This is a genomic window from Rossellomorea aquimaris (assembly GCF_001877785.1).
Taxonomy (GTDB): Bacteria; Bacillota; Bacilli; order Bacillales; family Bacillaceae_B; genus Rossellomorea; species Rossellomorea aquimaris_A.
This window is the reverse complement of record NZ_MINN01000128.1, coordinates 170,932-228,602: the sequence shown is the minus strand read 5'-3', so window position 1 is coordinate 228,602 and position 57,671 is coordinate 170,932. Positions and strand designations below refer to the sequence as shown.

57 protein-coding genes and 1 riboswitch (1 of these 58 running past the window's edge) are annotated in these 57,671 nt (G+C 45.4%); of the genes, 17 read left to right on the top strand and 40 right to left on the bottom strand.

The window, feature by feature from the left end; all coding sequences use genetic code 11:
• Window positions 1-187: 187 nt before the first annotated feature.
• The 9 genes from clpP to BHE18_RS19550 form a co-directional block, all read right to left on the bottom strand.
• Entirely contained in the window at window positions 188-772 is a 585-nt protein-coding gene (gene clpP, locus BHE18_RS19590; RefSeq protein ID WP_071620182.1) for an ATP-dependent Clp endopeptidase proteolytic subunit ClpP, read from the bottom strand.
• Between the two features lie 21 nt (window positions 773-793).
• Window positions 794-1,486 carry a sigma factor-like helix-turn-helix DNA-binding protein gene (locus BHE18_RS19585; protein ID WP_071620181.1) on the bottom strand — a complete coding sequence of 231 codons (693 nt, stop codon included), beginning with the start codon at window positions 1,484-1,486 and terminating at the stop codon, window positions 794-796.
• Window positions 1,487-1,577: 91 nt separating this feature from the next.
• Window positions 1,578-2,588, bottom strand: a complete 1,011-nt coding sequence (locus BHE18_RS19580) for a hypothetical protein (RefSeq protein ID WP_071620180.1) — start codon at window positions 2,586-2,588, stop codon at window positions 1,578-1,580.
• Window positions 2,589-2,731: 143 nt separating this feature from the next.
• On the bottom strand, window positions 2,732-3,583 hold the full coding sequence (locus BHE18_RS19575; protein WP_071620179.1) for a DMT family transporter: 852 nt from the start codon (window positions 3,581-3,583) through the stop codon (window positions 2,732-2,734).
• 411 nt (window positions 3,584-3,994) lie between these two features.
• A complete protein-coding gene (locus BHE18_RS19570; protein ID WP_071620178.1) occupies window positions 3,995-4,699 on the bottom strand; it encodes a LutC/YkgG family protein in 705 nt (234 codons plus the stop codon).
• Window positions 4,699-6,126 (bottom strand): LutB/LldF family L-lactate oxidation iron-sulfur protein, encoded by a 1,428-nt coding sequence (locus BHE18_RS19565; protein WP_071620177.1) that lies wholly within the window; start codon window positions 6,124-6,126, stop codon window positions 4,699-4,701. Before BHE18_RS19565 ends, BHE18_RS19570 begins: the two co-directional genes overlap by 1 nt.
• A gap of 22 nt (window positions 6,127-6,148) precedes the next feature.
• Window positions 6,149-6,865, bottom strand: a complete 717-nt coding sequence (locus BHE18_RS19560; RefSeq protein ID WP_071620176.1) for a (Fe-S)-binding protein — start codon at window positions 6,863-6,865, stop codon at window positions 6,149-6,151.
• Window positions 6,866-7,104: 239 nt separating this feature from the next.
• Window positions 7,105-8,889, bottom strand: coding sequence for an L-lactate permease (locus tag BHE18_RS19555; RefSeq protein WP_071620175.1), 1,785 nt, complete (start codon window positions 8,887-8,889; stop codon window positions 7,105-7,107).
• Between the two features lie 202 nt (window positions 8,890-9,091).
• Complete coding sequence (locus BHE18_RS19550; RefSeq protein WP_071620174.1) at window positions 9,092-9,811, bottom strand: FadR/GntR family transcriptional regulator; 720 nt, start codon at window positions 9,809-9,811, stop codon at window positions 9,092-9,094.
• Window positions 9,812-9,981: 170 nt separating this feature from the next.
• Between BHE18_RS19550 and BHE18_RS19545 the strand changes: the two genes are divergently transcribed.
• Window positions 9,982-10,530 (top strand): 2'-5' RNA ligase family protein, encoded by a 549-nt coding sequence (locus tag BHE18_RS19545; RefSeq protein WP_071620173.1) that lies wholly within the window; start codon window positions 9,982-9,984, stop codon window positions 10,528-10,530.
• A 43-nt stretch (window positions 10,531-10,573) separates the two neighbouring features.
• On the opposite strand, the gene BHE18_RS19540 is transcribed toward BHE18_RS19545, so the two are convergent.
• Window positions 10,574-11,428: an AraC family transcriptional regulator gene (locus BHE18_RS19540; protein ID WP_071620172.1), complete on the bottom strand. Its 855-nt coding sequence runs from the start codon at window positions 11,426-11,428 to the stop codon at window positions 10,574-10,576.
• An 841-nt stretch (window positions 11,429-12,269) separates the two neighbouring features.
• Between BHE18_RS19540 and BHE18_RS19535 the strand changes: the two genes are divergently transcribed.
• The 4 genes from BHE18_RS19535 (at window position 12,270) to BHE18_RS19520 (ending at window position 15,886) form a co-directional block, all read left to right on the top strand.
• The gene (locus BHE18_RS19535) at window positions 12,270-12,650 is read left to right on the top strand and encodes an SRPBCC family protein (RefSeq protein WP_071620171.1); all 381 of its coding nucleotides are present in this window, start codon (window positions 12,270-12,272) and stop codon (window positions 12,648-12,650) included.
• Window positions 12,651-12,974 (top strand): ArsR/SmtB family transcription factor, encoded by a 324-nt coding sequence (locus tag BHE18_RS19530; protein WP_071620170.1) that lies wholly within the window; start codon window positions 12,651-12,653, stop codon window positions 12,972-12,974. It begins immediately after the preceding gene.
• Between the two features lie 339 nt (window positions 12,975-13,313).
• A complete protein-coding gene (locus BHE18_RS19525; protein ID WP_083573900.1) occupies window positions 13,314-14,270 on the top strand; it encodes a DUF4003 family protein in 957 nt (318 codons plus the stop codon).
• Window positions 14,271-14,467: 197 nt separating this feature from the next.
• Window positions 14,468-15,886, top strand: a complete 1,419-nt coding sequence (locus BHE18_RS19520) for an NAD-dependent succinate-semialdehyde dehydrogenase (RefSeq protein ID WP_071620169.1) — start codon at window positions 14,468-14,470, stop codon at window positions 15,884-15,886.
• Between the two features lie 81 nt (window positions 15,887-15,967).
• Here BHE18_RS19520 and BHE18_RS19515 read toward each other — a convergent pair whose 3' ends face one another.
• On the bottom strand, window positions 15,968-16,225 hold the full coding sequence (locus tag BHE18_RS19515) for a hypothetical protein (protein ID WP_171910755.1): 258 nt from the start codon (window positions 16,223-16,225) through the stop codon (window positions 15,968-15,970).
• 127 nt (window positions 16,226-16,352) lie between these two features.
• Window positions 16,353-16,712 carry a DUF805 domain-containing protein gene (locus tag BHE18_RS19510; RefSeq protein ID WP_032086215.1) on the bottom strand — a complete coding sequence of 120 codons (360 nt, stop codon included), beginning with the start codon at window positions 16,710-16,712 and terminating at the stop codon, window positions 16,353-16,355.
• Between the two features lie 270 nt (window positions 16,713-16,982).
• Here BHE18_RS19510 and BHE18_RS19505 point away from each other — a divergent pair, with 270 nt between their 5' ends.
• Both BHE18_RS19505 and BHE18_RS19500 read left to right on the top strand, forming a co-directional pair.
• On the top strand, window positions 16,983-18,401 hold the full coding sequence (locus BHE18_RS19505) for an alanine/glycine:cation symporter family protein (RefSeq protein ID WP_071620167.1): 1,419 nt from the start codon (window positions 16,983-16,985) through the stop codon (window positions 18,399-18,401).
• A gap of 427 nt (window positions 18,402-18,828) precedes the next feature.
• A riboswitch (SAM riboswitch) is annotated at window positions 18,829-18,946 on the top strand.
• A gap of 100 nt (window positions 18,947-19,046) precedes the next feature.
• Window positions 19,047-20,663 (top strand): sodium:solute symporter family protein, encoded by a 1,617-nt coding sequence (locus BHE18_RS19500; RefSeq protein ID WP_071620166.1) that lies wholly within the window; start codon window positions 19,047-19,049, stop codon window positions 20,661-20,663.
• A 68-nt stretch (window positions 20,664-20,731) separates the two neighbouring features.
• On the opposite strand, the gene BHE18_RS19495 is transcribed toward BHE18_RS19500, so the two are convergent.
• The 6 genes from BHE18_RS19495 to mobA all read right to left on the bottom strand — a co-directional run bounded on the left by BHE18_RS19495 (window position 20,732) and on the right by mobA (window position 29,935).
• Entirely contained in the window at window positions 20,732-21,493 is a 762-nt protein-coding gene (locus BHE18_RS19495) for a class I SAM-dependent methyltransferase (RefSeq protein ID WP_071620165.1), read from the bottom strand.
• Window positions 21,494-21,605: 112 nt separating this feature from the next.
• Window positions 21,606-24,686 carry a GNAT family N-acetyltransferase gene (locus BHE18_RS19490; RefSeq protein WP_071620164.1) on the bottom strand — a complete coding sequence of 1,027 codons (3,081 nt, stop codon included), beginning with the start codon at window positions 24,684-24,686 and terminating at the stop codon, window positions 21,606-21,608.
• A gap of 252 nt (window positions 24,687-24,938) precedes the next feature.
• Window positions 24,939-26,819, bottom strand: coding sequence for a squalene--hopene cyclase (gene shc, locus BHE18_RS19485; RefSeq protein WP_071620163.1), 1,881 nt, complete (start codon window positions 26,817-26,819; stop codon window positions 24,939-24,941).
• Window positions 26,820-26,980: 161 nt separating this feature from the next.
• A complete protein-coding gene (locus tag BHE18_RS19480; protein ID WP_216095310.1) occupies window positions 26,981-28,105 on the bottom strand; it encodes a carbohydrate-binding protein in 1,125 nt (374 codons plus the stop codon).
• Window positions 28,106-28,243: 138 nt separating this feature from the next.
• Complete coding sequence (gene moaA / locus BHE18_RS19475) at window positions 28,244-29,251, bottom strand: GTP 3',8-cyclase MoaA (RefSeq protein WP_071620162.1); 1,008 nt, start codon at window positions 29,249-29,251, stop codon at window positions 28,244-28,246.
• A 54-nt stretch (window positions 29,252-29,305) separates the two neighbouring features.
• Window positions 29,306-29,935: a molybdenum cofactor guanylyltransferase gene (mobA, locus tag BHE18_RS19470; protein WP_071620161.1), complete on the bottom strand. Its 630-nt coding sequence runs from the start codon at window positions 29,933-29,935 to the stop codon at window positions 29,306-29,308.
• A 147-nt stretch (window positions 29,936-30,082) separates the two neighbouring features.
• Here mobA and BHE18_RS19465 point away from each other — a divergent pair, with 147 nt between their 5' ends.
• The 3 genes from BHE18_RS19465 (at window position 30,083) to BHE18_RS19455 (ending at window position 33,009) form a co-directional block, all read left to right on the top strand.
• Complete coding sequence (locus BHE18_RS19465) at window positions 30,083-30,799, top strand: Crp/Fnr family transcriptional regulator (RefSeq protein ID WP_071620160.1); 717 nt, start codon at window positions 30,083-30,085, stop codon at window positions 30,797-30,799.
• A 133-nt stretch (window positions 30,800-30,932) separates the two neighbouring features.
• Window positions 30,933-31,379: a hypothetical protein gene (locus BHE18_RS19460; RefSeq protein ID WP_071620159.1), complete on the top strand. Its 447-nt coding sequence runs from the start codon at window positions 30,933-30,935 to the stop codon at window positions 31,377-31,379.
• 121 nt (window positions 31,380-31,500) lie between these two features.
• On the top strand, window positions 31,501-33,009 hold the full coding sequence (locus tag BHE18_RS19455) for a nitrate/nitrite transporter (RefSeq protein ID WP_071620158.1): 1,509 nt from the start codon (window positions 31,501-31,503) through the stop codon (window positions 33,007-33,009).
• A gap of 50 nt (window positions 33,010-33,059) precedes the next feature.
• On the opposite strand, the gene mobB is transcribed toward BHE18_RS19455, so the two are convergent.
• Window positions 33,060-33,557, bottom strand: a complete 498-nt coding sequence (mobB, locus tag BHE18_RS19450; RefSeq protein WP_071620157.1) for a molybdopterin-guanine dinucleotide biosynthesis protein B — start codon at window positions 33,555-33,557, stop codon at window positions 33,060-33,062.
• 85 nt (window positions 33,558-33,642) lie between these two features.
• On the opposite strand from mobB, the gene moaC reads away from it, so the two are divergent.
• On the top strand, window positions 33,643-34,128 hold the full coding sequence (gene moaC / locus BHE18_RS19445; protein WP_071620156.1) for a cyclic pyranopterin monophosphate synthase MoaC: 486 nt from the start codon (window positions 33,643-33,645) through the stop codon (window positions 34,126-34,128).
• A 51-nt stretch (window positions 34,129-34,179) separates the two neighbouring features.
• Here the strand turns inward: moaC and modB are convergent, their stop codons facing one another.
• Genes modB through BHE18_RS19430 form a run of 3 tightly spaced genes read right to left on the bottom strand, consistent with a single transcriptional unit; the run spans window position 34,180 to window position 36,128 of the window.
• A complete protein-coding gene (gene modB, locus BHE18_RS19440; RefSeq protein ID WP_071620155.1) occupies window positions 34,180-34,848 on the bottom strand; it encodes a molybdate ABC transporter permease subunit in 669 nt (222 codons plus the stop codon).
• Window positions 34,849-34,866: 18 nt separating this feature from the next.
• Window positions 34,867-35,616, bottom strand: a complete 750-nt coding sequence (gene modA, locus BHE18_RS19435; protein ID WP_071620154.1) for a molybdate ABC transporter substrate-binding protein — start codon at window positions 35,614-35,616, stop codon at window positions 34,867-34,869.
• Between the two features lie 11 nt (window positions 35,617-35,627).
• Window positions 35,628-36,128, bottom strand: a complete 501-nt coding sequence (locus tag BHE18_RS19430) for a MogA/MoaB family molybdenum cofactor biosynthesis protein (protein WP_071620153.1) — start codon at window positions 36,126-36,128, stop codon at window positions 35,628-35,630.
• Window positions 36,129-36,337: 209 nt separating this feature from the next.
• On the opposite strand from BHE18_RS19430, the gene BHE18_RS19425 reads away from it, so the two are divergent.
• The gene (locus BHE18_RS19425) at window positions 36,338-36,856 is read left to right on the top strand and encodes a hemerythrin domain-containing protein (protein WP_235860385.1); all 519 of its coding nucleotides are present in this window, start codon (window positions 36,338-36,340) and stop codon (window positions 36,854-36,856) included.
• Window positions 36,857-37,274: 418 nt separating this feature from the next.
• On the opposite strand, the gene moaD is transcribed toward BHE18_RS19425, so the two are convergent.
• The 4 genes from moaD to BHE18_RS19405 are packed head-to-tail and all read right to left on the bottom strand — an operon-like array spanning window position 37,275 to window position 40,313.
• On the bottom strand, window positions 37,275-37,508 hold the full coding sequence (gene moaD, locus BHE18_RS19420) for a molybdopterin converting factor subunit 1 (RefSeq protein ID WP_071620151.1): 234 nt from the start codon (window positions 37,506-37,508) through the stop codon (window positions 37,275-37,277).
• A gap of 16 nt (window positions 37,509-37,524) precedes the next feature.
• Entirely contained in the window at window positions 37,525-37,977 is a 453-nt protein-coding gene (locus BHE18_RS19415; RefSeq protein ID WP_141771944.1) for a molybdenum cofactor biosynthesis protein MoaE, read from the bottom strand.
• 28 nt (window positions 37,978-38,005) lie between these two features.
• Complete coding sequence (locus BHE18_RS19410) at window positions 38,006-39,283, bottom strand: molybdopterin molybdotransferase MoeA (protein WP_071620149.1); 1,278 nt, start codon at window positions 39,281-39,283, stop codon at window positions 38,006-38,008.
• A gap of 19 nt (window positions 39,284-39,302) precedes the next feature.
• The gene (locus BHE18_RS19405) at window positions 39,303-40,313 is read right to left on the bottom strand and encodes a MoeB/ThiF family adenylyltransferase (protein WP_071620148.1); all 1,011 of its coding nucleotides are present in this window, start codon (window positions 40,311-40,313) and stop codon (window positions 39,303-39,305) included.
• A 129-nt stretch (window positions 40,314-40,442) separates the two neighbouring features.
• Between BHE18_RS19405 and BHE18_RS19400 the strand changes: the two genes are divergently transcribed.
• Window positions 40,443-40,976, top strand: coding sequence for a hypothetical protein (locus BHE18_RS19400; RefSeq protein ID WP_071620147.1), 534 nt, complete (start codon window positions 40,443-40,445; stop codon window positions 40,974-40,976).
• Between the two features lie 111 nt (window positions 40,977-41,087).
• Here the strand turns inward: BHE18_RS19400 and BHE18_RS19395 are convergent, their stop codons facing one another.
• Genes BHE18_RS19395 through BHE18_RS19375 form a run of 5 tightly spaced genes read right to left on the bottom strand, consistent with a single transcriptional unit; the run spans window position 41,088 to window position 45,700 of the window.
• A complete protein-coding gene (locus BHE18_RS19395; RefSeq protein ID WP_071620146.1) occupies window positions 41,088-41,282 on the bottom strand; it encodes a hypothetical protein in 195 nt (64 codons plus the stop codon).
• Window positions 41,272-41,805, bottom strand: a complete 534-nt coding sequence (locus tag BHE18_RS19390; RefSeq protein ID WP_071620145.1) for a ubiquinol-cytochrome c reductase iron-sulfur subunit — start codon at window positions 41,803-41,805, stop codon at window positions 41,272-41,274. The genes BHE18_RS19395 and BHE18_RS19390 overlap by 11 nt, the downstream gene beginning before the upstream one ends.
• Before the next feature lie 30 nt (window positions 41,806-41,835).
• A complete protein-coding gene (locus BHE18_RS19385) occupies window positions 41,836-42,378 on the bottom strand; it encodes a 4Fe-4S dicluster domain-containing protein (protein ID WP_071620144.1) in 543 nt (180 codons plus the stop codon).
• Between the two features lie 17 nt (window positions 42,379-42,395).
• A complete protein-coding gene (fdhF, locus tag BHE18_RS19380; RefSeq protein WP_071620143.1) occupies window positions 42,396-44,522 on the bottom strand; it encodes a formate dehydrogenase subunit alpha in 2,127 nt (708 codons plus the stop codon).
• On the bottom strand, window positions 44,519-45,700 hold the full coding sequence (locus BHE18_RS19375) for an MFS transporter (protein WP_071620142.1): 1,182 nt from the start codon (window positions 45,698-45,700) through the stop codon (window positions 44,519-44,521). Before BHE18_RS19375 ends, fdhF begins: the two co-directional genes overlap by 4 nt.
• A 175-nt stretch (window positions 45,701-45,875) precedes the next feature.
• On the opposite strand from BHE18_RS19375, the gene BHE18_RS19370 reads away from it, so the two are divergent.
• Entirely contained in the window at window positions 45,876-46,613 is a 738-nt protein-coding gene (locus BHE18_RS19370; protein ID WP_071620141.1) for an Mrp/NBP35 family ATP-binding protein, read from the top strand.
• Window positions 46,614-46,659: 46 nt separating this feature from the next.
• On the opposite strand, the gene BHE18_RS19365 is transcribed toward BHE18_RS19370, so the two are convergent.
• Window positions 46,660-47,382, bottom strand: a complete 723-nt coding sequence (locus tag BHE18_RS19365) for a YwiC-like family protein (RefSeq protein WP_235860384.1) — start codon at window positions 47,380-47,382, stop codon at window positions 46,660-46,662.
• Between the two features lie 144 nt (window positions 47,383-47,526).
• Between BHE18_RS19365 and BHE18_RS19360 the strand changes: the two genes are divergently transcribed.
• The 3 genes from BHE18_RS19360 to ric all read left to right on the top strand — a co-directional run bounded on the left by BHE18_RS19360 (window position 47,527) and on the right by ric (window position 50,256).
• Complete coding sequence (locus BHE18_RS19360; protein ID WP_071620140.1) at window positions 47,527-48,642, top strand: TIGR04053 family radical SAM/SPASM domain-containing protein; 1,116 nt, start codon at window positions 47,527-47,529, stop codon at window positions 48,640-48,642.
• A 43-nt stretch (window positions 48,643-48,685) separates the two neighbouring features.
• Window positions 48,686-49,381 (top strand): Crp/Fnr family transcriptional regulator, encoded by a 696-nt coding sequence (locus tag BHE18_RS19355; protein ID WP_071620139.1) that lies wholly within the window; start codon window positions 48,686-48,688, stop codon window positions 49,379-49,381.
• 167 nt (window positions 49,382-49,548) lie between these two features.
• Window positions 49,549-50,256: an iron-sulfur cluster repair di-iron protein gene (gene ric, locus BHE18_RS19350; protein WP_071620138.1), complete on the top strand. Its 708-nt coding sequence runs from the start codon at window positions 49,549-49,551 to the stop codon at window positions 50,254-50,256.
• A gap of 753 nt (window positions 50,257-51,009) precedes the next feature.
• Here the strand turns inward: ric and BHE18_RS19345 are convergent.
• From BHE18_RS19345 to BHE18_RS19315, 8 genes are all read right to left on the bottom strand, one after another.
• Window positions 51,010-51,399: a globin domain-containing protein gene (locus tag BHE18_RS19345; RefSeq protein WP_071620137.1), complete on the bottom strand. Its 390-nt coding sequence runs from the start codon at window positions 51,397-51,399 to the stop codon at window positions 51,010-51,012.
• Between the two features lie 80 nt (window positions 51,400-51,479).
• Window positions 51,480-52,037, bottom strand: a complete 558-nt coding sequence (locus BHE18_RS19340) for a hypothetical protein (protein WP_071620136.1) — start codon at window positions 52,035-52,037, stop codon at window positions 51,480-51,482.
• 10 nt (window positions 52,038-52,047) lie between these two features.
• Window positions 52,048-52,677, bottom strand: a complete 630-nt coding sequence (locus BHE18_RS19335) for an SCO family protein (RefSeq protein ID WP_071620135.1) — start codon at window positions 52,675-52,677, stop codon at window positions 52,048-52,050.
• A 93-nt stretch (window positions 52,678-52,770) separates the two neighbouring features.
• Window positions 52,771-54,450, bottom strand: coding sequence for a cbb3-type cytochrome c oxidase subunit I (locus BHE18_RS19330; RefSeq protein ID WP_071620134.1), 1,680 nt, complete (start codon window positions 54,448-54,450; stop codon window positions 52,771-52,773).
• Window positions 54,451-54,463: 13 nt separating this feature from the next.
• Complete coding sequence (locus tag BHE18_RS19325; protein ID WP_071620133.1) at window positions 54,464-54,934, bottom strand: cytochrome c oxidase subunit II; 471 nt, start codon at window positions 54,932-54,934, stop codon at window positions 54,464-54,466.
• Window positions 54,935-54,946: 12 nt separating this feature from the next.
• Entirely contained in the window at window positions 54,947-55,075 is a 129-nt protein-coding gene (locus tag BHE18_RS23815; RefSeq protein ID WP_268876385.1) for a hypothetical protein, read from the bottom strand.
• Between the two features lie 287 nt (window positions 55,076-55,362).
• The gene (locus BHE18_RS19320; RefSeq protein ID WP_071620132.1) at window positions 55,363-56,142 is read right to left on the bottom strand and encodes an SDR family oxidoreductase; all 780 of its coding nucleotides are present in this window, start codon (window positions 56,140-56,142) and stop codon (window positions 55,363-55,365) included.
• A gap of 137 nt (window positions 56,143-56,279) precedes the next feature.
• A protein-coding gene (locus BHE18_RS19315; RefSeq protein ID WP_071620131.1) for an FtsX-like permease family protein crosses the window boundary here: on the bottom strand, window positions 56,280-57,671 show its 3' portion. Its footprint extends 552 nt past the window's final position; the window shows 1,392 of its 1,944 coding nt (coding positions 553-1,944); the start codon falls outside the window, past its right edge — the gene reads right to left on this strand; the stop codon is at window positions 56,280-56,282.

Below are 57,671 nucleotides of genomic sequence, written 5' to 3'. Positions count from 1 at the left end.
TTTTAGATAGGATTATTCATGTCCTACACAGGCATTCCTCAAGTGATAGGGAACCTGCTTATCCTATCATGAAGGGAGAATTATTCAGACCACGCTATAAGCTCACTGGAACTCCCGGCATAGTCTGGTAGTTTCAGGGCCATGAAAAAAAGGACAGTCACCTGTCCCCCCATAAAAGGTTGTGCCGCTATTTTTTCTTTTCGATAATTGCATCGATGATCCCGTATTCCTTCGCTTCCTGTGCACTCATAAAATAATCACGGTCGGTATCGAGGGCGACCTTTTCGATGCTCCGGCCCGTTTTTTCCGAGATGATACCGTTGATATGCTCCCTCAGCTTCAATATCCTTTTAGCCGATATTTCAAGGTCTGTCGCCTGTCCCCTTGCGCCCCCCAGCGGCTGATGGATCATGATCTCGCTGTTCGGGAGTGCGAACCTTTTCCCTTTCGTGCCGGCGAGCAGGAGCATTGCCCCAAAGGAAGCGGCCATACCGGTGCAGATCGTCCGGACATCGGGGCTGATATACTCCATCGTGTCAAAAATCGCAAAGCCTGCGGACGTAGAACCGCCAGGGCTGTTGATGTAGAGTGATATATCCTTTTCCGGATCATCGGCAGCCAGGAATAACAGCTGGGCCACAATACTGTTGGCCATATGGTCATTGATCTCATCGCTCACCATGATGATCCTGTCTTTCAACAACCTCGAATAAATATCATAGGAACGCTCACCTTTGCTTGATTGCTCGATTACATAAGGGATGGTACTCATTTTCATTCCTCCTCTTGAACGTTAAGCTGCCATTGAGAGGACGCTTGAAGGAGAAGAAACGCTGCGGGTAACAGTCGGGAACGATAGCATTTTTGGAGCGGTCTGTCCGGAAATCAAATCAGGGAGCTGCTCGATCAAATCCGAGGGATCATGGGTTTGGATGCTTTCCTGAAGAAGTGTCACTACATCTTCTTGAGAGTACTCTTCCCAGTAGTCATTATTTGAACATGACTCTTCATCCTCAGAACGTTTTTCAATTCTCGCCCTGGTTCGTTTGAGCAGTGCCTTGACGGAGGTTACCGTCATGCCCAGAAGGTCAGCGACTTCATGAATTTTATATTGAAAGGCTTCTTTCAGGACGAGCGTGATGAGCTGTTTTGGCGTCAGTATTTTCACCAGCATGTCTAAAACATCACGGTCACTTTCTGTATTCTCCTCCCCACTCAGATCGGGCACTTCGCCAAGCATTTCCCTGTTCAGCTTACGAACCTTATCGATCCAGGCATGGTAGGCCATCTTCTTCAATAACGGCGGGTTCCATTTCTCCTGGTCAGGGTAATGCTTCAACGCCCGGCAGATGGATTCCTGGCACAGATCCTCCCCGTCCCATTTGTTTTTTGTCAGGAACAGACAGTAATGTAGAAGCTTATCCACAAGCTCCTGCAGTTCCTGCCCCTCCGATTCACTTTCTTTCCTCAACGTTCCACGAATCATATTCCTTCACTCCTTTATATCCTCTCGTTCTTATAACGGATACGCCTCAAAAAAAGATACCGGTAGAATGTAGTTTTTTCTAATTTTTTTATTATTGAAGAAGCTGCTTGAGTTTTCCCGGATCATCGACTCTCAAAGCGATGCTTGATACAGACTTCTCCCTGCCCATGAAAAGTGTGGCCTCAAGGGGTGCTTTGAAGTGGATTATTACTTGTGGCTCTGTCTGCTCCAAGTCATTATACATAAATGTCATCGTTTGTTCTTCCGGTGGGGCGCCCCATTCATATTTCTTAATATATTCAAGTGGGACAATAATACGCTGCATCAAGCCTTGAGTGACATACAGCTTCCCGTTCTTGACCTCAAGGGGGTGCAGTCTCATCACGGCAATCTCAGCGATAAACAGGAAGACGCCATAAACATTCAGAAGTAGTAAAACGATGGAGAGGATCGGCCACTTTGTATGCAGCCACCAGTGGAGACCGATTGATTCAATGACGATGGCATGAATGATCATGATATTCATGGAGAGTGCGCTCGTCTTTTTGTGCATCGTTATACATCCATCATGAGAGGGTGGTTGTTTGCGCCATGAAAAGATCAAATAGTAAAACATCAATGCTTCTGATATAAGGACTTTGAGCAGGGCATGGCTGCCAACTGCTTTTTCAGCTGCAGGAAGCATCGAAAAGACAGCAGCTTCCCCCGCCCTCTTCATTTCAGTCCGGACCTGCGGAATTTTCCAAACGAGAAAACCGATCAGGCTCAGTTTAACCAGAAAAAGCAGGGCTTCGAAACCAACCCCTGCATAAAGCAGCATCGTATACGGTGCAAAGAATTCTTTGGGAATCAAAAATCGTGCAAGGACGAGCCCGGCAACCATGAATCCAATAACTTGTTTCTTCGATACTTTAAAAGCTGCGTATACCAAAATAGGGGAAACCACGACCATATCCAGCAGGGAACCAAGGATGACCCCTCTTTCCAGCTCAATCATCAAAGTTTCTTGAGTGAAAGGCTGATATAATAGCACATTACTCACCAATACAAAACCCAGCAGCAAGACCGCCCACTTGGAAAAACCCGTTTCACGAAGTACCATATTACCTCTCCTTCACTGGAAAAGTTTTCTTATTTTTATTATAGTCTATCTTCCCATAAAAGTTATCCACAAATACATGGCAAATTCCGTACAAAACAAGGCCCGCCCCACTGCTTTAAAGCAGCGAGGGACGGGCCTCAGTGTTATGCTTCTTTATTGTTTTTCAGGAACATGTAGAGAGACGCTCCAAAAATGATGACATAGCCTATGATGCTCCACAAATCAGGTATTTGTCCGAACAGGAAGATGCTGATGAGTGCGGAGTATACAACGTTTGAGTAAAAGAAGATCGAGATTTCTTTTGCAGGTGCGAACTTGTAGGCAATGGTGATTCCGAACTGCCCGATGGTGGCAAAGAAACCTGCCCCGAGCAGATAAACCCACTGCTTCACGCTCATCGGCTCATAGAAAGCGAGCACGAATGGCAGCAGGATCATCGTGGTGAAGAAAGAAAAATAAAAGACAACGGTGTAGAATTTTTCTTTTGTTCCCAAGACCCTCAGCACAGTATACGCCCCTGCTGCAAATACAGCCGACAAGAGCCCTGCGATATACGGGATCGTTTCATACGAAAACGCCGGCTTAATGATGAACAGCGTTCCGATGAACGCAATGATGATGGCCGTGATCTGGAACATCCGGGCTCTCTCTTTCAGGAAGATCGATGCAAAGATGATCGTTAAAAATGGACTGAGCTTATTCAGCATATCGGCATCCGACAGAACGAGATGGTCGATTGCATAAAAGAACAACACAATCCCTGCAGCCCCGAGACTCGAACGGAGCAGCAGCAGCTTCTGATTCTCTTTCTTACCGAACAACCGCTCCCCGTGATATTTCACAAAACCGAAAGCGATGATGGCTGACACAAAATTCCTGAAGAACGTCTTTTGGATCGTCGGCACGTCACCGGAGAGTTTCACCAGCGCGGCCATCATTGAAAATCCGAAAGCGGATAATAATAAAAGTATGATTCCTTTATTTCGATTCGACATAGCTTCCTCCATTGACCTTTCTTATAGTATTGTCTGATGTATTTGAATAAATGAGATGTTTTATGCAACTAGGTCAGTGTAACAAATTTTGAGGAGTTTATGGAGGAATAAGCTTGGCGGACAAAAAGAGGAGTTTACTAAACTTAAAAATCACTACATTAAAACCAATAATTTCAGTATATGCTTTTATTACCGCTATTGATTTCCGTGCAAGACTTCGCTTTCCGCGGGTAGCCCGTGAGCCTCCTCGGTCGTACCTCCCTGTGGGGTCTCACATTAGCTACTTTTCCCGCAGGAGTCTGCGTCTTGCACTCCAATCAATAGCTGGACTGAATTTGAAACAGAGATAAACTTAAAAGATTGGCTTACAAACAAACACCTGACTCATTACAAAGCCAGGTGCTTAGTTTATTATAAATCATCCACAATAATATAGGTCGCCTTCACGGGGCCATGCACACCGACGATGAGGTTCATTTCAATATCCGCTGAGTTGCTGGGACCTGAAATGAAATTCACGCAGGAGGCAACAAGTTCCCCGCTTTCGATTTTGTCGTGGATGCTTTTGGCTGCCTGTGTCATCCTCGGGACGATGGTGCTTTTTGGGATGATGGCGATGTAGATGGCAGGGAGCAGGCTGACAGCCCGACCTTTTCCCCTGTCGCTAAAAAGGACCACGGTTCCTGATTCCGCGAGTGTCATATCACTGAAGGTGATTCCTACATCTGCAACGGCTGAAAAAGCAAGGTTTTCACCTCCGGCTTCTGTATTCCAGACGTGATGGGTGAGGTCCCCGTCCCCGATATCAGCAAGGCCGGCTTCTTCAAAACGCGGGTCGTCCCAGCTGACAACGGACTTCCCTCCATATTGTTTGATTAAATGCGGGATCAAGGTTGAAAGCTCGCTCGTGACGGTCTCGTGTACCTCTGTATGAATCTGTACGCACTGTTTTTTCAATACCTCGACCAGTTCATCCTGGGAATACCCCTTATACACTTCCCATTGGGGGCTGTGCTGCCACTGCGGTTTTATCACTTCCGAACGACGCTCACGACCAAGATTTTTTGCCAGGTTATCTAAAAAAGCTCCCCTGTTTTGAATTTGTCCAATCGCCATTATTGTCCACCTTCTTTGCTTCTCTTCTTATACCAGTCCCTGAACCGCTCTTTTTTCGGTGCCGGGAAATCACGGATATCCGTCCAGTTCTTCAGCGGCCCGGGTCCTTTCGAAATACTTCCGTCCTTTGTAAACGCGGCCAGTGATGCAGGAGCAAGTTTCGAGCCGATGTTGTACATGGCCGGAGATGCGGTCCCCATGCTGAACGCTTTCATCGACAGGTTTTCAAATACTGGAGCCTTCCCTTCACGCTCGACGATTTCCTGGCGGTGGAGAAGGAGATGCTCATGAAGCGGGATTTTCACTGGACATGCTTCTGTGCAGGCTGCACATAAAGTCGATGCATAAGGAAGCTCTTTATACTCCTCATAACCTCCAAGAAGAGGAGACAATACCGCCCCGACAGGACCCGGATAGATCGATCCGTACGAATGACCGCCGACATGACGGTATACCGGACAAACATTGATACAGGCCGCACAGCGGATACAATGGAGGATGGACTGAAAGGCCGTGCCAAGGATTTTGGATCGTCCATTATCAACGATTACTAAATGGAACTCCTCGGGACCATCGACTTCCCCTTCTTGTTTCGGCCCTGTCAGTGCCGTGATGTAGCTCGTAAGCTTTTGACCGACTGCCGCCCGCGTCAAGAGGCTGACGAGAACCTCCATATCTTCCCATGTAGGCACGATCCGTTCCATGCCCATGACGGTGATTTGCGTCTTCGGGACCGTGGTGACCATACGTGCATTCCCTTCATTTGTGACGAGGGAAATCGTCCCCGATTCAGCAATGGCAAAGTTACAACCGGTGATGCCGATATCTGCCTGAAGAAACTCTTCCCGCAGTTTTTCACGCGCGAACAGGGCAAGTTCTTCCGGCTTCTCTGTTTTGTCATACCCCATTTTATTCTTGAATACATCCCGTATCTGCTCTTTATTTTTGTGAAGGGCAGGGGCGACGATGTGGGATGGCGGATCATGATCATCCACTTGCAGGATCCATTCGCCAAGGTCTGATTCGATAACCTCGCAGCCGGCTTTCTCAAGTGCTTCATTCATATTGATTTCTTCCGTGACCATCGATTTCGACTTGACGACTTTCTTTCCTTCTTTCTTCTTGACGACTTCCGTGATGTATTCGTTCGCTTCTTCAGCCGTTTCTGCGAAAAAAACATGGCCGCCTCGTTTTGCCACATTCTCACTTAAGAGCTCGAGATAATAGTCAAGATTCTCGATTGTATGGGATCTGATTTCCTCACCAAGCTTCCGCCACTCTTCCCAGTCACCGAGTTCCTCTGCCGCATTCAGGCGCCCGCCGCGTAACCTTGCCTGCGCGGACGATACAGCCCCGCGCATGAATGTATCGGCGATCCCGCTCGACACTCTGTCATTAAAGGGTTTATCCCCTATTTTCATAGCCATATAGCTTCCCCTCCTCTATTTTCTATTGACTGTTCAAGACCGAGGCAATGTGCATTACCTTGATCGGTTTGCCTTTCCGGTCGATCCGGCCTCCGATGTTCATCAAGCAGCCGCAATCCGCTCCGATTAAGATGTCCGCTCCCGTCTCCTCCACACTCGTAACCTTTTCATCTACCATCTGTTCGGAAATTGGTGACATTTTCACTGAAAACGTCCCGCCGAATCCGCAGCAATTATAATTGTGTGGAAGCGGATTCATTTTTAACCCATCAACATTGCTCAATAGTTTCATAGGCGCTTCCGTCACACCGAGCAGCCTGGTCATATGACAGGATGTATGATAAGTTGCGTTCCCGTTCAACTTAGCCCCGACATCTTCTACACCTAGGACTTCCACGATGAACTGAGTCAATTCATAGGTTTTACCGGCTAACGATCTTGCCCGCTCGTCCCACTGTGGATCCCCCTTGAACAGATGAGGGTACTCCCTGAACATCGTTCCGCATGAACCCGATGGAGTGACGACATAATCCGATTCCTCAAAGACGCTGATCATATGCTTCATTGATTCTTTCGCTTTTTCGACATGGCCGCTGTTATAAGCAGGCTGTCCGCAGCACGTTTGTTTCTCAGGAAAGTCGACTTCGCATCCCAGCCGCTCCAGTAATTCAACCGTGTCCCTGCCGACGTCCGTTTGAAAAATGTCGATTAAACATGTGACAAATAATGAGACTTTCATGATTGTTCCCCATTTCTTTCGGAAGAAACTCTGTTTGGTTCCAGTATGAAGGATTAGTTGAGTTCTTCTTTTGTGGTAGAATACGATATTTCTATGTGTGAAATTTTTCTGTCTATTCTATTAAGTATTAGTGTAAAGCCAACAGCCGCAATAGTCAACAGGTCATCAGATGACTTAAATGCACTTAATCAAAAACCCGTCCTTATCTGTGTTTTTAACAGTGTGGACGGGCTTTGCACTTATGCGGTTTTTCTTAGCTTTTCGCTATCATGCCTATTCTTTCTTTCCCCTTTGATAATGAGGGTGATGATGAATCCGGCTACAAGGGCGAGGATGAATGTTCCGATATTCAGTCCGATGCCGTTGATGACGACATAGCCTATTGCGCCAGCGAAAATCACGTAAAAGGTCATGGGAATCAGGGTTTTCCTGATCAGGTTCCCTTCCCGTCCGATCAGACCTGCGGAAGAGGAAGCCGCTACTACGTTATGGACGCAGATCATGTTACCAGCTGCACCGCCGACTGCCTGCAGGGCGACAATGGTGGCCGGTGCTGCCATGATGTTATCCGCCACTCCGAATTGGAACAGAGAGAACATCATATTGCTGACCGTGTTGCTTCCCGCTGCAAATGCTCCGATGGCTCCGATGGTCGGTGCGGCAAGCGGCCAATAGCTTCCGAATATGTTGGAAATACCCTCTGCCAGCGCAAGCGGCATGCTTGTGTAGTCTGCAGCATTGATGCCGGAGTTGATGAACACCTGCACCATGGGTACCGCAAAGATCAATGCGGCCATTGCACTCACTATGGTTTTAAACGAATCCTTCACTGCGCGGGAATATTCTTTCATATTCATTTTGTAGATAAAGATGGATAACAGTGAAACTAGGATAAAGATTGTTCCAGGCAGGTTCAAAGGTTTTGAAGCTACCGTGATTTCTGTGCCGAACAGCGTCTCCAGATTGATGACCCATGATTGCAGCCAGCCTGAAAATGGCAGGTAACTGACTCGTGTGGCAACCAGCAATACGGCTACCAATAGATATGGCATCCAGGCTTTTACAAAAGAAACATTCTGTTTCGGTTTATCGGAATCATCCACTTGCAGCGTTCCTGTCCAAGCCGGGTCCCAGTTCGATTCTTTATCGAAATCCCAAGACTTCTTAGGAATGAACAACCCTTTTTTCGCAGCGGGAACGACAATGGCAAGACCGATCAATCCGCCGAGGAGGGATGGAAATTCCGGTCCGAGAAGATTGGCCACCAATGCGTATGGGATCGTAAACGACAATCCTGCAAAAATAGCAAACTTCCAAATTGCAAGCCCTTCCGTAATAGATTTATTTTTACCAAAGAAATACGTCAGCATCGTCACCATAAAGAGCGGGATGAAGATCCCGATGACTCCATGAATGAGCGCAACCTGGCCCCCGATTCCATTTATGTAAGCGTCAAACGTGGTTCCCTGCTCAGTAATATACTTCTGAACAAGCGGCGAGTCCTTCAACCCCGAGTTTACTCCGATCAGGATCGGTGTCCCGACCGCCCCGTAGGATACAGGGGTCGATTGAAGAATAAGCGCGACCATGACGGCTCCCATTGCCGGGAATCCGATCGCCACTAACAGCGGCCCTACGATTGTTGCAGGCGCACCCCAGCCTGCAGCACCCTCAAGGAACGATCCAAACAGCCAGCAAACGATAATGGTCTGGACGCGCCGGTCCGGTGAAATATTGGTAAACCCTTTTCGAATCGTAAAAATGGCACCGCTTTCTTTCAGCGTGTTCAATAAAAGAATGGCCCCAAACACGATCACTCCCACTTCAAGGGCCGTCACCATTCCTTTCACACTTGCAGCGGCTACTTGATTTCCAGGCACTTGCCATACAAACATCGCCATGATAATCGTAATCAACAGTGATACCGGCATCGCCTTTTTGGCCGGCCACTTTAAAATAACCAAGAACAGAAATACAGATACAATAGGCAAAGTGGCAATCCACGCCAGCGTACCAATACTCATTCCCTCCATCTCCCTTCATTGCGTTAAATCATTTAAGATATCAAGTTAGCAGGTCATCAGATGACCAGCTTCATAAATAACAGTATAATTAAAACGCTTTCATATAACAATGACTTTTTTAAATTTTATAAAAATAGTGATCCTGTCACAAAAGAAGGCCCGTCCCGCACTGCTTTAAAGCGGTGCGGGACGGGCCTTCCGGTTATTCTTGCATGTCATCGAAATAGTTCATGAGGACTTCTTCCACGCTTTGCAGGTGGTTGAGCATCAATTTTTGTGCTTCGGTTCCGTCCTTCGCCTCGATGGCTTGATAGATTTGCTGATGCTCTTTCCAAAGCCGGTCAAGCGTCGACTTCTCTGAGTAAAGCCACAATCTGCGTGTTTCACGCATGGTCGTGACCATCATTTCTGAAACGTTGTTCATCAGCCCGATCAACAGCTCATTCTGAGACGCTTTTGCGATTGCCATATGAAAACGGAAATCGGCTTCCTCCCCCAGTTCCTGATCATTGGCCGTTTCCATCTGGTCGAGGGCTTCTTTTATTTCAGCAAGCTGACCGTCCGTCCTTCTGTCTGCCGCTGCCTGGACCGCACCGACTTCGAGGATGCGTCTGACTTCCAAAAGGTTTTTGACATCATCTTTTTTCATCAACACAGCTATATAAACGGGAAGCGACAGCATCTTACTGTCGAACTCACGGACATATGTACCTTCCCCCTGGTGCATTTCCACCAATCCCATTGCACGCAGGGCACTCAACGCTTCACGGACTGCAGACCGTCCCACCTGGAAGTTTTCGGCCAGCTGCTGAACCGATTCAAGCTTGTCCCCGCTCTTCAATTGACCGGACTTGATCATATCGATCAGTGCCTCGGCCACTTCCTCATAGATCTTTCGCGGTTTTATACGTTTATAATTCAACAATTCTCACCCCATCAATGTTCCTAAGTCTGATTTTATAGTATTGGAGGATCCGGGACAACGTTTTTGAAACTTCTTTCACTGGAGTCCGTAAAGATATACCAGAGATGGTTATCCCCGAGCGAAGTGGGGTATTGAAGTTAGAATACATCAATTAAGGTGGTTACGATATGTACTGGGTGGTTGCCCTATTCGATGAAAAAACGGAACGGCTGATCAAAGATGTGTGGAAAGAACTGCGCGATGAGGATATTTCCTACTACATAGACGAAGTCCAGGACGGCAGACCTCATCTGACACTGGCAAGCTATAAAGAATTGGATAAGGAAAATTACATAAGGCAGATGGAAATTTTTTATGATGATAATGAGAGTTTTGGCGTCACCTTCAATCATGTGGGCACTTTCTTAAATTACAATACCTTATTTTTGTCCCCTACGATGACGAAGGAGCTGCTGAATTTCCATACCGATCATCATAAACACTTTGATACGTTCAGTACAGAGGCCAATAAATTATATGAACCTGGACAGTGGATCCCCCACTGCACTCTTGCAAACAATCTTGAAGCAACTGGGCTGTCAAAGGCTTTTCATTATTGTGTCGATCGTATAGGCCTCACAAAGGGCAGGATCAAGGAAGTTGGCCTGATAGAATTGGTGAAACAAGATGGAGATAAAATGGAGGCTCCCCTTATCTATTCGAAGAAATTGAAGTAAACAGAAAAAGAAGCTTGTGGACACAAGCTTCTTTTTGATGGGGTTATTTCTTTTTAATCGGAATCCACACTTCACTTCGGTAGTCTTCATCTTCAACATTGCCTGATGGATACAGCTCGAATTCCGGCCCTCCCGCATGTTCATAGCCAGTCGAAGGGAACCATTCTGAATAGATCCTCCCCCAGACGTGCTTGATTGCATGCGGCATTGCCCCGATTGACGTGAAGACCGCCCACGTGGCTGCCGGGATTTCCTTGGATTCAAACGTATCGCTTGCGCCCTCGCTTTCAGCCCCGATGAAATAGGTGAATTCTTCGGAAGGATGATTGAATTCCATACAGATCCCCATCATTTCACTCTTCCCTGCTTCAGAGCAAATGGCTCTTGAGGTTCCGTTATGATTCACCTCACTCCAGAACTTAGGGATCTCCTGATGATTTTCCCCATCTGCCGTTTTCATCCTCAGTCCTTTTCCAATTACGTTGAATGACTCCCTCTGCACAATTTTATAGTCCATTTCTTTCTCTCCTTTTAATTGAATTTGAAAAGAGATGCGCGGGAATGCTTTAAGGGATGCCCCTGATTCCCTGACTGCCGAGGGAGATACTCCATGAACTTTTCTGAACGCTTTAGAGAAGGCTTCAGGCGTTTCGTATCCATATTGAAGTGCCACATCGATCACTTTGCGGCCTGTATTCGTCAATTCCTGGGCAGCAAGTGTCAGCCGCCTCCTGCGAATGTAATCTGCCACAGTCAATCCTGTCACAATATGAAACATCCGCTGGAAGTGGAATTTCGAGCTCAGGGTGATGTGGGCCAATTCGGCCAGTTCAATCTTTTCCTGAAGATTCTCTTCTATATAATCGATGCAGTCATTCATTCTTTGGAGCATCTCCATGAGTTTTTCCATCTCCTTTAAAATCAAGTTTAGCGTTTACCCTGCCAATCTTCCGGTTCATTTGTGCGGATAGCTGACAGACGCTTCCCATTATGGTTCTAATTATTAAAGCATATGTATTTCAGTGTAACAGGGTCGTTTTAATGCTAAAACAAAATTAACACACCGGTCAGTAGTCCTATTCGTAATTCAATGAGACTACTCCTTTTTGATTGTATATGGGTTAGTAAAATATAAGGGAAATACTCCCTTAATTCCCAACTCTTTTTTTAATTTTCTCTCAGCATGAAATTCGTTTATTCGGATGCTAATTGTTACCCCAGTTGATGTGCTAAAAATGATTTTTATAGCAGGAGGGGATGTTGATTTTTGAGAGGAAGATAAATCATCCTTCATTGTGAGTAACCTATAATTATTATAATAAGGGAAGTTTTTTCTTTTATCCTGCAGAATCTGGCTGGATTCTGGGGTTATAAGGGGAGTTTTTTCCGTTAAGGCAAGGTAAAATGGTCCATTTTCATGCTTTTGGACTAAATAGGGGAAATGGTTCCCTCTATTTACTCAATATTTCATGCTAATTCCTCAATAAGAGGAATTTCTCATCTTATTTTGGTAGTTTATATTGGGAAATCGGTCACCCGTGCTTATTTTGAGATGAAAAATGCCTGGAGCATCTGTCACCGGGCAGTCTGATTCTTGCCAAATTGCTTCTTAATTTTGGTGCGGACTGCGATTTAAATAGCAATGTTCATTCTTATTTTGCTTTTGAAAACAGAGCCCCTTAATTTGAGTGATTCCCGTTTTATTATTCGGCAGAGGACACCTCGATTCCTTTTCACCCATGACATATAACCAAAAGGTGTGGGAGGCTGTCTCAACTTCGGATGGAATTTCGGCATGGTTCATGCCGAATGACTTCGAACCCGTTGTCGGCCATGAATTCCATATTCAATCACCTTTCGGCCCCTCTCCCTGCAAAGTGCTGGAGATAGATGAACCGAACAAGCTATCCTTTACATGGGATACCGACGGCTGGACAGTGACGTTCCTGTTGAAAGAGCTGGGTGATAAGACAGAATTCACAGTCGTACATGAAGGCTGGAAGGAAGCGGATGACACGATTTCCAAAACCGGCGAGAAGGCATCCATCATTCGCGACCGCATGAACAACGGCTGGTCCGGACTTGTGAATGACCGTTTGAGGAAGGTTGTCGAGGAATAAATGGGTGCTGCTAAACATGATGTCTTTCAGGCGATTGCAGATCCGACACGGCGGGAGATGCTGCGCCTGCTGTCCGAAAAAGACCGTCCCATTTCGGACATCACTTCCCATTTTTCCATCAGCAGGACCGCTGTCACCAAGCATCTCGGGATTCTTACAGAGGCAGACCTTGTCAGCGGGAAAAAAGTAGGCCGTGAAAAAATCTACAGCCTTCATCCTCAACCGCTGGCTGAGCTCAGGGACTGGCTGTCCTACTATGAACGGTTCTGGAACAATAAACTGTCGCTGCTTAAACATCTGGTGGAAGATGGTGAGGGTGGTTAGGGTTTTAAACAAAAATGGTTCACCTTAAAGAAGACCCGAACTAATTTGAATTTCTCAATTTAGTTCGGTTTTTTTCAGTTTATCAAAAAGTGCATTTAGTGTTAGTTTGTCCCAGCGGTTGATTGGAGTGCAAGACGAAGACTCCTGCGGGATAAGTAGCTTATGTGAGACCCCGCAGGAGCGAACGCGACGAGGAGGCTCACGGGCTACCCGCGGAAAGCGAAGTCTTGCACGGAAATCATTAGCGGCGGACTAAAGGTGTTATTTCCGGATAACGAAACTTTTCCAGTTTTCATCCGTATATAGTTTAAACAACTATTCATAAAGGACGTGCTACGGTTGAACAAAATCCAAATGTATAAAGACGTATATGCAGATGCAAAAAAGAAACTCAGCTGGAAGGTCACTGACCAGCGTTCCGTCATGTTGATCGCTTCCCTTTATGTGACGGAGAATCATGAATTCGACGGAGACCGGCTTGAAAAAATGGCAGACTTTATCAAAAAGGAAGTAGGGTTCTTCACTACACTTCAATCCCATCAGCGCTATCTGTTCGCAGCCATGCTCATCACCCGCTTTCAAGAACCTGAAACAGCTTTCCAATCGTTCATCACCACATATAAAAAACTGGTGGATGAAGGATTCTCGATGGGAGCGTATACCTATATTTCTGCTATGGTATTGATCAGCGCTGACGGCACGGATGAAGAGATATCATCCCGGGCAATGGAAGTTTATAAGAAAATGAGAAAGAAGCATTTCTTCCTCACCGGCCAAAGCGACTATCCCCTTGCGATGCTGCTTGCCCGAAGAACACAGGATACGGACCTCCTGATCGACCATATTGAATATTTCTACGATAAGTTGAACCTGTCCGGATTCCATAAAGGCAATGATCTGCAGACGATGAGCCACATCCTTTCGCTTGTCGAAGGCGCAGATCCGGATGAACTGGTGACTCGCTGCACGGAAATCTTCGACTTTTTAAAACAAGAAGGCATACGACCGAAATCCATGTTCTATCCACAGATCGCCATGCTTGCCTTTTTGACAAACGGCAAGGATCAAATCAGTGAAGTAAAGGAAATCAGGGAATCATTGAACGATGTAATCCGCTGGCAAAAGGACATGAATTTCATGATGGCGGTCAATCTGCACCTCAGCAATCAGATTGAAAAGCCATCCCTCCTGCAAATGAACCTGTCCACCACCATCGAGGCGCTGTTGCAGGCACAGCAATCCGCAACGATAGCAGCCATCGGCGGTGCGACCGCAGCAACTCATAACGGGAATTGATTGCACACACCCCTCTCCGGATTAAAGTGTAGAAAGCAAAAAAACAGGGTATATATGACAGAGTGATGCCGTACATATATAGGTGGTATCATTCTTTTTTTTAGCCTTCACAGAAGACAAAACGGCTGGAACTGGTAAAATGATGGTATGTACTTAGAAGAAGCGCCAAATACAAACAAATGTAAAGGAGGACAAACATGCAACACTTCAATATGATCATAAACGGTGAAGAAATCGGGAACGATCTGCCTAAGGTGGAGGTGACCAATCCTGCTACTTCAGAGGTTGTGGCGACCATCCCCCGCGGCGGAAAAGATGAAGCTGTGCGTGCGGTCGACGCAGCAGATACAGCATTCCGTGACTGGTCCCGGAAATCCGTCTACGAGAGAAGCGAACTCATCAGAAAATGGTACGACCTGATCAATGAACATAAAGAAGACCTGGCTGAAACCATGACAAGGGAACAAGGCAAGCCAATAAAAGAAGCACAGGGTGAAATCCAGTATGCCAACGGCTTCATTTCGTGGTACGCGGAAGAAGGAAAACGGATTTATGGCGAACAAATCCCGGCAACCCAGACCAACAAGAGACTATTTGTTTCCAAGCAGCCTGTCGGTGTCGTGGCGGTCATCACTCCTTGGAACTTCCCAGCTGCGATGATCACGAGAAAAGTGGCTCCGGCACTTGCGACCGGCTGTACCGTCGTCATCAAGCCGGCCAACCTGACACCGTTGACCGCTTTGAAAATGGCTGCACTTGCCGAACAGGCAGGTATCCCGAAAGGAGTCATCAACGTAGTCACCGGTGATTCGAAAGCGATCGGTGAAGCATGGCTTGAGGACATGCGCGTGCGCAAGCTCACATTTACCGGATCGACCGAAGTAGGCAGACAGCTCATGAAAGGCTCTGCTGATACGATCAAGAAAGTGTCACTTGAACTTGGCGGCCATGCCCCATCCATCGTGATGGACGACTGTGATATTGATAAAGCAGTCGAAGGCGTCGTCGCATCCAAATTCCGTAACGCCGGCCAGACATGTGTGTGCTCAAACCGTGTATATGTGCATGAGGATATTGCTGAAGAATTCACTCAGCGACTGGTGAAAAAAGTAAAAGAACTGAAAGTCGGAAACGGCCTTGAAGAAGGCGTCGACATCGGGCCGCTCATCGATGAAGATGCTGTGGAAAAAGTCCAGAAGCATATCGAGGATGCCGTCAGCAAAGGGGCAAAAGTTGTCACCGGAGGAAAGGCAGGCAAAGGACTTTTCTACGAGCCCACCGTCCTCACCAATGTAAGTGAAGACATGCTGTGCATGACGGACGAAACATTCGGGCCTCTTGCTCCGATCTCGACGTTCAAATCTCAGGAAGAAGCAATCGAACGCGCCAATGATTCCATATACGGGCTTGCCGCTTACGTGTTCACGGAAAACATCACAAGAGGCATCCAAATCTGCGAGCAGCTTGAATATGGAATCGTCGGTCTGAATGACGGCCTCCCTTCCACGCCTCAGGCTCCGTTCGGCGGATTCAAGCAGAGCGGTCTCGGCCGTGAAGGCGGACATCAGGGAATTGAGGAATTCCTGGAGGTTAAATATATTTCTGTTGGATTGTAAGAATTCCAAAACCCCTGACACACAAAAAATCGTGTGTCAGGGGTCTTTTATTTTCCTTCAATTTATACAGTCTAAAGGAGATTACTTATTCTTTTCCTCATCTAAATCAAGCCAGGTCAACACCTCTTTCAGTATCGTATTGACCTTTTTACTCACATATTCTTCTCCGTAAATACGTTTCGCTTTCTCTAGGTCTTCAAGGACCCCGTCCTCCAAATCGATAAACGGAGTGTCCTCTTCCATATCATTATACAATTCGATCATTGCTTCGAGTCCCTCTTGCATCTTATCGATCGCATCACTGTACTTCTCGATTTCTTCGCTTTTCCCTCGCATCATATCACCCATTTCTAGTATGCGTGGGAATTGCTGGCATTATTCTTTTTCCAGCCAAAAGTCCATTCCGTGATGCACTGAATCAAAACACCCGGCTCCCTTTTTAAAGGATGCCGGGTGTTGACGTTTTCTATAGATAGCCTCCGCCAAATTTAGGATTCTGCCCCCATTTATTGGACCTGCTCTCGCCTTCCAGGCACATGAATACAAGGATCACGATCCATCCAACGACCGGGATCAGGGAGATGAGGATCCACCAGCCGCTTCTTCCCGTGTCATGGAGCCTGCGAATGGTCACTGCAAGAGACGGCAAAAAGATAAATAATGAGTACAATCCGTTCAACCACCCGTCTATGCCGGCTGCCATTTGAATGACAAATATCCCCATGCTTATTAAGAAGTTGACCAGATAAAACATCCAATATTCTTTCCGTCTTGCTCGATCCCCAAAGTTTACATAGTTCTTTATTACTTTTAAATACCAGCTCATTCAAATACTCCTTTATACTGCAATTCTACTATGCTAGTATAACATATCATTGTCGAAGTTTGTCGGGATAAGGATGATCGAATCTTGTCTATCCCTCTATATATAAGGTCCCTTTCTTCTCTTCAACCTTAACCGGCACTCGTTTTTATGATAGTTCATAAAACTCATTCTATGGCAAACTTTCACATATTACTGGACAGGCATGGGGTGGTAATATATATAATAGAAAAGGATTCAACCAGAAAACGCTTACATCATGAGGGGGATTTTATGTTAGATGTGCTAAACAAGATCAATGCTTTTCTATGGGGTACACCAAGTTTAGTGCTGTTGTTTGGAACAGGCTTATTTTTGACCATCATGCTTAAAGGATTGCAATTTAAAAAACTATTTTATGCTTTTAAGCTTGCGTTCACGAAGGAATCAAATACGGATTCTTCTGATTCTGAAGGCGATATCAGCAACTTTAAAACATTGATGACCGCTCTTTCGGCAACAATCGGCAACGGGAATATCGCCGGTGTTGCGACCGCACTGACAATCGGCGGACCGGGAGCGATCTTCTGGATGTGGATCGTCGGCCTCCTCGGCATGGCGACTAAATATGCCGAGGCGCTCCTGGCGATGAAATACCGTGTGAAGAATAAAAACGGTGAGTACTCGGGCGGTCCGATGTATTACGTTGAAAAAGGACTCGGCAGCAAGTGGAAATGGCTGGCCGTCGCTTTTGCATTATTCGGTGCTTTCGCTGCACTCGGCATCGGAAACAGTGTTCAGTCCAACACGATCGCTGACGTCATGACGACCAGTTTTTCCATCAATAACTGGATGACAGGGATCGTCCTTGCCGTACTGACTGCGTTGATCATTTTCGGCGGAATTCAACGGATCAGTACAGTCGCTTCATTCTTTGTGCCGATCATGGCATTTCTGTATATCGGCGGTTCACTTTTGATCATTGGCCTGAATTACGACATGATCATTCCAGCTTTTAAATTGATTTTCCATTATGCTTTCAATCCGGTTTCGGCTGCAGGTGGATTCGCGGGGATCGTCATAAGCGAAGCAATCCGAAGCGGTGTTTCACGCGGGATCTTTTCTAACGAAGCAGGTCTCGGTACGGCTGCACTGATTGCCGGGAATGCAAAGACCGATCATCCTGTAAAACAAGCTTTGGTTGCAATGACAGGGACCTTCATCGTGACATTAATCGTATGTACAATGACTGGACTTGTATTGATCATCACAGGTTTCTGGGATCCGTCAGGAGGAGCCATTTCAGGCATCCAGCATTCTGCCAACCTTGACGGCGGTGCCTTGACGAGTGCCGCATTCGGACATGCTCTCGGGGTTGCAGGAGAATACATCGTTGCATTCTCGGTCATTTTCTTTGGCTTCTCAACCATAGTAGGCTGGTATATGTACGGGGAAAAATGCTTCGAGTACCTGACAGGCTACCGCTATATTGTTTCCTACCGCTTGATTTATGTCGCTGCGACCGGTATGGGTGCAGTGGCGAACCTTGAATTGGTCTGGGCGTTTGCGGACATGTCGAATGCGTTGATGATGATCCCGAACCTGATTGCCCTGCTGCTTCTTTATAAGGTGATTGTGAAAGAGACGAACCATTATTTTAACGACTATCTGCCTTTGCAGATGAAGGCTTATTCTAAGAGGAAAGCGAGTTAAGAGAAGAGAAAGGAACAAGGTATTTTAGCCTTAATAAAACCCGAACTCTAGTTTCAATTTAGTTCGGGTTTTTTATATTCTGGTAGAATGATGCATTAAGTTTCAGCGTTTTCCAGCGTTTGATTGGAGTGCAAGACGTAGACTCCTGCGGGAGAAGTGGCCAATGCGAGACCACGGAGGCGAAGCCGAGGAGGCTCACGGGTCACCCGCGGAAAGCGAAGTCTTGCACGGAAATCAATAGCGGTGATTAAGCCTGCACTAATGTGCTTTAGCCAGTATTTTTTATTTTATTTTGAGCTCTTCTAGTACCTGCTTTCTCGGAATTATTTTGGACATTGCATCATTTAGTCCTTTTTTCTCAATTTTTAAAATCATTTGACGACATCACATTAATGCGTTACAGTAATTGATAACTTAAAATGAACAATCCTTATCAAGAGCCAGGGGAGGAAATTGGTCCTGTGATCCTGCGGCAACCTGTTATTTTCTTAATTGAAGATAATAAGGTGCTAATTCCAACAGACGTATAGTCTGGAAGATGAGGGAGAGATGATGCCTCTTCCTCTGGGAGAGGTTTTTCTTTTGATTCCTCTTTTATTCCTGACTAAACAGATCGTTATAAGAATATAAAAGGGGATGTTAAAGATGACTGAAGTTGGTTATTGGTTTATCGGATTTGCACTTTTTTACACCGTTTTTCTTATTTTCGTAAGTCAGTTCTCAAGAAAGAAGGCTGCCGACGGGAATGGTTTCTTTGTTGGCGGCCGGGGCTTCAATTCCTTTTTTGTAGCAGTATGCATAACCGGATTATTCTCAGGCTCTTCCTATATCGCAATACTCGAACTGAGCTATTTGACCGGTATATCAGCAATTTGGTACGGAGTGGCCGAGACCATTCACGTGCTGATCATTGCTCTTGTCTTGATTACCCCATTTAGAAAAAAAGCCCTGGTGACGATTTCAGGACTGCTCGGAGACCGGTACGGTGAAAAGGTCAGAGGAATTGCAGGTGCGATTACCGCGTTTACCTTCCCGATGTGGTCGGTGGCAACCGCACTTGCTTTTGCATCTGCATTGTCAGTATTCACCGGAGTCTCATTGATTTGGTCCGTTACTATTACAGCCGTCCTTCTCCTCGCTTATCTTCAGTTTGGCGGGATGTGGTCAATCGGATTCACACAATTGAGTAATGTGGTCGTATTTTTTATCATGCTGGGAATTGGAACATATGCATTCTTCATCAACCCCGGCGTGGAAGGAATTGCATCACTATTTAATGAAAAACCGCAGTTTGCTTCATGGAATGGGGCCGGAATACAAACGATACTTGCCTGGTTCGGAACCTTTTTGTTCAATGTGATCCTGGCTCAGGCAGCCTTTCAGATGGCATTATCATGCAAAACTCCTGAAGAGGGCCGGAAAGGATTATTATATGGTGCTGTATTGGGTATCCCGCTCATACTCGGAGCTGTGTTATTCAGACTTGCTGCTCAGCAGGTGGTTCCGGGTCAATCCCAGGGATTGGTCGCGATCCCGCTTTATTTGATGGAGACTCTGCCTGCTCCACTTGTCGGATTATTCTTCCTTGGATTCTGGGCTGCTGCCCTAAGCTGGGGGGCCCCTTGTCAATTCTCTGGCGCCACAAGCCTTGGGAGAGATACCGGGAAAGCCATTAACCCAAAAGCGACAGAACTTCAGCTTGTCCGTTATACGAAGTGGTCACTTGTGTTATTGACTGTATTAATGATCAGCTTTGCTTTAATTCGATCTGAACAGTCCGCCTGGTGGAATGTTCTGGCGTGGGTTACCCGGAACTCGGCAACCTTCGCCCCGGTTGTAGCTGCTTTATTCTGGCCGGCCGTCACAAAACGGGCTGCCCTCATTTCCCTTTTCACAGGTTCTTCATCGGGATTGCTCTGGTATCACCTGGGAGGATGGGCAATTAATGATTTCTATCAGAACATCCACCCCGTGTGGATCGGGATGATCGTGAATATCCTGACAATCGTTTCAATTAGCCTTATTGAAAATGCCGGCAAACTGGAATGGAAGAGTTCCATCAACAGCATTGGCACATATTCAGCAGCAATATCCCTTTTGCTTACTGTCACAGCGGCATTTGCGTTCAACTTCCTTTACAAAACAGGGCTGCTCGGCATTGTGCTGACACTGATTGTACTCGGACTATTCACAACATGTATCAATTTCATCAAGAAAAAAGAAACATCAGAGGCCAAAAACGCACTCTTGAGAACAAGCTGAATTACAGCAAGAAAGCCTGCTCCAAAGAATATAGGAGCAGGCTTTCATTTGGGATATAATAATTCCCTTTATTTTTCTGCAATATAAATGATTTTCTGATTCCCACTTGCCGGCTCCTTGCCTTCCTCGAAATCCGCGCATATTTCCACATGAGAAAAACCAATTTCCTTCAAAATCAGCCTGAGCTCCTCTACTCCATACCATCGCAAGGCAAAGCGCTGGAGTTCTGTATCTATTAGGCTCCCGTTTCTCCATTTTTCATATTTCAAGTGGGTCACTTTAAGCTGATGAAAGAAATCCACTTCGACGAGCTTGCTTTCCATCGTTATCGTGTCCCCGCCTGGAAGCTGGAAAACAGAGGTGTGCACCTTCCCGATATCAAAAGTTGCGTCAGGCAGGAAAACATCCATGATGAGTCTTCCACCCGGTTCTAAATGGGCATACAGCTTCTTTAACACTTCCATCGATTCATTCCGGTCATCAATCAGTAAGAAGGAACCTCCAGGAATGATGATGGCTTCGTACTGATGAGGGAGATCAAGATTCTGCAGGCTTGATTCGTAAAGCTCCGCGTTGAGACCCCTTTCGGCCAACCGTTTTTTGCAAGATGCAAGCATTTCAGACGAATCATCCACTCCATCTGCCACTATGCCGCTTTCCACGAGCGGGATGATGACCCTTCCTGAGCCGACCATTGCCTCGAGGATCCTCCCTTTGCATCCTTTCAATTTCCCCTGATAAAACTCGATATCGCCGCCGAATGATTGTCCGACATCCTTCGTAAGATCATAGACTTCGGTGCATAATTTTCCGTAGTGACTATATGACATTTTCGTACATCCTCCATTTACCACAGCCCGCCTGAATGCAGTCCGTGTCCCTTATCTCAAACATGATTAAAAAAGAATGCCCTCCCCGGATGTCCGGTTCGGGCATTCTCCGTTAGTTGAACGTTATTTTCCTCAATTGTTTATAAGATCCGGACAGATCTTCTTCACCAATAACCATGACGGTCGGTTTGACTTTAACGGATTCACCGGATGCAGCTGTCCACTCCTCAGAAGAGGCCGCTACCAGAACTTCCTGATTTATATAGACTTCGGTCATTTTTACCGAATCAGGGTGGATGAGCATCGCCTGCTCTTTCCGTTCATCAGAACCGGCGTGAATGAATGGACTGTCCCCGATCACAAATTCCTCGATACCTGCATAATACGTATCGAATTTGCCGTCGGACGGCAGCTTCACAAAACTCGAGGTCAATGTTTCACCCGGCTTGAAAAACGCCTCGAGATCCACTGACTCCCCTTTAAAGGTACGGCCGGATTCCTGTTCGATTTCACAATAGAAGGCAAGTACCGGAACTTCGGGAAGTGTCAGGGCATATTGACGGAGCGTGATCCCCTTCATCGTCTCATGCTCTTTTAAGACAGTGGTCACTTCGAGCCCTCTCCATGAATTTCCGTTAGAATCCCGTTTCATGACAGGATTCACGCTTGTCGGCTCCTTCAGCATCGAATACGGGCTTACATTCATAAATGTATAGCGAATCCCTCCTCCCCAAGGATTCCACCAGGCTTTCGGTCCCGGTTCAGGGTATTGATGATGAAGGAATTCTTTATTCTTATACATCAATGAATAGATTCCAGGATAATAGCCTTCCGCGGCTTTGAAGGAAAGTACTCCATTATCGACCGTCCAGCCGTCAGCTTTCTCGACTATTTCCATTTCCTTCTCTCCTGTTACCAGCGCAATGGTTTCAAATGCAGCCCGCTGGCCCTGAGATTGGAATTTGCCTTTTATACGCTTGAGCCCCGCTTCTCTGTGATGCAGCTCCACATTCACATCTGTTGCTTCATCCTTTTTCGTTACGGTTTTATCAATGCTTCCTTCTTCATTCTCAAGCTCCAGCGTCCCATCGAGATAAGGCGTGAGCATGGACCGGAATGAGTAGACTGCGTGATCATCCTCAGCAGAAACGAGGTTTCCATCACATGATTCAAAAGTATAAAGCGGCCATTCTTCGAGGCGTTTCACATCATCACCGAGTACGAATGACCTCCAATCCCTCCAGGAAGGTGCTGAATTGATCCCGACTTGAATCGGACCGAGACATACTTCTCCCTGAGACAGGACAGGATCTATCTTATACTCGATCGCAAAATGCCAGTCATTCTTTCTGCCAAGTGCCCCATCCGGCCAGGCAAGTCCTTTCGTTTCCCCATTCGCCCCAGAGGTGAACAGCCAGCGTTCCGAGATTTCATTGTCACGGATATAATCCATGAACGGCATTATGGCTTCGTCGCCGATAACCACGCCTTCCTTTTGAGGCAGCGCCATCCCCTTGAACTCGATTGGCAGGGGCTGAATGAGATAGAGCTGTTCTTTCGTTTCTTCCGACTTGTTCACGACTTCATGCTTGATATCCACAATCCCGGAGCCGTACAAATTTAAATAAGTATTCAGGACAACAGATGGAAATGCCTCTGATTCCAGGGTCGTCTTTACAACAAATGCCTCAGGGGTTTCAATATACTCAACTGAAGAAGCTTCTTTTTTTGAAAATTCTTCGCTGAACGGTTTACCGAGCCTTGGAGTGAACAAGGTCAGCGGATTCTGTTTTGAAAGGACGGAACCGATCTTGATGAAATGATTCCTCTTTTCGATTTCTACAAAGTAAGGACCGTTAAATGCCTTCCAGTGATTTTCGGATTCTCCGCCGAACCGGGCTCCAAGACCGGGGAATTCGAGAGCCAGCCTTGAATTGAATTCAAAGGATTCCCCGTCTTTTTTTACGACTTCGACTTTGACTTCTTCCGAATAGAAACCGTTCTTAAGCAGTTCCGCATGAAGCGGCACCGAAACCCTGCTTTTCCCTTTTATTTCAGCTTTGATTTGCGGCTGTGACCATCTCACAACTTGGCTGTGCGGAAGTTTGATTGTCCAATCGGCATCGTCCTCAAGCTGACTTTCAATATCCAGATGAAGAACGGCTTTCCGGTTCGGGCGCCAATGTCTATACAACGTCCGTAAATGAAGTTTGCCTGCCTGTTTCGGGTACACCCCCATTTTTAACTGGAATAATTTTCCGTCAACCTCGATATTTGCAGACACCACCGGATGTGTTTTCCACGGACTCGGCTCCCGGTCTGGAAGAGACAGAACCGCCGGGTACTCTCCCGTCCATTCGCCTTCCACCGTTTCTTTTCCTATGAAACTATGATTCACGATTTCCGTGGACATCCCCCATAAGGATACATCAACAGGTGTACCCGTTTTATTGACGACATGGTAGGAAACCCTATGTTCTTTCTCCTCCAATAGCTTGAAATCCGGAAGCTTCATTTCCACCAGGAGATCCTGCGTTTCAATCAGGCGGATCGTGCGTCCCGTCCGTTCAAATTGGACACGGACAAACTCATCTCCCGCTTCCCATTTGTACTCATAATAAGTATGGTCTTTATCCTTGATCCCGTCAGGCTTCACCTCGATGATGCGCTGACTCGCAGAATACCAGTCATGTTTATCAAAGAACGGCTTCAGCCAGTCGATCTGCAGTACCGAAGGAATGAAATTCATCAAGTGGGTCGTGTCATCACGGTCTTCCCAGAAGAAACCGCATTTCTTGTACAGCGGGACAGCCTTCGTGTTCCCGGGCCACGTAAATAAATCAAGCCGGGGCCACTTCATCTCGATCGTTTTTTCGAGGGCCTTCAGCACGAGCTGCTTTCCGATCTTCAATCCATGATAGTCAGGATGGACATTCAAGAGGGGAATGTAAAGCGCCCCTTCGTCTTCACGGTATTGAGACAATCCGCAATACCCGACCACCTCGTCCCCCACCATGGCCAGATACAAGTGCAGATTGGAAGAGTTGGCTTCCTTTTCAATCACATCCTGCTCCGTTGTTACAGTGGAATCACCGCCCCAGTTTTCGCGGCTTTCGTTCCACATCTTTGCAATTCCCTTCGCAAGACCTTCATGGTATTCTACGATTCTTACTTTCTTAAGCGTTGACTTCATAATGTCCTCCTGTGCTACGTTTTAATGTGTCGAACCTCACGCTTTTTTCCGCTATCCTCTGCTCCGTTAAAAATAATCATCATCTTTGATCTCCTCCTTTTATTATTTGGAAAAAATTACTTCCCACTCACAGTTTAAAATGATATGCCCGATAAGTAAAGAATATTCTAACTCTTTGACGCAGTGCTGAGACGAGGGACGGGAGTTTAGCACAATGCAGTATTTTGACTGCTGAGGGAAAGTGGTATCCTTTCATCCATACTTATTAAGATAATGGCTCAATGTAAGGAGAGGCCAGATCCACTGGTAACTGTGATAGTGAACGTAGAATATACCCTTTAAGCCCGCTCCAGTCGGATAGGTGTGTGCCGGGGAAGATCCTTCGCTGTTGAGGAGTTCCAGGAGTCTCCCCATCCCCTTTTCAATGGCAGGGGTAGGTTGTTCTGATATACTGATGAGTGCATCGAGTGCCCAAGACGTCTGAGAAACGGTACTGAATGAGAGAGGGACATACTTCCCCCTTTGATCGCTGTAGCATGATTCTCCCCAGCCGCCGTCGCTTCTTTGGATTTTTCCAAGCCACTTTTCAGCCTTCCCGATCCTTTTGTTCGAAGAAGGCACCCCGACAGCCCTCATCCCGGTGACAGCGGCCCATGTCCCATAAATGAAATGAATTCCCCACCTGCCTGCCCAGGAACCATTTTCTTCCTGGATCAATGTCAACCATGTAATCCCTCTTTTCACAGCGGGATGATCCTTTGTCAATCCGCCCCTGCTCCCGAGGAATTCAAGGGTCCTTCCTGTCAGGTCTGCTGTAGATGGGTCGATCGCCGCGGCTTCTGCCCCGTCAAGCGGGAATGAAGCGAGAATCCCTTTGGTCTTATTCTTCTCAAAAGCAGGCCATCCGCCGTCTCGGTTCTGCATTCCAATTACCCAGTCGACGCCCCTCTCCCAAGCGTGCCGAATCTCCGGTTTGGCCCCTGCTGAATACGTGATGGCGCGGAGGGCGGCAGTCGCATCATCAACATCCGGATGAATCGAATTGCTATCAGAAAATCCCCATCCGCCCGGCGATACGTCCGGTATATCGATGGCCCAATCCCCGAACGTATAGTGCTGATGCTTTAACAGGTAGTCGACGGATTTCCCGATTGCTTCATCTTCAAAGGATAGACCGGATTCCTGCAGCGCATAGCTGATGAGAGCAGTGTCCCATACACGGGATGGGGAATTTTGGACATGGGGACCGTTATCGGTCGGGCAGATCATCTGCTTCATTCCGCCCAATGCATTTTTTATGATGGCCGAATCACTCCGGTAACCAATCGATTTCAACGCAAATATCATAAAAAAGGTCGTGCTGAAATAACTCAAGTACGTCCCATCCTGTTCGATTCGTTTGAGCATATAATCCTTTGCGATTTGCCTTGCTTCAGACCGGAGTAACTCAGGGAAACCTGCAAGCTTCTTTATGCCCTCCTTCAGTTTTTCAAAAAGGAAAAAACGGTCTTCATCAACATCATGCACGCTGTCGGATCGCCCTTGAAGGAACAGATGTCTGATATTCGGGGTCCGGGCACTCTGCAAATGATAGCGGGCATCCCTTACCAGCAGAAACGGAACGATATGGGCCCTTGCATAAGAGCTGAAATCCCAGAAACTGATTGGGAACGTCCGGGGAATGAGGAGCATTTCAATCGGAACAGGCATTAGATGCCGCCATTCATATTGTCCGTGAACGGCAAGCATCAGCTTTGTCAGTGTATGAGCCTTTTCCAGGCCGCCCATTTGTTTAATGAACCGTTCCGCTTTTACCAGACGAGGATCTTTTTCATGGAGCAGCCCGCTGAACCGCAAAGCGAAATATGCATCGATCGTCGCCGATAAATTCCCTTCCGCTTCATCCCCGAACACCTTCCATGTTCCCTCTTTTGTCTGCATGTTCAATAGCCGTTTTACAAGCTGCGATACTAGCGCATCTTCTTTGAAATATAATGATCTGAGCAGGATGATCATATAGGCATCCGTCATGGGGCTGTTTTCAAAACAGAATGACCAGGTCCCGTCAGGATTTTGTCTTTCACGGAGCTCTTCCGCCATCTTGGCGGCTGTTTCTTTGATTTCTCCTTTCATATCTAAGCCACCCGCTTTCTCTGTTGTGGATATCTTTGCTATGTATATGTGTTTGGGGTGATGGTTAGTCGTTGAAGGCTGTCCATTTTCCACGCAATAAAAGAAGGAACCGCCCCTTATAATGTTAGGTGGTCCCTTCTTGAATGCCGTTCAGTGCATTATCACGAATACCACTTGTGCCACATATGTTCGTTTCTTCCCCTGACGAAGGTGTCGATGCGTCTTTGCCCCCACGAGACAGCTCCTGGTGAGGAACGCACTCCTCCCCTCGGTGCTCCGAGGTCTTCCCAATTGCTCCATCTGGAACCATTCCACCATTTATGCCACATCGTGTTGTTATCTCCGCGGACAAATGTATCAATGCGGTTCGATGCCCAGGATGACGCTGCCGGGGCCCCCTCGAAACCGCCGCGCGGCGAGCCGAGATCCTCCCAATTACTCCATCTTGAGCCATCCCACCATTTATGCCACATCCGGTCGTTATTTCCTCTCACAAAACAATCGATGCGGTTCGGCCCCCATGATACCGCTCCTGGCGAATCCCTGAGTCCGCCGCGTGGTGCACCGAGGTTTTCCCATCCGCTCCAGCGCGAGCCGTCCCACCATTTATGCCACATATTGCTGTCGTCTCCCTCTACGAATACGTCCAGCCGGTTTGCGGACCATGAAGAAACTGTCGGATCGCCTTTGAATCCACGAGGAGGTCCGCCAAGGTCTTCCCATTCACTCCAGCGCGAACCGTTCCACCATTTATGCCATAAGGTGTCCCGGTCGCCCCTTACGAAGGTATCGATCCGATTCGGTCCCCATGATACGGCCGCAGGTGAACTTTTCAATCCCCTTCTAGGGGCACCGAGATCTTCCCAGTTGCTCCAGCGCGAGCCGTTCCACCATTTGTGCCACATCCGGTCGTTTTCCCCGCGGACAAAGGTATCGATCCTGTTTGACTGCCATGAAGCAACCGCTGGGGACCCTTTCATTCCCCTCGGAGGCGCACCGAGGTCTTCCCATTGCTTCCAGCTTGCCCGGAACTCATCATAGTTTTCGCCCTCGTACTCATATCCGTAATCGTACGGATATGGGACAGGCTGATACTGGGGGAGATAATAAACCGGATCGTTCTGGTAAAACGTTCTCTGTTGGTAAGGTTCAATTTGATAAGGATAATAAGAATGCGTATGCACCTGCCAGTCATACTGATTGCAGCCGTACAGGTCCGGATGACCGTTTGGAAACATTCCATTCCGGCCATTAAACTGATTTACAGGATAATGATAAGGCAGCATTGTGTACCCCTCCTTTTCAATCTGTATTTACCTTATGCGGGAAGCCCAATTTTGGAGTATGTACTATTTGAGTTAAAGTCCATAAAAAAAAGCTGGACCCAATACCAAATAGGTTCAGCATTTATTGCAATTTAGCAGCTATCCACCAATATAAGACATCTCGATTTTACGATTCTTCCGGCTTTCTTCCGTGCGGACTTCAGAATAACGGTCATCCCGCTTTTCCCAAATAGACTGGATCGCCGCGGCAAGTTCCCCATCAGACGCACCTGAACGGAGCATGTCTCTTAAGTCGAATCCTTCTGATGCAAACAGACAGGTATAGAGCTTTCCATCTGTTGATAAGCGCGCCCTCGTACATGAACCGCAGAAAGTTTCCGTGACCGAAGAGATAAACCCTATCTCTGTATCGGTTCCTTTGTGGCGATATCTCTTAGCCACTTCTCCAAAGAAGTCCTGCTTAACAGGTTCGAGCTGATATTGCTCCTGAATCATATCAAACAGCTGTTTTTTTGAGACGACGTCTTTGAAATTCCAGCCATTCGTACAGCCAACATCCATATATTCAATAAAACGCAGTGTAATGTTTTCTTCCTTGAAGAAACGAACCATCGACAATACTTCCTGATCATTCAACCCTTTCTTGACAACCATGTTCACCTTGACTTCAAGCCCCGTATCTATTGCTGAGAAGATTCCCTTCAATACAGCTGAGACACTCGTATTCATATTATTTATTTTTTTGAATACTTCATCATCAAGAGAATCAAGACTGACATTCACCCGGCATAAACCGGCTTCTTTCAGCGCTTTCGCATATTTTGCCAGGAAAACCCCATTTGTTGTTAACGTGACGTATTTAATCCCATCAATCGCCGAAAGACGTTTAACCAACACCGGAAGATCTCTTCTCAGTAATGGTTCTCCGCCGGTTAAACGAATCTTCTCCACGCCATATTCCGCAAATAATTCCGCCAAGCGGACAATTTCCTCAAAGGAAAGAATTTCATCTTGTTTCATAAAGGGATAATCAGCCCCGAAAATCTCTTTAGGCATGCAGTAACTGCATCTGAAATTACAACGATCCGTTACTGAAATCCTTAAGTCACGCAACGGTCGTCTTCGGGTATCGAGAACATTCTTCATTTTCTCGCACTCCTTACTTTTTGTACCAATTTGTGTTTATCTTATCATGAAAGATCAATGTTCATTATGATGTTTGTCACAGTCTTCATATTTAAAGATTTCCAAGTCCTGGACTGTATTCACATTTCTAAAGGATACGCTTGCATTTTCACCCATCTCTTTTTCCTCGATATAAAGAACGTCTATCTTCTCAACAAAAGATTGCATACTGTAGTTCCCTGTACGCAACTGCTCATAAATCACATCTTTGATAGAATAATGATACGCTGCAATCAAAAACTGTTTTTTCCCCTCAATGATGGGAATGATCGCTTTGAATCCCGTTCCATCAGCCTCAATGATCTGCTGAATTATGGTGGAATTGATATACGGAACATCAATCGGCAGTACAACATACCATTCAACCGGAGCCATTTCTGTCATAGCGGTATACACTCCTCCAAGCGGCCCACTTTCTTTGAATGAGGAATCATCCACAATGACAGGCATACCGGCTATAGCTTTATACTCACTCTCCAGTTCCCTGCTTGTGACCAGAACACAGTTCTCTACAGCTTTCTTCATCGCTCTTATTGACCATTCATAAAAAGGAATTCCGTTAAGTAGGGCAAATCCTTTATTAGAACCAAATCTCCTTGACTTGCCTCCTGCGAGAATCACACCCATTACGTTCTTTCGGCCCATAAAGTATAAATCTTCCTTTCCAGAATATAGTTGTAAACGTAAGCATAACATGTTACTTTAAATGCAATAGTGATAAAAGTTACATGCAGAATACATGTTATCTAGTAAATGTTATTGGTACTCAAATCTAGGAGTGGTGATATCTTAATGGAATTGAATAAAAAAAGAAAAAGCGACCTTTCCACTGTTTCTGAGGATTTGGCTTCTTTATTGCAGTCAATCGGAACTCCACGAAAAATAAAAAAAGGCACTTTCTTATTTCAAGAAGGGGAAGAAGCATCTGAATTATACCTGATTAAGTCCGGTATTTTTCAAATTAGCAAGTTGAGTCTTGAAGGCAAGGAATTGAACATGCGAATATGTAAAAAGGACGACTTTATTGGAGAATTGACGCTTTTCTCGGATGATGCCACTTACATGTTAAGTGCATATGCATTAGAAGAAGGAGAAGTACACGTAATTCAAAGAGATACGTTAGAAAAAAATCTAATAAACGATGCCCCCCTAACCTTCGAATTTATGAAGTGGATTTCATCTCACCTTAGAAAAAACCAATCAAAAATCCGGGATTTAGTCATGAACGGAAAAAAAGGCGCCCTTTATTCCACCATTATCCGTATATCAAACTCTTATGGGATTAAAAATGAAAAAGGAATTCTTCTCGATATTCATCTCACCAATCAGGAATTGGCCAAATTTTGTGCAGCGACGAGAGAAAGTGTGAACCGCATGCTGAGTGAATTAAAGAAAAAGAATATCATTGATTATACATCTGATGGCAAGATCATCATCATGGATTTAGAATATCTTAGGGAAGAAATCGGTTGTGAAAACTGTCCGATTGACATTTGCAATATAGATTAAGAGAATACGAGGCGGTCTCAACGTAAAGTTGGGGCCGCCTTTTTATATTCCAATAACTGTGAAAAGTGTCACAGTTATTTTTCAGGGATTCTTTTATAATGATGAAAATGCATTTATTAGAGGAGGAGAAAGAATGCATAAGCAGGATTATCTGCTTTACATGAAAAGTCTCAGCTTGTTTCAAGACATTGGAAATAGTCAATTGAAAAGGATCGTGGAAGCTTCAAGCATCATAAAAAAAGAAAAGGGTGACATTATCCGCTTACAGAAGGAAAACACGATGATCATCATATTATCCGGTTCCCTTCACGTTCATATTACAGAATCCCAGGATTCTCAATATAAAATGGGCTCATTAACAACAAATGATATGTTTATGCCCAGTGTCTTTCTTCATTATCATAAGCATGAGGGTTCAATTAGTCTTGAGGTGAGAGAAACCACAATATATATGGAAGTCCCACTTCCATTAATCATCAATTTATCGGACCAGCATCCATTGCTGCAAAGAAATATATTACGATCTTTTCATAAAAATTTGAAAAACTCTTATGAAGAAATTGTGAATTTAATGAGCTGAGTAATTTCTCCAGTGAAGTTTCTTTGATTCGTGTGATGAACTTCACAACCTTATAGTTATACCGTTGTTAGGATATGGATATAGATTTTCATTTTTTTAGGATTGAAAGGAGAATTATCCAATGAAGAGTACAAAAATCCAGCTGCCTCTTCAAACATCAAGTCTCATCGCCGGGTTTATGGTATGGGTGCTCATTTCTTCACTTATGCCGAATATTCGTCAGGATATTGATTTAACGAACGGAGAAGTTGCCTTAGTGACAGCGATCCCGGTCATTTTGGGAAGTGTGCTTCGTATCCCGATTGGATATTACACAAATCGTTTCGGTGCCAGATTAATCTTCACGATAAGCTTTATCGCGTTATTATTCCCTGTATTCTATATCAGTCAAGCTGACTCACTGGCGGATTTAGTCATTGGAGGTCTCTTGGTTGGGATAGGGGGAGCGACTTTTTCAATCGGTGTAACCTCTCTACCTAAATATTATCCTTCAAGCAAGCACGGCTTCATTAACGGAATATATGGCGCAGGTAATATCGGTACTGCGGTAACCGCATTTGCCGCCCCTGTCCTCGCCGGCTCATTTGGATGGGTGACAACGGTCCGCTTCTATCTTGTCTTACTGCTTGCCTTTGCCATATTAAACTTTGTGTTTGGAGACCGCAAAGAAAAGAAAGTGAATGTTTCCATCGTTAAACAGGTAAAAGAAGTATACCGGAATTCAACGTTATGGGCATTATGTCTATTTTACTTCATCACTTTTGGATCTTTTGTCGCGTTCACCATTTATTTGCCAAACTTCTTGGTGAATGAATTTAATTTAACACCGGTTGACGCTGGATTACGTACGGCAGGTTTCATCGCTTTATCAACATTTATGCGCCCGATCGGCGGATGGCTGTCTGATAAATTCAATCCCTATTTCATATTGTTGTTTGTCTTCGGAGGATTAACATTTTCAGGAGTATTATTATCTTTCTCCCCAACGATTGAGTTATATACCTCGGGTGTATTGACAGTCGCGGCCTGCGCGGGGATCGGGAACGGTACGATCTTCAAACTGGTTCCGCTCTATTTCACGAAACAGGCTGGTATCGTAAATGGTCTTGTAGCTGCTATGGGAGGACTCGGAGGCTTCTTCCCTCCACTAGTGTTAACAACCGTCTTTAGTTTAACCGGTCACTATGCCATCGGATTCATGGCTTTATCCGAATTCGCCCTTCTCAGTTTTGTCATCGTATTATGGATGACGTTCCGTGAAAAATTAAAGCTGGAAAATAAAGTACTTGAAAACACAGCCCAGGGAATGATGGTCACAAACGAAGAGGGTGTCATTGAACGGGTAAACCAGGCTTTCACTAAAGTAACCGGCTATGAAAAAGAAGAAGCCGTCGGACAAAGACCAAGCATTCTTCAATCCGGACGGCATGATCAGCATTTTTATTCAGCCCTGTGGGATGAATTAAAAGCTCAGGGATATTGGCAAGGTGAAATCTGGAATAAACGAAAAAATGGTGAAGTCTATTTAGAGTGGCTGACTATTTCAGAGGTTTGTAATGATGCCGGCAATGTAAAATATTATGTCGCTCAGTTCAGTGATATTTCTGAAAGTAAAAGAAATATCAACTAGCTTCATTGAAGCTGTTTCCTCTCAAAGGGGAACAGCTTCTCTTTACATGATCAAAGGTTGATGAACGAGTCGATCCATTGTTCGAAGGCATCCAGTCTTTCAGCAGTGAAGGCGGGAAGATGATAGTCCGGCGGCAAGGAAAGATGTGAATGTAAAAAGACCGCTTGAACGTTTTCCAGAGAGTCAAGAAGGGAAAAGTCTTTTTGATTTCCTATACAAACGATTTTGGGATAATTTTTTTCTTTGTATCCTTCAACCACCAGCACTTCTACCTTTATTAATTCATAGATTCGAAGGATATCATCGAAATCATAGTCTTCCAGCTGGAGAGATACGTTAAAAATACCGCCTCCTTCCACTCCGGCAAGAGTGGCTCCGGCTTTTAGATGACGGTCACTGTCCGTCCCAGGTACAACATCCGGTGCACCGTGGCTATGATGCTTTACCGATCCCGTCTTTATTCCTTTGCTGGCCGCATAGGTAATCACGTTCGAAGAAACAGTAGTCTTTCCGCTGTTTTTAAATCCGACGACTTGAATCACTTTCATCCGCGTCAGCTCCTTTCTAAACCATTTATGGTACGATAACGAATACATAGGATCAACTCAATATAAAATCTAAGAGGTGTCAAACATGAGTGAATTTACACATTTCAATGGGCAGGGCCGCGCCAAAATGGTGGACATCACCGCTAAAAATGAAAGCAGCCGTTATGCAAAAGCACGATCGAGCATTACAGTAACAAAAGAGATTTACGACAAAATCGTAAACGATGATTTTAAAAAAGGAGATGTACTATCAGTCGCACAGGTTGCTGGTATTATGGGAGCTAAACAGACTTCCTCCATCATTCCGATGTGCCACCCCATTCCGATCAGCGGTGTGGATATCTCCTTTGACTGGAAAGAAAAAAAAACCCACTACGAGCTGGTGATCACTACCGAAGTAAAAACGAAAGGCAGTACTGGTGTTGAAATGGAGGCATTAACGGCTGCATCCGTTACCGCCTTGACGATCTACGATATGTGTAAAGCTGTCGATAAAGGAATGGTTATCGGAGAAACCTATCTTCACGAGAAATCCGGCGGCAAAAGCGGGGACTTTTTAAGAGAGTCCTGATATGTTGAAGAACCCCACAGGCTGTTCCAAACTCCTTTGGGGTTTTTCGACCTATCTCTCCTTACGTCCATCCAGCCATTTCATTAAAAACAATAATAGAAAAGACAAACCGATGCTTACTCCCGCATACTTCCAGGCTAAATGACTTTCCCCTGATTCGATGGCTACGTAAATGGCCGTCGAAATCGTCTGCGTTTTCCCGGGAATATTCCCTGCAAACATCAAAGTCGCCCCGAACTCCCCCAATGCTCTTGTAAAGCCTAGAATGACCCCCATGACGATCGATTGCTTGGCCAGCGGCAGAACGACGTGATAAAATGCTTTCCAATTGGACGCACCATCTACTTTTGAAGCCCCGACAATGTCCCGATTCACCTCTGCAAATCCCGTTTTTACAGACTGATACATAAGCGGAAACGACACAATCACGGCCGCTATGACTGCTGCCGCCTTAGAAAAAAGGATGGTTTGTCCGAAAAGCAGTTCGACCGTCTGTCCTACCGGGCTATTCATCCCGAATACAAATAGCAACAAAAAACCAAGTACAGAAGGAGGAAGAACAAGAGGCAAAAGATAAACAGTTTCCAACACACTGCTGCCCCTGCCGCCTGTCATGACAGTTCGATAGGCTGCCAAAACAGCAAGTATTAATGAAACAGCTGCCGCTATGCAAGCAACCAGTATGGACAATTGGATGGGAAAGAAAAAATCACCGTTCACTTAAAACACCTGCTCCTCTTATTCTCCGATATTGATAAATCCTTCTTTCTTAAATATCTCCTTCGCTTCCTTGCTCTCTAAAAAGTCGAGAAATTCATTTGAAGCATCTTGATGCTTACTTCGTTTCACCCCTGCCCCGTAGTAGCCTGTCTCTTCTTGGGGATACTCCTCAAAAAAATCAATAATATGCAAATCCTGTTGAAATTCAACATCACTGTTATAGATTAATCCTACCGAAGCCGCCCCTTGATCCATAAGCATAAGCACGTGTCTCGCATCCTTTCCATAAATAAGACGCGATTCTGCTTCCTCCCATTGCCCTCTCTTTACCAGTAGTTCTTTCGCATATCTTCCGACAGGTACTGTGGCAGGATTTCCGATGACTACTTTTTGATCCGACTTCCAGACATCCTTAAGTGACTGAATCTCTTCAGGTTTGTTCGTGACAGCCACTACTCTATTTCCTACTAATCTATCGCCTTTATTAACCAGTCCTTGCCTATAAAGAGATTCATAATCGTCCTTAGAAGCAGCCAGGAAGACATCGATGGGGGCACCTTGTTCTACTTGCTTTCGAATCGCACCGGTGGAACCGAAATGAAACGATAATTTGACTTCTTCATGCTCTCTTTCAAACTGCTGCTGCAATTCCAGCAGACTGCTTTTCAGACTCGCTGCCGCACCAATCGTTATAACCGCCTCTTCTTTCTCGTCTGACTGGCATCCTGCCGCACCGGCAAACAGGATGATTAAAGAGAGAGATTGCAAGATTCTCTTCTTCATGATTTATGTTTATGTAACTCAGTAAGAATATGGCCCATTTCAGGGAGGATCAGCTTTTCCATTGCAAGCTTTACAGCACCGGTGGAACCTGGGACGGAAAAGATTGCTTTCTCATCCACCACTCCTGCGATGGCCCGGGAAAGAATGGCCGGGGATCCGATATCTTCAAAATAGCTGAGAGCCCTGAAGATTTCTCCAAACCCCGGTAATTCCTTCTGCAGAAATGAGCGAACCACTTCGATCGTCACATCTCTCTTTGAAATACCGGTTCCCCCGTTCAATAAAATGGCCTGCACTTCATCGTTTGCCAATCCCCGCTTTATCGCTTCCCCGATCAACAGTTCCTCATCTTTCACGATTTCCCGTTGAACAATATGATGACTAGATTGTTCCAGCAATTGTATCATACAGTCCCCGCTCTTATCTGTTTCCTCGGTACGGGTATCACTTACCGTAATGATCATGACATTTATCTTTTTCTCTGCTGCGGACTTCATGCCGATTCCCCTTTTACGATTTTCCTTTATTGTATCATGACGATTCGTTTTCAATTGTGAAAAACATCACGGGAAAGCCTTTCGATTTTTCACGGAATGTTCTTAAAAAAAGTGAGGCGCATCACATCCTTCCCCCTCCTTATTTTGTAAGCTTAAAGTAAGCTTTAACCACTTGAAGGAGGAGAAAACAAATGCTTGGATGCCAACACATGTCTACGGATCATCAGCCAGAAGAACTATGTGAAGCCTTACAGATTTTAAGAAATGAACATATACAGTTAAATGAACAAAAGTTGGATTTATTTGAGGAAGCCGGCGGCATCATGAAAGAAAGTTCACCCGAAAAACGCATGGAAAAACTGACAGGCCTCCGCAGTAAAGTAGAAGCCTTTATGACAGCACTCGAACCTCATTCCCAAAAGGAAGAAGGACACTTGTTTGAATTAATGGCTTCATATATTGGCCGCAGCCACGGTCCGATTGTCGTGATGGAAATGGAACATGACCAAGCGAAGGAATTAATCTCAGCTTTCCTCAAGGAAACGGAAGTAATGAGCGGCAATCGGGAATTCGTGCACGAAACATGCAAGCTGATCATTGAAGCATACCATGTACTCACTTCGCACTTTATGAAGGAAGAACAGGTATTGTTTCCAATGGCACAAAACCTATTGTCCGAGGATGAAAAAGAAAGATTATTAGAGGCTGTCAGAGAGTTGTCTCAATAGTCTTGGCAGTTGTATCGATCAAGAAAAGAATAGACTGGGCAAACCTAATACCCACAACCTAAAGAAGAAAAATATCAGTATAGGCTCATATTACCGCTAATGATTTCCGTGCAAGACTTCGCTTTCCATCAGAAATGCGGAAGGGCTTTGGTCAGAGGCGTGTGGCATAAGACGAATTGGCCACGAAGGCGTTCTTTGCCTTCTTGGCCGGTTTGGCTTATGACATGTGCCTCTAAGCCCTGCAGCTGGACAATTTTATCCCTGGCAGGAGTCTTCGTCTTGCACTCCAATCAACCGCTAGAGAGAGTTAAAACTAAATATCAATTTGAATAAATTAATACCCGAACTAATTATCCTAAAAGGCAAATTAGTTCGGGTTTTTACTTAGACTATACACCTTTGTCCCAGCCTCTTCTTTTCACCCTCCGCTTACCGGAGGAATAAACGCCACGACATCGCCGCTTTTAACCATTGTGTCTTCTGTTGCATACTCCTCGTTAACGGCGATCATTGCTCCGTTGATACTGAGTGAGTTATATGTTTCCAGCAGCTGTTGTTTAAGACCTGAAATAGATAGATTGTCAGCTTCTATCTCTATTTCACTCTTCCCTGTTTCTTCACGTAATCCAGCAAATAGTAGAATCTTGATCATTGCATTCACTCCCTTCTTAAAGATGAGGCCGTCCTGATGGATACGGTACGGTTTCCTTTTGGTTTCCGATCCATTCTTCCCCGGAATCCCAATGTTCTTTTTTCCATATTGGAACGATATCTTTAATTCGTTCGATGGCATACTCATTCGCTTCATAGGCAGCTTTACGATGAGGCGAGGAGACAGCGATGATCACCGCAATATCGGAAATTTCCAATCTGCCGATCCGGTGAGAAATCGCCATTTTCGTTCCCGGCCACTTTTCTTCTGCTTCTTTTCCTATTTGCGCAAGCATCTTGGCTGCCATCGGTTCATAAGCCTGGTATTCCAGGTAGAGAGTTCGTTTGTCTTTGGTCCACTCTCTTACTGTTCCGATGAATGTTGTGATGGCACCGGCTTCTCTGCGTTCGACTTTTCTTGTGACTTCTTCTATAGAAATCGGTTCTGATTTCACCTCAAATAAATCCATCATTTTCACTCCTCCTACGGAATCTATTTCACTCTTTATCGATTGACATCCTTGATAGGCCTTCTTGACTTTCCACGAGGAGGATCTGTACAGTCATTCCTTCTTCATATCCCCTTGTTCCCCCAGGTAAGACAATCAGTGCATTCGTGTCAGCGAGTGAAGCGACAGCGCTTGATTTATCAAGGCCGGATGGGAATGCCATAATCCTGCCATTTTCAAATCTCATACTTCCCCGGACGAAACGGGTAAATGGATTAGGCTTTTTGAAATCTCTGCCCAGGATGCCTGTCACAGATTGAAGAAATGGAGCCGGACTATGAAGGAACGTTCTGATGACAGGTCTTGTGAGAAGCTCAAATCCAACATAACAAGCTGAAGGGTTTCCCGATAACCCAAACAAAAGCTTCCCTTCTTTTTCCGCGACAGTCGTGACACTGCCAGGCCGCATGCCGATTTTATTAAAGAGTATGCCCGCTTCCATCTTCTCATAAATTTCAGGCAAATAATCATAATCACCGACTGACACGCCCCCTGTCGTAATCAGCATATCCACCTGTTGAAGGGCGGACACGACCTGCTGGTAGCAGACCTCGAAGTCATCAGCGAATTGACCGAAATAAACAGCTTTTCCTCCTGCCCTTTCAATTTGGGAAAGAATCATATAGGTGTTACTGTTTCGAATTTTGCCAGGTTCTAAATCATCCCCGACTTCCAATAGCTCACTCCCGGTTGCCAGCACACCGACTTTCGGTTTCACGCTGACAGGTACTTCCTTGTATCCGAATGTGGCAAGGAGAGCTGCAATCCCGGGGTTGATATACGATCCTTTTTCAGCAAGCACCGTTCCCTTTTGAGTATCTTCGCCTCTGCGTGAAATGTTATCTCCTTCATTGTAAACGCGGTTGATCCTGACGAAGTTTCTTCTCTCCAAGCTGAAAGATTCCGCAAGCTCGAGCATAACCACGCTATCACACCCAGCAGGTATTTGGGCCCCAGTCATGATTCGAACCGCTTCTCCCCGCTGTACGACTCCTTTATGTACACTTCCAGCTCCTATTTCTGCGATGACTTCCAGTGTGACCGGCGTTTCTCTTGAAGCTGTCTTCGTATCGATTGCCTTTAACGCAAAACCATCATAAGGAGACTTGTCAAAGTGAGGGACGTCGTGACTTGCCGTTAAATCCTCCCCTAGAAATCGTCCATAAACCTGCTCGATTTTCACCCTTTCCACTTCTCCTGCCGGTGACCGCTTCATCACCCGTTGTACAGCATCCGTTACTTTAATGGGCGTTCGTTTCTCTGCCATGCCAGTAAATCCTCCGTTCTTATCCGATAATCTTATAATACAATTTCTTCGCTTCTTCCATTGAGTTTGTGCCATGAACCAAGGTTCTTCCCTCTTTGAAAAATACAAACCGGTATCCTTCATATTGAAGAGATAGCAAGTAAGGGTTGATTTTCGTCTCCCCCAAAGAGTGTACCGCATTCTGAAGTTCACCGAGGTTCCGCTCTTGAGGCGACCGGATCAGCACTGTATTTCTTCCGCACAATACCATCGACTTTGTTTGATTTTCATATTGTAAATACGGATAGGCGGGATGTTCACCGCAGGAAGGACAGTCAGACTTCTTTGCTTTTTCCGTTTTCATGCTGTATTGCTGGTTATTCCACAAGTCAAATGTAATCAAACTCCCCCTCAGGGCTTCTAAATCATTCACCAGGAGCTTGAGCGCTTCGGTCAGTTGATGAGCGGCCACCATTCCGACAGCCGGGGCGATGATACCGGCCGCATCGCATGTTGCGCCCCCCATCGGCAGGCGGTCCAGTAAACAGTTCATACACGCGGTTTTTCCGGGGATGACCGTATAACTCATCCCTGTACTTCCCACACATGATCCAAAAATCCAGGGGATGTTATATTTCTGCGAAAGATCGTTGATCATCATTCGTGTATCAAAGTTATCAGTTGCATCTATAATTAAATCCACATCGTGGAGGTACGGGAGCAGGGATTCTGCGGTTGCCTCCATTACGCGGCCGTTAATTGTGACTGAGCTATTTATTTCAGTTAGTCTGTTCTGGGCAGCAACGGCCTTAGGCATCTGTGCTGTTACATCTTTTTCTGTATATAGCTGCTGCCTCTGCAAATTGCTCCACTCGACATAGTCATGGTCCACAATCGTCAGTTTTCCAATCCCGCTTCTAACCAACGCTTCAGAGCTCGCTGATCCCAACGCGCCTGCACCTATAACAAGCACATGTTTCCTGGATAATTGCTCCTGACCATTTTCACCAATGGCCGGAAACAACTCCTGTCTTGAATAACGGTCATTCATTGCATACTCCCCTTTTAAAAAAAGCCTTCTGGCGTAATAAATGTCACAGTGCTTCCCTTCTTTATCTACTATAATAAATGGTAACGATACGATAGTAAGTGACAAAGTTCACAGGAGGGGAAATTCATCATGTTATCAGTCAAACTGCATTCGATTTTTGCAAATCACTCGATTGAAGAGGCATTAATGAAGCAAGGTTTTAAAAAACGCGGGGAAAACTATATCTACAAAAATAGTAAAATACAAGTAGAGGCAGAGGCCGATTTCATCGATCGAACAGTAGAAATCAGCTTCTCTCCACAATTGAATCTGGAAGAATACAAGGCCGTTCATCATCTGCTTGTTGAACTCATTAAAGAACTCGACGCACAGTGTGATGATTCCGAAAGTTTATTGGGTTACTTATCGGAAGGAACCGGAGCTTATATTTTGACCAACTGGGATCAATGGGTCTCCTTTCTTCAGGAAGCGAAGTTCCGTACCCTGGAAGGCAAAAAAGTAAGAGTGCTGGATGAAGCAGGCAAAGAGCTTGCTGCCGGAATGTTTGTGAACTATAGTGCTGACGTATTTTCAAACATAAAGGAATGCACCGTCATTACTCTGTTTGGTGAAAGAACATATAAAGGCGACAATTTGAAGGTAGAGGCTACAAATGAATGGTGATCCACTAACAAAAGAGCATCCCGAGAGATTTACTTTCGGAATGCTCTTTTTATTTTGCCATCCACTTTTTTTTCACTTTGAATGTACATCAACATTTATTCTTTTCAGAGCTTACTTCCGGTACATTTGTTTTCTCCACTGCCAATACGTGAGGAAACAGATCAGTGAAGAAGTAGTCCCGATCGCTGTATACAGCCATACGTGCTCATACTCTTCGCCGTAGAACGACTCGATTGTCCACTGAAGCATCACTACGTTTACGGCTAATGTCAGAAATATGATGATCCAATATTTCTTACTCCCCATGGCGGACTTTCCTTCCGACTGCATACACCGCTCCATCTTTCACTTCCAGTTCGATCAGAGGCAGTTCACGCTGAGGCGGCCCCGCTAAAGGCTGGCCGTTATCTACACTGAAAAACCCCCGGTGACAAGGACAGAGCAGGACGGATTCTTCTTTTTCATAAAACACCGGGCACTGAAGATGGGTGCATTTATTATTGTATGCTTTCAGTTTTCCTTCTTTGGTATGAACCAGGATTGCAGGCTCATCATCAGTCGGATAGTTAAAATTCATTGAACTGTCTTTTGGCAGATCTTTTAATCGTGTAATCATCTTCCGGTTCGTATCGTCTTCTTCTCTATTCAGGGCAATAGCTGAAAACGGAAGAGTCGCTAATCCCAGCGTAATCGATGCCCCCACTGCAGACTTCAGGAAAGCCCGACGATTGTATTTCAGGTCATCATCACGGTTCAGGTTATCGATTAGATGAATCATGTCATCCTTGGTATCTTTACTGTTGCGTTTGTTATTATGATCTTGAGGCATAGGTGACGTCTCCTTTCGCCTTATCTTGACTTAATCTGTATATACTCCAAAGAATTCCGGAACGTAATCCCACTTGTTTCCTTCCTGTGGTTTCTTCCCTTCTACGAGGTTCATTTGGGATCGTTTTCTGCGAAGTTGCTGCATTTCATCAAAATCGATAAAGCGAATCGCGTCACTCGGACAGACAGACGCACACATTGGGGCAATATCATGTTTTGAGCGATCGTAGCACATATCGCATTTGTACATTTTGTTTTCTTCAAAATCAAACTTCGGTATTCCGAATGGACATCCAAAAGTACAATTACGGCAGCCGATACATTTTTCTTCCATTGCAGAAAGGACGACCCCTTCTTCTGTTATTTGGATGGCATTTGCCGGACAAACGCGCGCACAAGCGGGATCTTTACATTGCATACAGAGCATTGGATACGTCTGGCGGCTTTCCATGAAATCAACATATTCCACATAGTTTCTTTCTTTTGCATCATGATCACCGCACTCGCGGCAGGCCGCTTGGCAGGCACGGCAGCCAATGCACCTTTCAAATTCCAGATACATGATTTTATTCATTCATCCCGACTCCTTTCTTAATGTTGTTTCTCAAGCTTCAAGGCACACACTTTAAATTCAGGCATTCTTGAAATGGGATCTAAACATGGATTCGTCAGCTGATTGACGGCTAATTCCTTCCCCCAGTGATATGGGACAAATACTGTATCCCTTCGCGTCGCCTTGGTTAATTTGGTCTTTACAATCATATGTGAGCGGGGTGTGATCAATTTCACCAAATCCCCATCTTCTAAACCGTATTTACTTGCAAGTGCCGGATGCATTTCTGCATATGGTTCAGGACATTGCTCCATCAGGAATTTGACCCTTCTCGTTTGAGCCCCGGACAAATAGTGGAACACGACACGGCCGGTTGTTAAAAATAATGGGTATTCCTTAGTAGGGATTTCTCCGGCTTCTTTCCACGCAACACTTGGCAGATTCGCCTTCCCATCAGGCGTTCCAAACTTCTCTGTAAACATTGTCGGAGTTCCGGGATGATCTTCAGAAGGACAAGGCCAGAAGACTCCGCTTTCTTTATCGATCCGGTCCCAGGTGATACCGTAGTAATCGGCTTTTCCGCCTTTTGATGCCAAGCGGAATTCTTCAAAGATTTCTCCGGCATTTTTGTAATTGAAATACTTCCCTTTGCCCATTCGTTTGGCAATGAGGCTGAGGATTTCCCAGTCCGGTTTTGATTCCCCTAAAGGCTCCCGCACTTTACGGATCCTGATGACACGGCCTTCAAGGTTCGTGGTCGTCCCTTCATCTTCCGCCCATGTTGCAGCAGGCAGGACGACATCCGCAAACTGTGCGGTTTCGGATAGGAAGAAGTCACTCACCACAAGGAAATCAAGTTTTCTAAAGCCGTTCCAGATGTGTTCAAGATTCGGGGCGGAAACGGCAGGGTTACTGCAAACGACATGCATAGCGCGAATGGTGCCTTTTTGAATTTCATCAAACATTTCATAAGCTGATACACCAGGTTTCGGCATTTCCCCGGGTTCGATTCCCCATACCTTGGATATATATTTCACGGCTTCGGGATCTGTCAGTTTGCGGTATCCCGGCAGAAGATCGGCTTTTTGACCGTGCTCCCTTCCTCCCTGGCCGTTTCCTTGCCCTGTGAAAGTGGCAACACCAGAGGCGAATTTTCCAATTTGCCCTCTGAGAAGTGCCATTGATGTATAGAGGGAAACATTATCCACCCCTTTTGACTGCTGTTCCACCCCTCTGGCAAACATAACGACTGATCGAGGAGATAATCCGAAAATATGTGCAGCTTTCAAGATTTTTTGAACCGACACGCCAGTAATGCCGGCCGTATGCTCCGGTGTAAATTTCTCGACTGCTTTCTTTAGTTCTTCAAAGTTATTGCATCTTTTTTTAACGTATTCATGATCGACGTAATTGTTTTTTATTAGAAGGTGGAGCATGCCGTTCGCAAGGGCTGAATCTGTGCCGGGCTTTAAATCCAAATGGACATCTGCCACGCGGGCTGTCGGCGTTTCCCTCGGATCAGCCACTATCAGTTTCGCCCCTTTGTCTTTCGCTTTCCATATCCATTGAATGCTCGTAGGATGGCATTCCGCGGTATTGGAACCAGCGATAAAGAAACAATCGGTATGTTCAAGTTCCGGCCATGGCAGCGTCGATCCCCTGTCAGTTCCCAGCGTTTTCAGGAATCCTCCTGCAGCGGAACTCATACAGAATCGGCCGTTATAATCAATGAATCTTGTGCCCAGACCTACTCGTGCATATTTACCGACCAAATAACATTTTTCGTTTGTCATCGATACGCCACCGAATACAGACAAGGCATCCTTCCCGCTTTCAGCTTGCAGACGTTTGTAGTTCTTTTCAATCAAGTCGAGTGCTTCGTTCCAGCTTGCCTTTACGAATTCTCCGCTTTTCTTAATCAGCGGCGTCAGGATACGCTCTTCATGTTCGATTGTCTGATAGGCAGTTACACCTTTCGGGCACATTTTTCCTTTTGTGACAGGCCAATCATAGCGGGGTTCAACTCCAACCACCTGACCCGACTTCTTATTTACACGTATATGCATCCCGCATTGCATGCCGCAATAGCAGCAGTGCGTCGTAATGAGCTCTTCGCCTGGTTTGTGAAGGTTCTTTACTCCTTCTTTCGCGATATACTGACTCATTTTTCACTGCCTCCTTTTTCCTTGTACTGATCGATTTCTTTTTGAACCTCTTCAGGGAATTGATAATAATCGTCTGTTCTCTTCTTACTGAATCCGCCCATTTGAATCCCATTCAGCGTTGAGATCGGATCCCTGCTCTTTAGATGGGGCTTTGCATTCAATTGTTTCATCACCCTGATCCTCCGGCGGCACGGCAGGCAGTAGTCAGAAAGATAACTTCCGTCTTCAAGTTGGAGATCAAAGTTTTGAACAGCCAGAATATCTTTCACATCAGTGATTTGATCATCGTTGCTATAGGTGGTGCCGCATCTGAGACATGGTCTCGTATCCACTTTTATTTGTTCCTGATAATTCAACGGTACTGCTGTTGTCAGCGGGCGGATCGGCAGGTGGAATAGTTTGCCGAATGGGAAGTAAACGAGTAAGACGACCACGGTGACCTGATGGATCAGTGTCATGTAATGGTGCATCCACCCATCTAACAGTGCATATGAAACGGTAAGTAAAAGTCCTGTCCCCGTTACCGCAAGCAGTAAATATAAAGGAAATAAATCAAATTCCGCACGCTGTGTCACTTTCACGTCCTGACTCGCAATCCTTCTTGCAAGCGCCATGGTTACACCGATCAGCACCATCGTGGCGGTGATGTTCAAGCCGTTATACACCATTTCTGCGAATAATCCATGAGCGGCCATCGAAATCGTCTCTACTCCCATCACAACGATGGTATAGGTTTCGGGATCGACAAGTTCGAAGTGCATCCAGCCGAACGTCAGACCGAATGTAATCGCAAAGGATCCTATGCACCCCCAGGCAATAAGGAAATGCTGTACACCACGATAGATCCCTCTTTTAAAAATGAATTTCTGTAAAAAGATATTCTCAAATGCGGTTTTACCGATTGAAATTAAATTACGTTTTTTCCTTGAACTGGTCTTCAAATTAGAAAGACTCCGTTTGATAACCTGATGGGTCGCCGGCCGGATGAGCCAGGAAGACATCCGTATCGTCAATCCGATGGCAAATATTAAGGAAGAAATAAAATACCCCATTAAGGCCATATCAAAATGTAAAAACTGTTCGGTCCCGATCCAAGACGTAAAAATCAAAAACAGGATAATAAAAAATGATTTTTGACTGGTTTTTGAATAAAACGAGCGTTCGAGCGGCTTTCTCATCTCATGCCCAACCTCCATGTGACTTTTTTAACATCAACGCAGTTGTATATTTGGTAAATTGATTACGTTGATTAATTTTTCAACTTGTAATCATTGTACAGAAAGACTATTTTCCAGACTGTGAAGTACGTCACACGATGGAAATTTACTTAAAATTTGTGAAAGAGGTGTGAACATGCTGTCAGGTAATGTAATAGCTATAACAAGTGGAAAAGGCGGAGTAGGAAAATCGACGGTTTCAACGAATCTCGCTGTATCTCTCGCAAGACAAGGAAAAAGCGTCGCTTTGATCGATTTGGACATTTACGGCTTCAGCATCCCGAAAATGATGAATGTGGACAGCCGCCCCAAAACATTTAACGGAAAGATCATTCCTGTCGAGTCTCACGGGGTAAAAATAATGTCGATGGGATTTCTTATAAAAAACAACGATCCTGTCGTCTGGCGCGGACCGATGTTAGGGAAGATGGTCGAGCATTTCAGTAAGGATGTGATGTGGGGAGAGCTGGATTACTGCATTCTCGACATGCCTCCAGGAACCGGGGACATCGCCCTCGATATGCACCTGAACATCCCGCAAAGCAAAGAAATCATTGTCACCACTCCTCATCAAACAGCTTCGATTGTAGCTGAAAGAGCAGGAACCATGGCACAGAAAGCGGAACACGATATTTTAGGCGTCATTGAAAATATGTCGTACTTTCAGCCGAAAGAAAGCAATGAAAAATATTTCTTATTCGGAAAAGGCGGAGGGGATCTGTTAGCAGAGCGCTTAGATACAGACGTTTTGGCGAAGCTCCCAATCGAAGAACCAATCGAAACGTCTGAAACTCCATCCATATACGGCGAAGATACCAGCTTATTTCAACACTACAGCCAGCTGGCAGAGGTCATAGACCAGAAAATTAAATAAAAATCCCGTCCCCCGCTTCTTTAAATCTGCAGCGAGGGACGGGATTTTATAGCAAAATGGTTGTAAGAAGAAGGAAAAAGGCTGAGTTTACGATTTCTATGATTCCCAGCTGCACGATTGACAGTTTTTTACCGTGAAGGAAAATGGCCCGGATCAAGCTTGGAACGTATGGCAGCGTCCACAGCCAGGATTCCTTCCAGAACAATAGCAGAAAAATGACAAATGCATGATAACCCCATGACCACCATTTGAATCTTGTGTTTTTCTTTTCTCTTATCATCGATTTAATAAAAAATGTACTGCCTGCAAAATACAAGAATGAAAACAGAGCAATATTCCACCCTTCAACAGTCAGACTTTCTGTACTCACATAAAAACTGGCAAGTCCCCCAATACAAAACACACAAATGGCGAATAGATCATTCGCAAGTGACCGCTCATTTTTTTTCTTTACAAAGTAGATGTTTAATAGAAAGAAAGGAATCATGGCTAAGCCGAAGAAGACCATTTGCCAGTCATAAACCAAAACGACTGTTAAAAAAACAAATGACGCGGCTAGATAACCCAATGCCCATTTAATATAGAAGGGCACCTTTTTCCCCTTCACGACCATGATCAAAGGATAAGTGGCAAGATACAGAAAGAACCAGCCAATAAACAAAGGAATGTGAATAAGGTGAAAGGTACTTGCAAAGATCCCCAGTATATAAGGAATCAATAGCATAGCCCAGGCACCATGTTGTTTGGGGATAACCATTTTCACAATCATACACCTGCTTTCCTGTCGATGATGCCTTTATCTTACTCCTTAGAGAAAAGAAAGTGTGTGATGTAATTCACTTACTGCTCCCCCATCCTTCTATATCATTAAACATATAAATCTTTCAATCATTGCAAGACGGGAGGAATTAAGATGTTTGATATGAATTTCGACGAAAACCCATTTATCGTCATCTGGGAATTAACAAGAGCGTGTGAGCTTCATTGCCTTCACTGCAGGGCAGAAGCGCAATACAAACGTCATCCGCTTGAACTGGATTTCGAAGAAGGAAAAAAACTGATCGATGACATCTATGAAATGAATAACCCCATGCTTGTGTTCACAGGTGGAGATCCGCTCATGCGCCCTGACGTATATGATATTGCTTCCTATGCGATTCAAAAAGGAGTGCGTGTCTCCATGACACCAAGCGCAACACCCAACGTCACCAAGGAGTCCATTGAGAAAGCGAAAGAAGTAGGTCTTGCTCGCTGGGCATTCAGCCTGGACGGCCCGACAGCAGAAGTACATGACCATTTCAGGGGAACATCCGGTTCATTCGACTTGACCATGAACGCGATCAACTACATTCACGAACTAGGACTTCCTCTTCAAATCAATACCGTCATCTCCCGCTATAATGTCGACATGCTTGAAGAAATGGCCGAATTGGTAGAGGAGTTAAATTGCGTGTTGTGGAGTGTCTTCTTCCTTGTGCCAATCGGAAGAGGTAAAGAAGCAGACATGATTTCACCCCTGGAGCACGAAAAAGTATTCCGCTGGCTGAATCAATTGAGCCTCCGGGTGCCTTTCGATATAAAAACCACTGCCGCACAGCATTACCGACGTGTGGTCATCTCAGAAAAAATGAGACAAAATAAAGATGAACAAAAAAAGATTCAATACCAGGATGCTTTACACTCAGGCAAAACTGGTCAATTTGATGGTCTGGGACGGGCACCGAGAGGAATAAATGACGGGAATGGATTTGTCTTCATTTCCCATATCGGGGACGTCTTTCCCAGCGGACTTCTCCCCATCAAAGCCGGGAATGTAAGACAGCAGCCGCTATCAGAAATTTACCGGCACTCACCTATTTTTAAAGACCTGAGAAATCCTGATAAATATAAAGGGAAATGCGGGCAGTGCGAATTCCGCTACGTCTGCGGAGGTTCCCGCTCAAGAGCCTATGCCCTGACAGGCGATTACATGGAAAGCGAACCGGCATGTGTGTATATACCGAAGAGCATGAGGAAAAAGAGTGTTTAGATGGTGATAGTGATGATATTCCTAACAAAGAAAGGAGCCCTTCATGTTAAAAAAAGAAGATATTAAAAAGCATCTGCAAACCGTTCCATTATTTAAGGAGTTATCTGACGAGGAACTGCAGCCGATCATATCGATCTCGTCTTCAAGAATATATAATGCCCGTTCGATTATTTTCATGCAGGAAGAACCTCTCGACCGCGTCTTCTTCATCCACTCGGGAATAGTGAAAATTTACAAAACCGATGCAACTGGAAAAGAACAGATCGTATCGGTGCTCGAGGACGGTGAAATGTTCCCCCACGCCGGTTTTTTCAGGCAGGGGACATTTCCTGCGAACGCCGAGGTCATAAAAAAAGCGCAGCTCATCGTCACCCCCATTATAGATTTCGAGAAAATCCTGATTCAACACCCTGAGCTTTGCATTAAGTTATTCCGGGTTCTAGGAGGTAAAATTGTCGATCTTCAAAGCCGTCTGGAAGAGAAAATTCTCCACAATACGTATGAACAGGTCATTATGCTCCTGCTGCGTCTATCAAAGTCCAATGGTGTAAAGCATGAAAACCTGTATAAAATCACCACCCATTTTACGAACAGAGAACTCGCCAACATGATCGGCACCTCGAGGGAAACAGTCAGCAGAACCCTTAACCAGCTAAGGAAAAAAGATCTCATCGAGCTTGATGCCGAAGGGTTCTATGTCATCGACCCTGACAAACTGAAAGAGGAAATCATTCATTGAATGCGTACAGGACGGGTGCCTTTTTCCGAAGAGAATGGACGTCAGATATGCAGTTAACCAGTGATGAACTTCATTCCTATCTGTGATATGTATCACAAAACTCTCGTTCAGTTGTTGATATGATAAAGACAGTTAAACAAGTAAAACGACAATATGGAGGGATTACGATGACACAAACATTCACAGAGTCATCCATAATAGGGAATATCGTCACAGAATTTCCGAAAGCAAGCGACTTTTTCAAGGCGAATCGAATCGACTTTTGCTGCGGAGGAAATCGCCCTTTAATTGAAGCGATCGAAGAAAGGAACCTTTCTTCCGAAGAAATCCTCACGGAGTTAAATGCATTGTACGATGAAGCGAAGAGATTGAGCGAATCCACCATCAACTGGGAACAGGCTTCATCCGCGGAGTTGATTCAATATATCGTCGGTAAACATCACCGTTACTTAAGTGAAGAACTGCCGAAACTGACTCCTTATGTAACCAAGGTACTTCGCGTTCACGGGGCACAGCACCCCCATTTAGCACAGATTCATAAACTGTTCCATCAGTTGAAGGCTGATCTTGAGCAGCATACGATCAAGGAAGAAATGGAAGACTTCCCGGCACTTATTGCATTCGAAGAAGATCCAAAGCCTGAAAACAAGGAGAAATTATTGACCATTCTTTCTGCTTTGGAAGACGAGCATCAACATGCAGGGGATATCATAAAAGAAATCCGAAAGGTCACGAATGATTTCACCCCTCCTCCGGGTGCATGCGGAACCTACCGCCTAGTTTATCAGCGTCTGGAAGAACTGGAATCCGATTTATTCGAGCATATCCACTTGGAAAATAATATCCTTTTCCCGCGTGCTGTAGAGACGATGTAATCTGGCTAAAAAGAGGATGGGACAAAACTTAAAATCCCATGTCTAAAGACGAACATTTCAGTGTGGACTCTTAACAACGCTAATGATTTCCGTGCAAGACTTCGCTTTCCGCGGGTAGCCGGTGAGGCTCCTCGGCAAGCCTGCGGGAAGAAAAGCGGAAGCGGCTCGCCCAGAGGCGACAAGCATAAGGCGAGCAAGCCGGAAAGGCGTACTTTGCCTTTTTGGCTTGCTTGACTTATGACCTCGAGCCTCTAGCCGCTGGAGCTGGACAGGTCTCACATGTCCAGCTGCAGGGCTTAGAGGCACATGTCATAAGCCAAACCGACCAAGAAGGCAAAGAACGCCTTCTAGGCCGATTCGTCTTATGCCACACGCCTCTGAGCAAAGCCCTTCCGCTTTTCTAATAAGCTACTCTTCCCGCGGGAGTCTGCGTCTTGCACTCCAATCAACCGCTGAATGGACTAAAACCAAAATGTACAATGAAACCCGAACTAATTTGCCTCAACTCATGCAAACTAGTCCGGGTTTTACTTAGACTAAATCATTTTTGTCCCAGCCTCTTTTCTCTTTTCATCAAGGCTCTTTTCGCATACTTTGTTGATTTACATACAAGAAAAACCGGAACTTGGGTATTTTCGGGCTGTCCGTCAGTCTATTGTTGGAACTTGAGTTCGAAAAGAGCACGTCCACAAGCTATATTCAGGCTGCAAGCCAATTTACGAAAAGTAACAACCTTTTAGAAAATACCCTTCATTAATGAAGGGTATCTTCTTCTGAGTTGATCATGATTGCGGCCACTTGGGTGAGCCTTGTATAGAATACCTCGCCCTCAGGAAGGTCGTTCAAACCTGTTTCTTCGAATGCTTCTTTCATGCATTGCAGCCAGCATCTTGCCCTCTCTGGAGTGATTTCGAAAGGGAGATGCCTTGCTTTCATGGCGGGCGGACCAAATTCTTCACTGTATAATGGCGGCCCCCCGAGAAACTGGGTTAGAAACATGTACTGTTTTCTCATGATTTCAGACATTTCACCTTCGAACAGCGGCCTCAGATCTGGATCTCTGTAGACCTTGGGATAAAATGCCTCCACCAGTTCCTGTATCCGGTCAGGACCGATTTCATCGTATAGAGATTGAAATTTCAATTGTACCCCTCCTTGCTTCGTACCTCTTTCTTCACTATATCAAAGAGAAACCTTGCCATTTGTGACGATCATCACAGGCTTTAATAAGATTCTTCCCATTTTTCACTGAACATGTCATACACGATATAAATACTGATACAAAGCCCCATCGTCCAGAATCCCCAGCCGAGTGTAACCTGTTCCACAATCAGATAGTTGTTACAGAGCTGGTTTGGAGAAAAAATATAGATCCATCCCATGAAGGCGGATAAAAGTGTAATAACAATAAGGACAACCCTCTTCGTTCCATTGCTCACTTTCGTCCAGCTGTCCCTGAGGGGAACGCCGGCCAAAAATGGTAAACTGATAAACTTAAATCCTTCCATCCACATTGAAGAAAGCGCCTCATCCATTGTTCTCGGCAGCAGCCAATATGAAAAGATCAACATAAAAAGAAGAATTCCCGGCTGGCCATTTTCATTCCATCTCCTCAAGAAAGAGTTTTTTTGAAATAATGGTGCCATCAGCATGCCTGCAATGATCAAGAGCGGCATTTGCATATGCATGTGGATAATCATAACCGATTCAAGCAGCTCGGCTACTGGAGGCAGAATAAGAAAGATGAATAATAGGCTGCCGTAGAAAAAAGTTTTCATCATTTCTCCTCCTTTAATTGGCTTCCATTTTGAGATAAGAATCCACAACAGCAGCCGCTCCATCTACGTCTCTATAATCCAGCACTTCCTGGAGCCGCCCCTCCCGCTCTACCAGATAGAAAGCAGAGTTATGAGTGAAATTTCCATTGTTATCGGGTATAACAATTACGCCGAAGGCTTCAAGAAGGGCATTCAACTCTCCTTCATTAGTGATTCTGGCCATTCTCCACGTTTCTCCATCACTCCCGAAATAGGCTTTATATTTAGTCAAAGCTGCCGGTGTATCCTGATCAGGAGCAAAGCTGATACTCAGGAACACGATGTCTTTCCCGAGAGACTCCCTCGGCACTTCCCGATAAACCTTTGCCATATTCGTTTCCAGCTGCGGACAAATGGTCGTGCAGGCAGTATAAAAGAAAGTGATAAAGACATATTTCCCTTGAAACTCATCCCATGTGTAAGAATATCCCTTGCTGTCTTCCAGCACGAGATCAGGTACTTCAGGCTTTTCTTCCTGCAGCTTTAGTAATCTGGCTTCTTCAGCTGTGAAAGCTTTAAATCCGTCTGTTCCGTTGAAAAATAATCCTAATCCGAATAATAAAACGATTGTGGTCGAGAGAAGGTTTCGGTGTATTGTATTCATTTTATGACCTCCACATTTCGTTCCTGTCATTTTGAAAGAGGTGAAATAGAGCCGTCCTCATCATCCCCTTGGACAGCTCTATCTTTCAGATCATTACCATGTTCTGAATGGAGGGGAACCCGGTGGAGCATTCATGATGAAGTCCACGATCGGAATGACATACCCCATTGCGACCAACAGCAGCATGATGACAATCCAGCGGCCCCATTTTTCAGTCCAATAAGGGGTTTTCCCGTCCTTGGGATCGCTGTCTGCTATAGGAAATTCCGTGTCTCCTTTTGGTGCCCAGAACATGAGATTCAAGACTATATACACCTGCAGCAAGACACCGATGAACAGTAAGGTCCCGCCAATTGCTATGAGAAACAAGTATGGATCCCAGCTTAATGCTGCTGCATGATCTCCGTATGTTGTATAGGACGTTCTGCGCGGGGAACCAAGTAAGCCGATCCAATGCATGGAAATAGCCATGAAAATCATACCGACTGTCCAAGTGATGGTCTGAATAATTCCGAGCCTATTCATTTTCTGTGTGAGGGTCCGTTTTGAAACAAGAGGCACCAGCCAGTAACTGATTCCGAAGAAAGTAAGGATGACCGACGTTCCCACTGTTATATGAAAATGCCCTACGACCCACATTGTGTTATGAACGACTTGATTCAGCTGATTCGTTGTTTGTGCAATTCCACCCGCTCCCCCGATGATGAATGCAATCATCGCGATCATCGGAGCAAGGAATCTTACATCTCCCCACGGTAGCTTTTTCAACCAGCCAAAGAGTCCTCTTCCGCCTTTCTTCCGCCCGGTCCGTTCAAATACAGCAAACATGGCATATGCCGTCATTAATGAAGGGAAAGAAATGGCCAGACTCATGAACACATGCATATATTTAATTTCCTCTGAGATACCAGGGTCGACGATCTGGTGATGGAACCCTCCAGGAATGTTCATTATGACCAATAAGATAATGACAACCCTTGTCAACGTGTCACTGAATCGTTTTCCGCCAATGATTTTAGGAACAATGACATACCATGCCGAAACGGCCGTCAGATACCAAATATTCACCAATGTGTGTCCGAAAGCCCAGAACAGCGTCCGGCTCAACATGACATTGATCGTATCAATCCAGCCGAAGGCCCAAGGAATAATGATGAACACTTCCAGGGCCACAGGAATACTTCCAAAGAACAGCAGGACAAACACTCCTGTGGCAAAGAAAGCAAGAATCGGGATATGTTCACCCTTGTGCTTCTTCCTCCAGTGAGCGACTGAAAGGAATGAACCGAACGCGCACATCCATACACCCAGTACGATAAAGACCAGCCCGATATAGAACAGGGGTGATGCCGCCATCGGAGGATAAAAGGTATACAGGACAGATGCGTCATTTTTCAAAATCGGAATGACCGCCATCACAAGCCCCGCCGTCTTCATGTAAAACCCGATCCATGCCATTTTCCGGACCTTAGGAAGCAGTCCTCCTAAGGTATGGGACAAAGCAGCGTAGAAATACCCGATTGTAAAGAACGCAGTCAGTACTAAAACAAGCAGAACACCGTGTGCAGTCAGCACTTGATAATAATTTAACCATGGCGGTAATTGAAGCAGGCCGGCACGGTTGAGTCCTTGTAACAGCCCGAGTACCCCTCCCAGAAGGAGGGCAATAAATGCAACCAATAAGTACGTCTTGGAAAGTTTCGCATCTTGTGGAGATACCCCCAGGCTCACATTTTGCTTTACGTTCATTTCCATTTTTCTAACCAGTTCCATCGTCCGTCCCCCCTTATTCTGTCACCTTAATGGTCGTACTCATTGCCTGATGACCCGCTCCGCAATATTCATTGCACAGTACAAGATAACTTCCGGACTCATCAAACGTTTGAGTGATTTTCTGAATATACCCCGGCATCACCATCGCGTTAATATTTGTATCTGCTACCTGAAATCCATGTGTGACATCCTTCGAAGTTAAGATAAAATGAACAGTCGCCCCTGCAGGAACCTCAATTTCACTTGGAGTAAAATTAAACAGTTGAAGAGTCATCACCACTTCGTATTCATTGTCAGCGATTTTCTTTACGCCAGGGTTATCAAACGGAGCCGTTTCATCCACCTGCTGTGGATCGATTGTTTCCTGGTGGCTCGGCGGTCCCATCCCGAGAGCAAATGTTTGATATCCGGTAATGAACATAAAAATAAGAATCATTCCAAAACTTGCAATCAGCCAAACTTCTTCTCCCCTACTCAGCTTCATCCTGTAAACCTCCTATACTCTTGAAAAATAAAAACCAAAAAGTAATAGATACGTTAAAAAAATGACAAGTCCGACGATTCCAACCGAGAACCATGTACCCCATTGAACCTCTTTCGATTTTCCATCCATCTTCTTCTCCAATGTCATCAAGCTCCTTTCACTTACTGAACTTACTGTCATCATACTCAATGACAAATGTGTTTGAAGTGGTCTAAATCACAACAAGAGGTATTAAATGGCAGGAAACGTCTTTCGTGCTTTTTTAGACACATTTGAAACGGCCTCTTTACTGCAGGCTGTTCGCACTTGGCTTAGACAGGGAACAATAAACGACAATACCCGCCTATCCCCCCTATATTTCCCGGGCTATATTCGACAATTTCCACATAAAAAAAAAGCCTGCTGAAACTTCAGCAGACTGCTTCAATCTATTTCCCTAAGAATCCTCCATTGGATTCGATGATTTGCCCTGTCACCCATTGGGATTCACCGCTTGCAAGGAAGCGGATCAGTTTTGCTGCATCCTCCGGCAGGCCGAGGCGGCCCATCGGAAACATCGGCAAAAAGGTTTTCGCGAGATCTTCATCGATCCATCCTGAATCCGTCGGACCGGGATCGACCGAATTTACGGTGATTCCGAGCGGAGCAAGTCCAGTGGCAAGAGGCGGCGTGATGGCTTTCAACGCTCCTTTGGTGGCAATATAAGCAAGGTTATCCGGATCAGGTCCCCCTGAAACCAAATGGATGATGCGTCCTTCTCCCCTCACCGGATACGCCTTTTCGAATGCTTTGGCGAATTCCACTGAAAGCATGAGTGTACCGCGGTTGTTTACATTGTAGTGCTTGTCGAGAATGGCTGTATCCAATGTACGGAAATTGGAAGGTGCACAGTATGTTGCGTTGTTAATCAGGATATGGGGAGTGCCCAGAGATTCCCGGACGGCATCGATGATTCTGCCCGGTGTCAAATCATTTTCAAGATCCGCTTCCATATGGGAGGCACGTACCCCCATCTGCAATAACTTTCCCTTTAATTTCTCCGGCCATTCTCTCTCCAGTCCGTTCCCTGCCGTTTCATCAAACGGGATCCAATGGGTGAAGAAGATATCCGCCCCTGCTTCGGCAAGTGCAAGGCAGATGGCTGTCCCGATTCCGTTTGAACGGCTTGCCCCTGTGACGATGGCTGTTTTCCCCTGTAATGAGTTCATATAGTTCCCTCCAAATTTAGTAGTTAAATAGAGTTACCCTATTTGATTATCCGTTTTCATATGTACTATTTCCATATTACCAATTGTCTGCTGAAGTCAAAAGCCCCGGTTCGTATTGAACCGGGGCTCCTTCTTATTTATAACGCTTGATGAATCACCTTTTTATAATACAGCACAGAAAGAAAACCGAATATCGAATACATCGCAGCATACAGCGCCATGACGATGACCATCGGAATGTCGAATTCCCCGCCGAATAGAAACCAGCCCGACTTGACGGCAAAATAACTGTGAAGCAGGCCGACCGTCAGGGGTATGCCGAAATTGAAGAGCTGTTTGGCCCTGATACCCTTGATCAAATCAGTTCGGGTAAAGCCCAGCTTTCGAAGGATTGTATAATTTGGTTTCTCGTCTTCACTTTCATCCATTTGTTTGAAATAAAGAATGCACCCTGAAGTAATGAGGAACGTCAGCCCCAGGAATCCGACGATGAACATGATCAACCCGATTGTCTTTTTCTGTTTTCCAGCCAGAGCTTGTTGTGAATCATGTTCGAATCCTTCAGCAAAACCGAGCTTATGAAAAAGATCATTTGCTTCATCCAGTTTTTCGTCCCTATCGATATCGACACCGATATAGAGATTCGATTCTTTTTGGATCGCAGGATCAAGGTCATGTTTCATCTTCTCGAATATCGCATCATCCACAATTCCAACTGGTGAACCGCCAGCTGTGTAGTACCATGAAATCGGGAACTCATCCCGCATACCCAGGTATTCCTGCTCGAACGACCCTGTCTTCCCTTTTAATACTATCTTACCTGAATCGGCGAGCGGCAGTACCTTATCCAGCATATCGCTGTATCCGCTGAACAGGACTTCGTCTCTGCCTACATCAATCCCCTCGATCTCTTCTTCACTGATGAAGGAAGTCGGCATCGCTTCAAGTGTCCCATTCACTGCAAAATCAGATTCAGTGACGTCTTCAAGGTCAGCCGCGACCATGATCACTTCCATTTCTTCTTTGGTGAACTCGATGCTGTTTTGTTCAAGTTTATCTTTGAACTTTGTAAAAGCTTTTTCAGACGTGAACGTGAAATCGGACGGAACATTATCCCTGGCCATCTTTTCTGCAGAGTAGTAAGAGATGTAACTCAATGACAGCAGCCCTATGGCCAGTGCTGAAACCGTTGTGATGATAGTCAGCAAAAGGGCATTCGACTTCATTCTGAACATGACGGAAGAAAGTGACATCACCTCGTTGATATTCAGGTAGCCGTCTTTCTTTTTTCTTATGATCTGGAAAATGAAGCTGACCGAGCCTTTATAAAACAGGTATGTCCCGAGGATGACCGAAGCCAGGATAAAGATCATCGCGGCGAAAAGCTCCTGCATCGTTTGGAAATCCCCTTCAAATAGCTTGGAGGAGACAAAATAGCCGGCCGCGATGAAGGCAACTCCCAACATTCCGAGCAGCATGATCCATCCGGACACTTTCTTCACTTTTGTTTCGGTAGAAGAACGCACCCT

Excerpts from the sequence above, each read along its gene's own strand:
- clpP (WP_071620182.1), bottom strand. The coding sequence starts at position 772 with ATGAGTACCATCCCTTATGTAATCGAGCAATCAAGCAAAGGTGAGCGT.
- BHE18_RS19585 (WP_071620181.1), bottom strand. The coding sequence starts at position 1,486 with ATGATTCGTGGAACGTTGAGGAAAGAAAGTGAATCGGAGGGGCAGGAA.
- BHE18_RS19580 (WP_071620180.1), bottom strand. The coding sequence starts at position 2,588 with ATGGTACTTCGTGAAACGGGTTTTTCCAAGTGGGCGGTCTTGCTGCTG.
- BHE18_RS19575 (WP_071620179.1), bottom strand. The coding sequence starts at position 3,583 with ATGTCGAATCGAAATAAAGGAATCATACTTTTATTATTATCCGCTTTC.
- BHE18_RS19570 (WP_071620178.1), bottom strand. The coding sequence starts at position 4,699 with ATGGCGATTGGACAAATTCAAAACAGGGGAGCTTTTTTAGATAACCTG.
- BHE18_RS19565 (WP_071620177.1), bottom strand. The coding sequence starts at position 6,126 with ATGGCTATGAAAATAGGGGATAAACCCTTTAATGACAGAGTGTCGAGC.
- BHE18_RS19560 (WP_071620176.1), bottom strand. The coding sequence starts at position 6,865 with ATGAAAGTCTCATTATTTGTCACATGTTTAATCGACATTTTTCAAACG.
- BHE18_RS19555 (WP_071620175.1), bottom strand. The coding sequence starts at position 8,889 with ATGAGTATTGGTACGCTGGCGTGGATTGCCACTTTGCCTATTGTATCT.
- BHE18_RS19545 (WP_071620173.1), top strand. The coding sequence starts at position 9,982 with ATGTACTGGGTGGTTGCCCTATTCGATGAAAAAACGGAACGGCTGATC.
- BHE18_RS19540 (WP_071620172.1), bottom strand. The coding sequence starts at position 11,428 with ATGGAGATGCTCCAAAGAATGAATGACTGCATCGATTATATAGAAGAG.
- BHE18_RS19535 (WP_071620171.1), top strand. The coding sequence starts at position 12,270 with ATGACATATAACCAAAAGGTGTGGGAGGCTGTCTCAACTTCGGATGGA.
- BHE18_RS19530 (WP_071620170.1), top strand. The coding sequence starts at position 12,651 with ATGGGTGCTGCTAAACATGATGTCTTTCAGGCGATTGCAGATCCGACA.
- BHE18_RS19520 (WP_071620169.1), top strand. The coding sequence starts at position 14,468 with ATGCAACACTTCAATATGATCATAAACGGTGAAGAAATCGGGAACGAT.
- BHE18_RS19515 (WP_171910755.1), bottom strand. The coding sequence starts at position 16,225 with ATGATGCGAGGGAAAAGCGAAGAAATCGAGAAGTACAGTGATGCGATC.
- BHE18_RS19510 (WP_032086215.1), bottom strand. The coding sequence starts at position 16,712 with ATGAGCTGGTATTTAAAAGTAATAAAGAACTATGTAAACTTTGGGGAT.
- BHE18_RS19505 (WP_071620167.1), top strand. The coding sequence starts at position 16,983 with ATGTTAGATGTGCTAAACAAGATCAATGCTTTTCTATGGGGTACACCA.
- BHE18_RS19500 (WP_071620166.1), top strand. The coding sequence starts at position 19,047 with ATGACTGAAGTTGGTTATTGGTTTATCGGATTTGCACTTTTTTACACC.
- BHE18_RS19495 (WP_071620165.1), bottom strand. The coding sequence starts at position 21,493 with ATGTCATATAGTCACTACGGAAAATTATGCACCGAAGTCTATGATCTT.
- BHE18_RS19490 (WP_071620164.1), bottom strand. The coding sequence starts at position 24,686 with ATGAAGTCAACGCTTAAGAAAGTAAGAATCGTAGAATACCATGAAGGT.
- shc (WP_071620163.1), bottom strand. The coding sequence starts at position 26,819 with ATGAAAGGAGAAATCAAAGAAACAGCCGCCAAGATGGCGGAAGAGCTC.
- BHE18_RS19480 (WP_216095310.1), bottom strand. The coding sequence starts at position 28,105 with ATGCTGCCTTATCATTATCCTGTAAATCAGTTTAATGGCCGGAATGGA.
- moaA (WP_071620162.1), bottom strand. The coding sequence starts at position 29,251 with ATGAAGAATGTTCTCGATACCCGAAGACGACCGTTGCGTGACTTAAGG.
- mobA (WP_071620161.1), bottom strand. The coding sequence starts at position 29,935 with ATGGGCCGAAAGAACGTAATGGGTGTGATTCTCGCAGGAGGCAAGTCA.
- BHE18_RS19465 (WP_071620160.1), top strand. The coding sequence starts at position 30,083 with ATGGAATTGAATAAAAAAAGAAAAAGCGACCTTTCCACTGTTTCTGAG.
- BHE18_RS19460 (WP_071620159.1), top strand. The coding sequence starts at position 30,933 with ATGCATAAGCAGGATTATCTGCTTTACATGAAAAGTCTCAGCTTGTTT.
- BHE18_RS19455 (WP_071620158.1), top strand. The coding sequence starts at position 31,501 with ATGAAGAGTACAAAAATCCAGCTGCCTCTTCAAACATCAAGTCTCATC.
- mobB (WP_071620157.1), bottom strand. The coding sequence starts at position 33,557 with ATGAAAGTGATTCAAGTCGTCGGATTTAAAAACAGCGGAAAGACTACT.
- moaC (WP_071620156.1), top strand. The coding sequence starts at position 33,643 with ATGAGTGAATTTACACATTTCAATGGGCAGGGCCGCGCCAAAATGGTG.
- BHE18_RS19430 (WP_071620153.1), bottom strand. The coding sequence starts at position 36,128 with ATGAAGTCCGCAGCAGAGAAAAAGATAAATGTCATGATCATTACGGTA.
- BHE18_RS19425 (WP_235860385.1), top strand. The coding sequence starts at position 36,338 with ATGTCTACGGATCATCAGCCAGAAGAACTATGTGAAGCCTTACAGATT.
- moaD (WP_071620151.1), bottom strand. The coding sequence starts at position 37,508 with ATGATCAAGATTCTACTATTTGCTGGATTACGTGAAGAAACAGGGAAG.
- BHE18_RS19415 (WP_141771944.1), bottom strand. The coding sequence starts at position 37,977 with ATGGATTTATTTGAGGTGAAATCAGAACCGATTTCTATAGAAGAAGTC.
- BHE18_RS19410 (WP_071620149.1), bottom strand. The coding sequence starts at position 39,283 with ATGGCAGAGAAACGAACGCCCATTAAAGTAACGGATGCTGTACAACGG.
- BHE18_RS19405 (WP_071620148.1), bottom strand. The coding sequence starts at position 40,313 with ATGAATGACCGTTATTCAAGACAGGAGTTGTTTCCGGCCATTGGTGAA.
- BHE18_RS19400 (WP_071620147.1), top strand. The coding sequence starts at position 40,443 with ATGTTATCAGTCAAACTGCATTCGATTTTTGCAAATCACTCGATTGAA.
- BHE18_RS19395 (WP_071620146.1), bottom strand. The coding sequence starts at position 41,282 with ATGGGGAGTAAGAAATATTGGATCATCATATTTCTGACATTAGCCGTA.
- BHE18_RS19390 (WP_071620145.1), bottom strand. The coding sequence starts at position 41,805 with ATGCCTCAAGATCATAATAACAAACGCAACAGTAAAGATACCAAGGAT.
- BHE18_RS19385 (WP_071620144.1), bottom strand. The coding sequence starts at position 42,378 with ATGAATAAAATCATGTATCTGGAATTTGAAAGGTGCATTGGCTGCCGT.
- fdhF (WP_071620143.1), bottom strand. The coding sequence starts at position 44,522 with ATGAGTCAGTATATCGCGAAAGAAGGAGTAAAGAACCTTCACAAACCA.
- BHE18_RS19375 (WP_071620142.1), bottom strand. The coding sequence starts at position 45,700 with ATGAGAAAGCCGCTCGAACGCTCGTTTTATTCAAAAACCAGTCAAAAA.
- BHE18_RS19370 (WP_071620141.1), top strand. The coding sequence starts at position 45,876 with ATGCTGTCAGGTAATGTAATAGCTATAACAAGTGGAAAAGGCGGAGTA.
- BHE18_RS19365 (WP_235860384.1), bottom strand. The coding sequence starts at position 47,382 with ATGATTGTGAAAATGGTTATCCCCAAACAACATGGTGCCTGGGCTATG.
- BHE18_RS19360 (WP_071620140.1), top strand. The coding sequence starts at position 47,527 with ATGTTTGATATGAATTTCGACGAAAACCCATTTATCGTCATCTGGGAA.
- BHE18_RS19355 (WP_071620139.1), top strand. The coding sequence starts at position 48,686 with ATGTTAAAAAAAGAAGATATTAAAAAGCATCTGCAAACCGTTCCATTA.
- ric (WP_071620138.1), top strand. The coding sequence starts at position 49,549 with ATGACACAAACATTCACAGAGTCATCCATAATAGGGAATATCGTCACA.
- BHE18_RS19340 (WP_071620136.1), bottom strand. The coding sequence starts at position 52,037 with ATGATGAAAACTTTTTTCTACGGCAGCCTATTATTCATCTTTCTTATT.
- BHE18_RS19335 (WP_071620135.1), bottom strand. The coding sequence starts at position 52,677 with ATGAATACAATACACCGAAACCTTCTCTCGACCACAATCGTTTTATTA.
- BHE18_RS19330 (WP_071620134.1), bottom strand. The coding sequence starts at position 54,450 with ATGGAACTGGTTAGAAAAATGGAAATGAACGTAAAGCAAAATGTGAGC.
- BHE18_RS19325 (WP_071620133.1), bottom strand. The coding sequence starts at position 54,934 with ATGAAGCTGAGTAGGGGAGAAGAAGTTTGGCTGATTGCAAGTTTTGGA.
- BHE18_RS19320 (WP_071620132.1), bottom strand. The coding sequence starts at position 56,142 with ATGAACTCATTACAGGGGAAAACAGCCATCGTCACAGGGGCAAGCCGT.